Annotated in this window: 40 protein-coding genes and 4 pseudogenes; 19 read left to right on the forward strand and 25 right to left on the reverse strand. The window is 61.7% G+C overall.

Annotated features, from left to right (window positions below; genetic code table 11):
- The first annotated feature begins 153 nt into the window (after positions 1 to 153).
- Both WD006_RS27545 and WD006_RS27550 read left to right on the forward strand, forming a co-directional pair.
- A complete protein-coding gene (locus tag WD006_RS27545; protein ID WP_274923517.1) occupies positions 154 to 1,362 on the forward strand; it encodes a capsule biosynthesis protein in 1,209 nt (402 codons plus the stop codon).
- A gap of 686 nt (positions 1,363 to 2,048) precedes the next feature.
- A complete protein-coding gene (locus WD006_RS27550; protein WP_141192914.1) occupies positions 2,049 to 2,345 on the forward strand; it encodes a hypothetical protein in 297 nt (98 codons plus the stop codon).
- A gap of 70 nt (positions 2,346 to 2,415) precedes the next feature.
- On the opposite strand, the pseudogene WD006_RS27555 reads toward WD006_RS27550, so the two are convergent.
- Positions 2,416 to 3,061 (reverse strand): annotated as a pseudogene (locus WD006_RS27555) (IS6 family transposase).
- A gap of 396 nt (positions 3,062 to 3,457) precedes the next feature.
- Between WD006_RS27555 and WD006_RS27560 the strand changes: the two are divergent.
- Positions 3,458 to 5,449 (forward strand): ATP-binding protein, encoded by a 1,992-nt coding sequence (locus WD006_RS27560; RefSeq protein ID WP_231108904.1) that lies wholly within the window; start codon positions 3,458 to 3,460, stop codon positions 5,447 to 5,449.
- A gap of 195 nt (positions 5,450 to 5,644) precedes the next feature.
- The gene (locus WD006_RS27565; RefSeq protein WP_234710886.1) at positions 5,645 to 9,922 is read left to right on the forward strand and encodes an ATP-binding protein; all 4,278 of its coding nucleotides are present in this window, start codon (positions 5,645 to 5,647) and stop codon (positions 9,920 to 9,922) included.
- A gap of 134 nt (positions 9,923 to 10,056) precedes the next feature.
- Here the strand turns inward: WD006_RS27565 and WD006_RS27570 are convergent, their stop codons facing one another.
- A complete protein-coding gene (locus WD006_RS27570; RefSeq protein ID WP_231108903.1) occupies positions 10,057 to 10,257 on the reverse strand; it encodes a transcriptional regulator in 201 nt (66 codons plus the stop codon).
- 48 nt (positions 10,258 to 10,305) lie between these two features.
- Here WD006_RS27570 and WD006_RS27575 point away from each other — a divergent pair, with 48 nt between their 5' ends.
- Both WD006_RS27575 and WD006_RS27580 read left to right on the forward strand, forming a co-directional pair.
- On the forward strand, positions 10,306 to 11,094 hold the full coding sequence (locus WD006_RS27575; protein ID WP_035833815.1) for an MFS transporter: 789 nt from the start codon (positions 10,306 to 10,308) through the stop codon (positions 11,092 to 11,094).
- A gap of 64 nt (positions 11,095 to 11,158) precedes the next feature.
- Positions 11,159 to 11,344, forward strand: a pseudogene (locus WD006_RS27580) (ion channel); the annotation flags it as partial.
- Here the strand turns inward: WD006_RS27580 and WD006_RS27585 are convergent.
- The 3 genes and pseudogenes from WD006_RS27585 to WD006_RS27595 all read right to left on the reverse strand — a co-directional run.
- Positions 11,337 to 11,648, reverse strand: a pseudogene (locus WD006_RS27585) (isochorismatase hydrolase); the annotation flags it as partial. The pseudogenes WD006_RS27580 and WD006_RS27585 overlap by 8 nt on opposite strands.
- The gene (locus tag WD006_RS27590; protein WP_029309474.1) at positions 11,648 to 12,529 is read right to left on the reverse strand and encodes a pirin family protein; all 882 of its coding nucleotides are present in this window, start codon (positions 12,527 to 12,529) and stop codon (positions 11,648 to 11,650) included. The pseudogene WD006_RS27585 and the gene WD006_RS27590, both read right to left, overlap by 1 nt.
- A gap of 185 nt (positions 12,530 to 12,714) precedes the next feature.
- A complete protein-coding gene (locus tag WD006_RS27595) occupies positions 12,715 to 13,620 on the reverse strand; it encodes a LysR family transcriptional regulator (protein ID WP_029309475.1) in 906 nt (301 codons plus the stop codon).
- A gap of 172 nt (positions 13,621 to 13,792) precedes the next feature.
- On the opposite strand from WD006_RS27595, the gene WD006_RS27600 reads away from it, so the two are divergent.
- A complete protein-coding gene (locus WD006_RS27600) occupies positions 13,793 to 14,764 on the forward strand; it encodes a LysR family transcriptional regulator (RefSeq protein ID WP_035820785.1) in 972 nt (323 codons plus the stop codon).
- An 8-nt stretch (positions 14,765 to 14,772) separates the two neighbouring features.
- Here the strand turns inward: WD006_RS27600 and aceE are convergent, their stop codons facing one another.
- Positions 14,773 to 17,451, reverse strand: coding sequence for a pyruvate dehydrogenase (acetyl-transferring), homodimeric type (aceE, locus tag WD006_RS27605; protein ID WP_141192913.1), 2,679 nt, complete (start codon positions 17,449 to 17,451; stop codon positions 14,773 to 14,775).
- Positions 17,452 to 17,638: 187 nt separating this feature from the next.
- On the reverse strand, positions 17,639 to 17,884 hold the full coding sequence (locus WD006_RS27610; protein WP_011518756.1) for a hypothetical protein: 246 nt from the start codon (positions 17,882 to 17,884) through the stop codon (positions 17,639 to 17,641).
- Between the two features lie 255 nt (positions 17,885 to 18,139).
- On the opposite strand from WD006_RS27610, the gene WD006_RS27615 reads away from it, so the two are divergent.
- A complete protein-coding gene (locus WD006_RS27615) occupies positions 18,140 to 18,751 on the forward strand; it encodes a TetR/AcrR family transcriptional regulator (protein WP_035822292.1) in 612 nt (203 codons plus the stop codon).
- A 5-nt stretch (positions 18,752 to 18,756) separates the two neighbouring features.
- Here WD006_RS27615 and WD006_RS27620 read toward each other — a convergent pair whose 3' ends face one another.
- Complete coding sequence (locus WD006_RS27620) at positions 18,757 to 19,056, reverse strand: putative quinol monooxygenase (RefSeq protein ID WP_011518758.1); 300 nt, start codon at positions 19,054 to 19,056, stop codon at positions 18,757 to 18,759.
- Between the two features lie 233 nt (positions 19,057 to 19,289).
- On the opposite strand from WD006_RS27620, the gene WD006_RS27625 reads away from it, so the two are divergent.
- From WD006_RS27625 to WD006_RS27640, 4 genes are all read left to right on the forward strand, one after another.
- Positions 19,290 to 19,931 (forward strand): hydrolase, encoded by a 642-nt coding sequence (locus tag WD006_RS27625; protein WP_375199109.1) that lies wholly within the window; start codon positions 19,290 to 19,292, stop codon positions 19,929 to 19,931.
- Between the two features lie 191 nt (positions 19,932 to 20,122).
- A complete protein-coding gene (locus tag WD006_RS27630) occupies positions 20,123 to 20,968 on the forward strand; it encodes a citryl-CoA lyase (protein WP_080711515.1) in 846 nt (281 codons plus the stop codon).
- Positions 20,965 to 22,584 carry a class I adenylate-forming enzyme family protein gene (locus tag WD006_RS27635; RefSeq protein ID WP_029309478.1) on the forward strand — a complete coding sequence of 540 codons (1,620 nt, stop codon included), beginning with the start codon at positions 20,965 to 20,967 and terminating at the stop codon, positions 22,582 to 22,584. The genes WD006_RS27630 and WD006_RS27635 overlap by 4 nt, the downstream gene beginning before the upstream one ends.
- A 57-nt stretch (positions 22,585 to 22,641) precedes the next feature.
- A complete protein-coding gene (locus WD006_RS27640) occupies positions 22,642 to 23,475 on the forward strand; it encodes a dioxygenase (RefSeq protein WP_029309479.1) in 834 nt (277 codons plus the stop codon).
- Here WD006_RS27640 and WD006_RS27645 read toward each other — a convergent pair.
- A complete protein-coding gene (locus WD006_RS27645) occupies positions 23,472 to 24,326 on the reverse strand; it encodes an IclR family transcriptional regulator domain-containing protein (protein WP_011518763.1) in 855 nt (284 codons plus the stop codon). The two genes, WD006_RS27640 and WD006_RS27645, sit on opposite strands and share 4 nt — an antisense overlap.
- Positions 24,327 to 24,412: 86 nt before the next feature.
- Between WD006_RS27645 and WD006_RS27650 the strand changes: the two are divergent.
- The 4 genes and pseudogenes from WD006_RS27650 to WD006_RS27665 form a co-directional block, all read left to right on the forward strand.
- Positions 24,413 to 25,066, forward strand: a pseudogene (locus tag WD006_RS27650) (CaiB/BaiF CoA transferase family protein); the annotation flags it as partial.
- A gap of 68 nt (positions 25,067 to 25,134) precedes the next feature.
- Positions 25,135 to 26,568, forward strand: coding sequence for a 3-isopropylmalate dehydratase large subunit (gene leuC, locus WD006_RS27655; protein WP_011518765.1), 1,434 nt, complete (start codon positions 25,135 to 25,137; stop codon positions 26,566 to 26,568).
- Positions 26,565 to 27,203, forward strand: coding sequence for a 3-isopropylmalate dehydratase small subunit (gene leuD, locus WD006_RS27660; protein ID WP_029309481.1), 639 nt, complete (start codon positions 26,565 to 26,567; stop codon positions 27,201 to 27,203). The genes leuC and leuD overlap by 4 nt, the downstream gene beginning before the upstream one ends.
- A gap of 58 nt (positions 27,204 to 27,261) precedes the next feature.
- The gene (locus tag WD006_RS27665) at positions 27,262 to 28,284 is read left to right on the forward strand and encodes a Bug family tripartite tricarboxylate transporter substrate binding protein (protein ID WP_029309482.1); all 1,023 of its coding nucleotides are present in this window, start codon (positions 27,262 to 27,264) and stop codon (positions 28,282 to 28,284) included.
- Positions 28,285 to 28,335: 51 nt separating this feature from the next.
- Here the strand turns inward: WD006_RS27665 and WD006_RS27670 are convergent, their stop codons facing one another.
- From WD006_RS27670 to WD006_RS27695, 6 genes are all read right to left on the reverse strand, one after another.
- Positions 28,336 to 29,229 (reverse strand): efflux RND transporter periplasmic adaptor subunit, encoded by an 894-nt coding sequence (locus tag WD006_RS27670; protein ID WP_080711516.1) that lies wholly within the window; start codon positions 29,227 to 29,229, stop codon positions 28,336 to 28,338.
- Positions 29,229 to 29,429, reverse strand: coding sequence for a DUF1656 domain-containing protein (locus WD006_RS27675; protein WP_029309484.1), 201 nt, complete (start codon positions 29,427 to 29,429; stop codon positions 29,229 to 29,231). Before WD006_RS27675 ends, WD006_RS27670 begins: the two co-directional genes overlap by 1 nt.
- A 20-nt stretch (positions 29,430 to 29,449) precedes the next feature.
- Complete coding sequence (locus WD006_RS27680; RefSeq protein ID WP_029309485.1) at positions 29,450 to 30,901, reverse strand: efflux transporter outer membrane subunit; 1,452 nt, start codon at positions 30,899 to 30,901, stop codon at positions 29,450 to 29,452.
- A gap of 7 nt (positions 30,902 to 30,908) precedes the next feature.
- Positions 30,909 to 33,095 (reverse strand): FUSC family protein, encoded by a 2,187-nt coding sequence (locus WD006_RS27685; protein WP_029309486.1) that lies wholly within the window; start codon positions 33,093 to 33,095, stop codon positions 30,909 to 30,911.
- Between the two features lie 8 nt (positions 33,096 to 33,103).
- A complete protein-coding gene (locus tag WD006_RS27690) occupies positions 33,104 to 33,490 on the reverse strand; it encodes a DoxX family protein (RefSeq protein WP_017514938.1) in 387 nt (128 codons plus the stop codon).
- A gap of 650 nt (positions 33,491 to 34,140) precedes the next feature.
- Positions 34,141 to 35,175, reverse strand: a complete 1,035-nt coding sequence (locus tag WD006_RS27695) for an NAD(P)H-quinone oxidoreductase (protein ID WP_029309487.1) — start codon at positions 35,173 to 35,175, stop codon at positions 34,141 to 34,143.
- A 155-nt stretch (positions 35,176 to 35,330) separates the two neighbouring features.
- Here WD006_RS27695 and WD006_RS27700 point away from each other — a divergent pair, with 155 nt between their 5' ends.
- Positions 35,331 to 36,197 (forward strand): LysR family transcriptional regulator, encoded by an 867-nt coding sequence (locus WD006_RS27700; protein ID WP_029309488.1) that lies wholly within the window; start codon positions 35,331 to 35,333, stop codon positions 36,195 to 36,197.
- A gap of 684 nt (positions 36,198 to 36,881) precedes the next feature.
- On the opposite strand, the gene WD006_RS27705 is transcribed toward WD006_RS27700, so the two are convergent.
- The 4 genes from WD006_RS27705 to WD006_RS27720 form a co-directional block, all read right to left on the reverse strand.
- Positions 36,882 to 37,178, reverse strand: coding sequence for a BON domain-containing protein (locus tag WD006_RS27705; protein WP_029310131.1), 297 nt, complete (start codon positions 37,176 to 37,178; stop codon positions 36,882 to 36,884).
- A 144-nt stretch (positions 37,179 to 37,322) separates the two neighbouring features.
- A complete protein-coding gene (locus WD006_RS27710; RefSeq protein WP_155714370.1) occupies positions 37,323 to 37,487 on the reverse strand; it encodes a hypothetical protein in 165 nt (54 codons plus the stop codon).
- A gap of 44 nt (positions 37,488 to 37,531) precedes the next feature.
- On the reverse strand, positions 37,532 to 37,675 hold the full coding sequence (locus tag WD006_RS27715; protein ID WP_008652347.1) for an entericidin A/B family lipoprotein: 144 nt from the start codon (positions 37,673 to 37,675) through the stop codon (positions 37,532 to 37,534).
- Between the two features lie 530 nt (positions 37,676 to 38,205).
- Positions 38,206 to 38,556 (reverse strand): VOC family protein, encoded by a 351-nt coding sequence (locus tag WD006_RS27720; protein WP_029309490.1) that lies wholly within the window; start codon positions 38,554 to 38,556, stop codon positions 38,206 to 38,208.
- 199 nt (positions 38,557 to 38,755) lie between these two features.
- Between WD006_RS27720 and WD006_RS27725 the strand changes: the two genes are divergently transcribed.
- Entirely contained in the window at positions 38,756 to 39,745 is a 990-nt protein-coding gene (locus WD006_RS27725) for a Bug family tripartite tricarboxylate transporter substrate binding protein (protein ID WP_029309491.1), read from the forward strand.
- A 118-nt stretch (positions 39,746 to 39,863) separates the two neighbouring features.
- Here the strand turns inward: WD006_RS27725 and WD006_RS27730 are convergent, their stop codons facing one another.
- From WD006_RS27730 to WD006_RS27750, 5 genes are all read right to left on the reverse strand, one after another.
- The gene (locus WD006_RS27730) at positions 39,864 to 40,148 is read right to left on the reverse strand and encodes a septal ring lytic transglycosylase RlpA family protein (RefSeq protein WP_029309492.1); all 285 of its coding nucleotides are present in this window, start codon (positions 40,146 to 40,148) and stop codon (positions 39,864 to 39,866) included.
- A 548-nt stretch (positions 40,149 to 40,696) separates the two neighbouring features.
- Positions 40,697 to 41,560, reverse strand: coding sequence for an oxidoreductase (locus WD006_RS27735; protein WP_029309493.1), 864 nt, complete (start codon positions 41,558 to 41,560; stop codon positions 40,697 to 40,699).
- A gap of 172 nt (positions 41,561 to 41,732) precedes the next feature.
- Positions 41,733 to 42,404, reverse strand: a complete 672-nt coding sequence (locus WD006_RS27740; RefSeq protein WP_011518780.1) for an NAD(P)H-binding protein — start codon at positions 42,402 to 42,404, stop codon at positions 41,733 to 41,735.
- A 13-nt stretch (positions 42,405 to 42,417) separates the two neighbouring features.
- Positions 42,418 to 43,428: an AraC family transcriptional regulator gene (locus WD006_RS27745; RefSeq protein ID WP_375199107.1), complete on the reverse strand. Its 1,011-nt coding sequence runs from the start codon at positions 43,426 to 43,428 to the stop codon at positions 42,418 to 42,420.
- Between the two features lie 337 nt (positions 43,429 to 43,765).
- Positions 43,766 to 44,653, reverse strand: coding sequence for an isocitrate lyase/PEP mutase family protein (locus WD006_RS27750; protein WP_011518782.1), 888 nt, complete (start codon positions 44,651 to 44,653; stop codon positions 43,766 to 43,768).
- A 182-nt stretch (positions 44,654 to 44,835) separates the two neighbouring features.
- Between WD006_RS27750 and prpR the strand changes: the two genes are divergently transcribed.
- Entirely contained in the window at positions 44,836 to 46,773 is a 1,938-nt protein-coding gene (gene prpR / locus WD006_RS27755) for a propionate catabolism operon regulatory protein PrpR (RefSeq protein WP_029309494.1), read from the forward strand.
- 222 nt (positions 46,774 to 46,995) lie between these two features.
- Here the strand turns inward: prpR and WD006_RS27760 are convergent.
- Positions 46,996 to 47,422 (reverse strand): hypothetical protein (locus WD006_RS27760; RefSeq protein WP_425648338.1); only part of this gene is annotated, 427 nt, incomplete at its 5' end.

The following is a 47,422-nucleotide window of genomic DNA, read 5'->3' on the forward strand; positions in this document are numbered from 1 at the left end:
CATGCTGATAGCGCAGCGCGACCAGCGTCATGCTGAAAGCTCGCCCAAGCGTCTGCTGCGGATAGCGCAGCGTGCGATGCTGAGGCTCTCGCTGCGTACGTTGCTGGGGCGGCGATGATTCCGGGTGGCTGGCAAAAATTCGCGGGCGCACGTGTGCTCCTGCTGCAAGGACCGATGGGGCCGTTCTTCCGACGCCTGGCACGCGTGTTACTCCAGGCGGGCGCTGCCAGCGTGCACAAGGTGAACTTCAATGGTGGCGATCAGTTCTTCTATGCGAGAGGTGCCATTCGCTATCGGGGCACGATGGAGGCGTGGCCATCGGCGCTGTCACGGCTGATGTCGGAACTGCAGATCGACACAGTTTTCCTGTTTGGAGACTGTCGCGAGATTCACAGGCCCGTGCAGGCCGTAGCGCGTGAGCGCGGCGCCGAGGTATGGGTGTTCGAGGAAGGCTATGTCAGGCCGGACTTCGTAACCCTGGAGCGCTCCGGCGTCAACAATCATTCGCCCGCGCCTCGCGATCCTGCTTTCTATAGTGCGCTGCCGGATATGGAGCTCCCGGTCGAGAAGCCTGTCGGCAATACGTTCTGGTATGCCGCGTGTTGGGCCACGTTTTACTACACGGCATCCATTCTGATGCGGCCATTCTATCGGCACTATCGCCATCATCGTCCTTTGGGCGTGAGCGAGCTGCTGCCGTGGCTTCGAAGCCCGGTGCGCAAGCTGCGCTACCGGATGCGGGAACGTCGCTATGGGCACTTCCTTTGGGGAGTGGAAGCGGGTCGGTTCTATCTTGTGCCGTTGCAGGTCGATACCGACTTCCAGGTGCGTGTGCATTCGGATTTTGAATCGGTGTCGCACTTTGTTGAGCGTGTCGTAGCGTCGTTTGCCCGCCATGCGCCTGCGGACCATTGCCTGGTACTCAAGCATCACCCGATGGACCGCGGGTATAGCGATTACTCCATCTTGATTCGCGCGCTAGCCGAGCGCTATGGTGTGCAGGGGCGTCTGCATTACATTCATGACCAGCATTTGCCTACGCTGCTGGACCACGCCAGTGGCGTGGTGTTGATCAACAGTACGGTTGGACTGTCCGCGATGAACCATGGATTGCCCGTTGCCGTACTTGGGGAAGCCTCGTACGCGCTGCCCGGCATGAGTTATCAGGGCGGTCTGGACTCGTTCTGGAATGATGCCCTTGATTTCCACATGGACAAGGATCTTTATCGCCGCTATCGAAACTATCTGATCCGGCACACGCAGCTCAATGGCGACTTCTTCCGAAATGGCGTCTTTGAATGGAAGTACCTACTAGGGGCTGCGATGAAGGGAAGGGATCTAGAACGGGTCTCGTCGCAATAGCGACGACGAATATAAGCCCAGTGGTGGTGCGGGTGGGCATGTGGATGCCACGGGCGCTAGACGCTCTGGATGCCACGTTAGTAGGTCGTTCACTTCCTGGGGCCGCTGGATACCGGGAAGACCCATCTGGCCTGCCCATCGATCCATTTACCGGTTGAACACCGTCGTACTACCAGGGTGGGAAAATTTACTTCGACGATCCTGTGGATACTACGCCCGACGTTGACAGATCCTCGGGTTCGTAAACCTGGTAATGCCATGCGACTTATTTTCGACGATGTGCTCGGCTACTCCATGCTCGATGCGGGCCGGTTGTCTTTCGCGTTGAGCGCTGTTCCAGTTTAGGCTGTTGCTTACTGACATGCTCCGATTAATGGCTGATACTAAGGGTGGATCTCGGTGAAATAATTTATTTAATATTTTTTATTATTAAAATTTATGAAAATACGATCATTAATAATGAATTGAATATTTCATAAAAGATGCTGAAGGCGGTATTAAGTTTGTCAAATCGGGTGTTGCTGCGTGGCATTCGAATCCCGGAAAGGTTGGTGGCGTGGGAGGCTTCTTACTGGCTTCCTTGTGAGACGAATACCCAGGAGGACGATTCTTGGTTTGAGTGATTTGACCAACGGCAGTTTTAATTTTGGTGATTTTCGGCAAGCGGGTTACATTAAAAAAGTACGATGGAACATATTTTATTTAGATTCGCGAAATCAGTATCGCTATTTGCTGTGACATATTTCTCATTAATTCATTTGGGGGTGGGTCAGGAGGCATCTATTATTGTTGGGTTGATTCCGCTTGTTCTTGGGTTTATCAATGTTATGACGGAATTATCTTTCTCAATTGCTGCCTTTATATTTGTTATTTCTGCGATATCGTCTCTTTTGCCGTCTAAATATAAAAATGTAGCGGAAATTGTATCAAATACTTTTGATGTAATCTCGCTCGAGAAAGGTGGTGGTAATTTAAATAAGTGATTTATTTCTTGGGATCGAGCGGGTTTTGTTGCGGTAAGCCAGTAAGAACGTGAAGAAGCAGATGGGTAGATTAGGCTTGTGTTGTCAGGGGATGGAACTGCTCTGCGGCCGTCCAACTGCCCTTTCGATGCAATGCATTTGCCCCTTGGAGATCATGTGCATCAGCTCGACGCCACCGAGCAGGATGCGCGCACAGCGAAAGTCCTTGAAGCCAAGCATCGATCGAGTCAGGCGCTTGATAGCCCGATGGTCCTGCTCAACAACGTTGTTCAGGTACTTGATCTGCCGAAAGGCGATTGGGGGCTTCCCGTTCGGCGCTGAGGCCGTGAGGGGCCGCTAGGTTCGCCGGGCTGCCGTCGATGGTCACCGTGTCAGGCTGGCCGTGCTGCGCGAAGGCCTTCACAAAAAAAGGAGCCGCCGTGTCGCAGCATTGTAGCGCCGGGCGTGCAACAGAGAATCGATGGTAGGGCTCGACTTGTCGCCCCCGGTACAGACCTTCCCTGGTCGCATACCCGGATGTGGGTGTTGTCCATGCGTCAGCTTTTGCATACCCGTCGCTTGTGTTGGCGGAAGATCTTGTTCATGGCCGGCAGCAACTTGAGTGGCTAGCGACGCACGGGAGAACGATCGACCGAGATGCCATGCTTGGCCATCATTTCCTCAAGATGCCGCAAGGTCAGCGGATGGGCGATATACCAGCGGACGTGGTTCAGCATCACTAACACATGATTGCCACCGCCGATGCGCTGCCATGTGCCACGGGCGCTTCTGTCGTCGCGCGGCTGACGTTCTTCATCGCCGACCTTTCGGCACATCCGCTGTTTGCACCCATATGGGCCCTGCGAACGGGACAAGGCTTCGCCATGTCGTGGCGTCTTGTCATTCGGATCCGTGCGCGCTACTACAGCGCCTACGCTTATGCATGTTCAAACGCATTCAGCGACAGTCGGCCGAAGGTGGCCTGCATTACGCGCCGATACGGCCCGCCACCGTTCGTACACCTAACAGGTGGCACGCGTAGCACACACAAGCGACAATCCTGAGAGCACGCTTCATCCATGCGCATCCAACACGCATTCCGCCTGATCACGCTTGCTATGGTGGCGACGATCGTGGGCTTCGGCAGCTATCTCTGGACCGAGGAGTGGCGGGCATACGCCGTGGCGCAACACAGCGAGGCGATGCTCCAGGCCTTTCGCGCCACGCTGGTTGCCGCCGAGAAGGTCTCGGCCGAGCGGGGGCCATCCAATGCCGCGTTGGGCGCAGCGCCTAGCGTCGCCGCCGGCGCGCTGTTGCGAGCGCGGGAACAGAGTGACGCCAGTCTGACTGCGGCCATAGCAATGTTGCACGGTGTCAACTGCCCGGAGTGCGGCGCGGCCAAAGGCAGCCTCGAGCATGCCCGCGCGCAGTTGGCGGCAGCGCGGTCCCAGATCGACCGGCTAATCGCCCGGCCATTGTCGGAACGACATGATGTGCAACTGGTCGTGAGCGGGATGTTCACCATCGTCGATGAGATCCTGCGCGTCGCGGACGGCCCGCTGTCGCGCCTGCAGCGCTCCGCTCCTGTGGCGGCGCAGCACGCGGTCAGTGCGCGATTTGCCGCCGAACTGCGCGAGTATGCGGGTCGCGCCGGCTCCGAGTTCACCAGCGCACTGGTCAGCAATCGTCCGATGCACAGCGAGGAGCGCGAGCGCCTGGCGGGGGATCTCGGGCGCGTGCAGACGTTGGGGGACCAGATCCAGCAGCGCATCAGCTTCCAGTTGGCGTCGAAGCCCGGGTTGCGCGACGCCGAGGCTGCGCTGCGCAAGCGCTTTTTCGGTGACGGCCTCGCCTATCTCCAGAAGGTCGAGGCGATCGGTCCGGCCGAACCTCGGCCGACGACGGCAGAGTTGGCCAGCACCTACGTGCCACTGATGGCGCCGATCGTCGCCATGCGCGACGCCGTGCTCGACGTGGCTCAGGCGGAAGTGCAGGCTGACACGACGCGCGCGAAGAGAAGGCTTGGTGGCTTGTTGGCGATCCTCGCGATCATCACGTCGTTTGTCGCAGCCACGTTCTGGCTGTTCGCGAAGCGGGTGCTGCGTCCACTTACGCTAGCGACGGAGGCCACCATTGAGCTGGCCGAGGGGCGATACGACGGGCCGGCACATGTCTGGCCCAAGACCGACGAGATTGGGGCCATCTTTGTCGCGCTGGAACAGTTGCGGGCGGGCCTGCTGCGGAAGGTGGCGCTCGAGCATGAGCGCACGACGCTGATCGCGAGGCTGCAGGCGGCAGTCACGCACGAGCGTGCCCAGATGATGGCGCTGGTCCAGGCGCGCGACGCAGCCGAGGCCTCGGCGCGCACCAAGAGCAGCTTCCTGGCCATGATGAGCCACGAGATCCGCACGCCGTTGCAGGGCATCCTCGGCCTGCTGGAACTGGTGGAGTATTCGCCTTTGTCAGCCGAACAGCGACGGCAAGTGCGTCTGGCCTCGGAGGCAGGTCAGGCGCTGCGACAGATCCTCGACGATGTGCTCGACTACGCCAAGATGGACGCGGGCCGGCTGCGTCTTGCGTTAGCGCCACTTGATTTGCGCGGGCTGTTCGCCAATGTGCTGAGCCTATTGGCGCCGCGCGCGCAGGCCAAAGGGTTGCAGTTGCAGCAATGGGTGCAGCCCGACGTTCCGGTTCAACTCGTGGCCGACGGGGCTCGGCTGCGACAGATTCTTCTCAACCTCGTGGGCAACGCGATCAAGTTCACCGAGTGCGGCAGCGTGGATTTGCTCGCCAGTGTTGAGCCGACCAGCGCCGGCGAGGACGTGCTGGTGGTCTCGGTGGCGGACACAGGCATCGGGATCGCACCGGAGGATATTGCACGGCTCTTTACCCCATTCGTGCAGGGCGAGAGCGGACCGGCGCGCCGTTTCGACGGAACCGGACTGGGCCTGGCAATTTCTCGGCAACTGGCGCAACTGATGGGAGGTGAGCTGATGCTCGACAGTACACTAGGTGTTGGTACGCGGGTGATGCTGCGCGTGCCGATGCCGGGTTGCCCCGACGCTGGATCGCCCCTGTCGAACTCTGAGAGACGAGAGCATCACGCCGAGTTCAGGTTGGCATAGGTGGCGGCATCAAGTTGATGCGCATGATCGCCAGGGATCTGAGGCGGGACCTCGAAAGAAGAAATCCGCCCGCTAAAGAATTGCCTGCGCCATTTTTTCTTGGAGTACCGCATGAATGGTGTGCGCCTGTTGACGAGGCGGATTCGGTGGATCGACCTGCTCGGTCTGCTACGGTGCGTTGGCTTCTTGCTGTTGATGTCCATCTGGCATGGCGCAGTGGCGCAGCAGCCCATTGCTACCACGGCGCAAACGATACGGGTTGGGGTAGTGCAGAACGACTGGCCGCCGTTTGCCATCGTGCAAGACGGACAGGTGAGCGGCATCGGTGTCGACTTCCTGCGCGCGGCGCTTGGCGACCGCCCCGTGCGCATTGTCACGACCACGTTTGCCAGTATGCCTGCCCTGCTGGCCGCCGCGTGCGCCAACCAGGTGGACGTGGTGCTGAACGTTGGCGAGACTGCCGAGCGCGCGCGTTGCCTGCGCTTTTCCGATGCCTACTTCGATGCCACTGCTGCCATCGTCGGCCGCGCAGGGGCAGCGGGGCAGCATGCCGTCGCATTGGAGCAGGCACGGATTGCAGTGGAGCCGGGCACGTTCATGGACGAGCGGCTTCGCGCACGGTTCCCGAATGCGCGGTTTGTGCCCGTGAAGGACGCTGAAGGCGGGTTGCGTGCCGTACGCGACAACCAGGCGGATTACTACCCCACGCGGCAGCCAGTGGCGGACTATTACTTGGGACGGCCCGAGTACAAAGGCCTGGCCGTTCAGGCAGGCTACCGGGAGCCCGGTGGCGGCCTGCATTTCGCGTTCAGTCCGGCCGCCGCCGCCCTACAGACCACCGTCAATCAGGGGCTCGCCACGATGCCACAAGACGCGCGGCGCGCCATTATCGGTCGTTGGGTGACGCCTCCGATCGTAGCGTCGTCGCCTGCAGGAGAGTTCTTTCTGACGCCGGAGGAGCGGGCGTTTCTGCAATCGCTGCCCGTGCTGAAGGTGGCATTCGACGCGGGGTCGGCACCCTATAGTTACGTCGACGACAAAGGACGACCCGGCGGCATGGCGGCTGACTACCTGTCATATCTGGGTCGCACGCTCGGCGTACGGTTCCAGCGTGAGCGTGCCGCACCCTTTGCGCAGACCGTGGAAGCGCTGCGGCAAGGCAAGCTGGACCTGATGGCCGTCGCCGTGGCCGAGGATCCAGCGCTGGCTGGCCTGCCGGTGACCCGGCCCTATGCCTCCTTCCCGATGGTCATCGTGGGGCGCCAGTTGGATGTGGCGGTCGAAGGCCTCAACGACCTGACTGGCAAGCGTGTGGTCGTTTGTGAGGCGAGTGGTGTGGAGGGCCTGCTCAGGGCAGCCGTCCCGCATCTGCAGTTGTCCGTCGTAAGTTCCGTGCATGCCGGCATGGAGGCGGTTGCCAATGGGAAAGCCGATGCATATGTGGACGATCTGGCTACGGTGGACGTGGAGCTGCAACGTTATTTCGCGGGGACGCTGCGCATCATAGGTTCCGGCAGACAAACGCTGGACATGGGCTTTGGCTTGTCCCCCGAGCTGGGAGCACGGCTGCTGCCGCTCATTGACCGTGCCATGGAATACATGCCGCAAGTCGAGCGCCTCGCGATCCAGAGCCGTTACATCGCCGCCAGCTATGCTCTGGAGCCCTCATGGCAGCAGGTCCTGCGACGCATCGCCCCATACCTGGTCGCCGTCATCGTTATTATCGGGATCCTGCTGCGCTCGCAGTATCGATTGCGACGGGAGGCGTCCGCCAGGCGACTCGCCAAACAGCAGCTTCAGGCGCAGCTGGATTTCCAGCGCACGTTGATCGACGCCGTCCCGATTCCGATCACCGTCAAGGATGCCCAAGGGCGATACGTTGAAGTCAATGCCGCCTTCCAGTCGCGGGCGGGGATGACTAGACAGCAGATGGTTGGTCACTTGCCCACAGAGCTGAATGTGCCGGGCAACCGCGCAGCCGAAGCGTTGGAAGCGGGCTCCCGGCGAGCCCTGGAGACCCAACAGCTGCAGCAGTTTGCGGTGGACTACGTGGACGCCGATGGCAGGCAACGCTATTACCTGTGCTGGGCGCAACCCATCAAGAGAGTCGGGCCGGAGTTCGCCGGGGTCATCTCGGCCGCGGTGGATGTGACGGAGATTCGCAACGCCGAAGCCAAGGCCCAAGCTGCCGAGGCCATGCTTGTGGACGCGACTCGCCATTTGCCCGCGACGGCTTTCCGAATGCGCGAGCGCGACGGTGTCTTTTCGTATGAGTGGGTGAGCGGCAATGCGCAGCAACTGCTCGGTCGCTCATCGGAATCGTTGATCGGTCCGGCTAATCCGCTGCTGGGCATGGCCAACGTGGAGGACCGCATCGCGGCGTTGGCCGCAGCCGAAGAGGCCAAAACCACGGGGCGGCCTTTGAGCGCGGATATGCGTCTTCTGATCCGTGGACAAACACGCTGGATCCGCATCCATGCCGTGCCTAAGACAGAGCCGGATGGCGGCGTCCTGTGGCACGGCTACTATGTGGACCTCACGGAAGAGCGCGAGCGTGCCAACGCACTGGCGCAGGCAAAGGATGCGGCCGAAGCGGCATCGCGAGCCAAGGACAGTTTTCTGGCCATGATGAGCCATGAGATCCGCACGCCAATGAATGGCATTCTCGGCCTGATCGAACTGCTGCAAAGAACGCCGCTGACGGCCGAGCAGCAGCGCATGGTCGCGTTGGCCGGCGAGTCTGGCCAGGCACTCGGACGGATACTGGACGACATTCTGGACTACGCCAAACTCGAGGCCGGGCGGCTTGCCATCCTGCGAGCGCCGGTGGATCTTCGGGAACTCTTCGACGGCGTGCTCGGCTCGCTGTTGCCGCAAGCTTTCCAGAAGGGCTTGCGTCTGAAGCAAAGGGTGAGCGCGGAGGTGGCGGCCATCGTGCAGGCCGATGGCATCCGTCTGCGCCAGATTCTGTTCAATCTGCTAGGTAATGCCATCAAGTTCACCGATCACGGCAGCGTGATGTTGCGCGCAACCATGGAGCCAGGTGCTACCGGGTTGCCAATGCTGGTCGTGGTCGTGGAAGACACTGGAATCGGTATTGCCAGGACGGATCTCGCTCGCCTGTTCGCCCCGTTCATGCAAAGCGAGCGCAGTACCGCACGCCGATTCGGTGGAACCGGGCTGGGGCTGACCATTGTCAGGACGCTGGCAGAGCTCATGGACGGCGAGATAACCCTGAAGAGCGAGGCGGGGGTGGGTACGACGGCGGTACTCCGGGTGCCATGCGAAGTCGTCAGCCAGGGCTATGATTTGCCGAACCTCCGCGGCAGGGCGCTATCCGTTCTTGTCAGCGATGACAGCAGGCGTGCGGCCCTGATCGCCTACGGCGAGGCCGCCGGCATGCGCTGCGTCAGTTCGGAGGATGAGACTCCGGAGGATGGCATCGCAATTACCGATCGGATGGAGCGAGCCGGGCGAAAGGGCCAGTTTGCGATTCACCTGACCGATGAATTGCTGCCATTGGGTTACAGCCAGGATGAGTCTGGCGTGTCGCTCGGCAGCAATCCGTTGCGATGGACGGCTTTTGTGGGAGCACTGGAAGCGCTGCTCAAGGGCATTGCACCAGCCTCACCACAGGCCTCGCGGGCGGGAGAGGGGAAAGCAGACGATCTGGTGCCCCAGGGCGCCAGGATCCTCGTCGTCGAGGACCATCCCATCAACCGGGAAGTTATCGGGCAGCAACTGCGTCTGCTGGGCTACCGCAGCACGGTGTGCACCAACGGGCAGGAAGCGGTAACGGCGCTGCGGGCCGATGCGTATGATCTGGTGCTGACTGATTGCCACATGCCGATCATGGACGGATTTGACTTGACTCGGTCGATCCGGGCGAGTGATCGGCCGTCCGTCCGAGCGCTGCCCGTGGTGGGACTGACTGCAACAGTCGCCAGGGAAGAGCATGTCCTGTGCATGGAAGTGGGCATGAACGCGTTCCTGGTGAAGCCGGCGACATTGGCATCGCTACAGCAGACGATCGAGACCGCATTGCAAGGAGGTCCGGAGGCACCGTCGCCCGAGACGGAAGTTCGATCTCCGGAAGCAGCACCCACCCGTCAGACGCCGGAATCCGGCGGGTTCCGTCCGGAATGTATCGATACTGTCGGGCTGCGGTCCCAACTGGAGCCCATGTTGGCGGAGCGCGACGTGCGCCAGATCTTCTTGCGATCCCTGGAACAAGACCGCGACGCCTTGCGTGCGCAGCTGGCGGCGCCGACGCCCGTAGGACTGGGCAAGTGGTGTCATCGTGCCGGTGGCGCGATTTCGGTGATGGAGCAGCCATACCTGCACGAGTTGCTCGATCGGCTGGATGGTCTGCTGGAGACCGGCTCCCCGGCTCAAATCCAGTCGGCGGGCGCTTCGCTGTCGGCGATGTATGACTACCTGATCGATTGGCTGGAGAAGCTGGATGTTGCGTGACCGGCCTGCCAGGAAGATCGGGCGAGCGGCAGCCGTGGCCAGCCCCGAATGCAAGACCATCGGAATAGCCGGGCGATGTCAGGCGATTGACGGCATCTTCCGTCAGCCGCGAAGATCCTTCAGCGGCACTCCCATCAGAAGAGTACGTCCAGCAAGTCAAACAATTCGGCGTCGCCCCGGGCCGCAGACCGTGACCGTCGGCGGACTTCCTCCAGCAAGCACTCCACGAAACACTGTGCGGCGTTGCTGCGCATGGTGTTGCGCCGACCGATGATGCCCAGACGGCTGGTCTCGAACTGCTCGGAAATTCGCACCGGCAGCACCCAGCCTCGCATGGCATCGCACACCAGCAAGGGCTTGGGGCAATAACTGAGCATCCCGACATGGGTGCCTTGATCGGACTGACGCTGACCAACACCCTGTCACCGGAAGCCCTCGAAAGCTGGGGTTGGCGCATCCCTTTTGCGATCGGCATCCTGGTGATTCCCGTTGGTCTCTATATCCGCCGGCATCTCGATGAAACCGGCGTCGTGCAGGAGGACGGCGCGCCGAGGCAGGAGCACGCCGGCCTGCGCGAGATCTTCACCCGTTATTGGCGCATGGTGGTGGCCGGAGTACTGATCACCATCGGAGGCACCTCGGCCACCTATATCGTGCTGCACTACATGAGCAGCTACGCCATCTGGGTGCTGAAGATCCCGGCTGGGGTCAGCATGGCGGCAGGCTGTGTGGGCGCACTGGTGCAGGTGGCACTGTCTGCGTACGCGGGCAGGTTGTCGGACCGGATCGGCCGCAAACCGCTTATTCTCTGGTCGCGTATCGCGATGCTGGTCGCGATCTACCCGGGCTTCCTGCTGCTCAATGCTCAGCCGACCCTGCCCGTGCTGCTGGGCGTTGTCGCCGCGCTGTCACTGATGCTGGTGCTGAACGTCGTGCCGTCAGTGGTAATGCTCTCGGAACTGTTTCCGCGGCGCATCCGTGCGACTGGCATGTCGATCGTGTACTGCATTGGCGTGCTGGTGTTTGGTGGTTTCGCGCAGTTCCTGGCCACCTGGTTGATCGCCGTGACCGGCAATGCGAATGCCCCCGCGCTATATGTGATCGGTTGCGGCATCGTATCGCTTGTGGGCCTGGCCATGGTCACGGAAACGGCCGGCAAGCGACTGAACTGAGCGACCGCGATCCAAGCGGCAGCGTCTCTGGCGTCAAGCGACGTGCAAAGCGTTGTCTTATTGCGATCGCGCGAGCATCGCAGCCAGCAGCCTGTTCGCGTTTTTCAGCATCGGTTCGTTACTTGTCTACGCGGTGTTCGGGGTGCTCTACCTGGGCGCAGCGTTCGCGCCCCCGATTCACGACCTCTCGATGGCCATCTACTTCTCAATCGTCTCAATGTCGACGGTCGGGTATGGTGATTGCGGGCCGAGTCCAGGGCTTCGCCATCCTTCTGCACGGACTGCGCCTTCATGCAGGTTTCGATAAGCAACGGCTTGGCCGGGAAAATCCTGGTGTAGATCTCTGCCCATTGCTGCGCGTCGTCGCGATGCCAAGTGCGCTGCCGTTCGGAAGCGATGGCTGCTGTATCCATCGGTACGACGCTCACCTGCACCACGCGAGCCAGCGTGATTTTGTGGGCCATTTTCGCGTACGTGCCCGAGGCGTCCACCACCGCAACGACCTTGTAGCCGTCAGCGCCTGCGTTGATGGACGGGAAGGCCATGCACACGCTCAGGCGCTGGTGGTCTGCTGGGCAACCGTGCCGAATCGGCCGCCGTTGAGGTCGGTAAACGCCTGGAGGATCTCATCCTGGCTGTTCATCACGAAAGGTCCATAGCCGATGATCGGCTCGTCGATCGGTTCGCCGGCCAGCAGGATCAGGACAGCATCGGTGCTGGCTTCCATCGACACATCTTCGCCAGCACGATCCAGCAGCACCATCTGGGCTTCGCCAGCCACTGTGCTGACATTGACGCGCACCGTACCGCGCAGCACGATCAGTGCGGCGTTCCATCCGGATGGGATCGGTAGCTCGCTGATGCCACCCTGGTTCAGGCGCATGTCCCATACGTTCATCGGCGTGAAGGTGTGCGCGGGGCCGACCTTGCCCTCGTACTGGCCAGCGATGACGCGGACCGTGCCGGCATCATCACGAAGCGGCACGACGGGAATGTCGGCATCGACGATGGCCTGGTAGCCGGGCGCCGTCATCTTGTGCTTGGCGGGAAGGTTCACCCAGAGCTGAACCATTTCCAGGGGCCCGCCGGTGCGAGTGAAGGCCTCGGAGTGAAACTCTTCATGCAGAATGCCGCCGCCGGCCGTCATCCATTGCACATCGCCAGCACCGATCACGCCGCCCTGGCCGGTTGAGTCGCGATGCGCGACTTCACCCTTGTAGACAATGGTCACGGTTTCGAAGCCTCGGTGCGGGTGGACACCGACGCCTCGCGGCTGCTGGCCCGGACTGAAATCGGCAGGGCCCGCGTAGTCGAGCAAGAGGAAAGGGCTGAGCCGTTTGCCATGGCTCTGATAGGAAAACATCGAGCGCACAGGGAAGCCGTCGCCCACCCAGTGTGGACGTGGTGCGCTGTAGACACCGAGGACTCTCTTCATTGCAATCTCCAGTTTCGCGGCGATGCCGCGCAATTGCAGGAAGAGTAGGTGTCCCGCACTCAGATCAGTAGATCCCGGATCTGCATCTCAGCGTCCTATGGCGCGGACGATGAGGGTGCGGCGGCCTGGCGGTGCCATGGCCACAGGCTGGCTCCATGCACCGTGCGGCCGTTTGAATCTCTGGTCTAGTCCTCTTCCATTTTTTCGAATCGTTCGGCGAGGTAGTCAATCAGCAATCTGACGCCGGGCAGCAAGCCGCGCCGCGAGGGAAAAACCGCATGAAGAATTTCGCGCCGAGGCGCCCAGTCGGGTAGCAAGCGGACGAGGGAACCATCTGTCAACTGGTCACGCACCATCATCACTGGCAACTGACAGACGCCTACCCCCGCCACTGCCGCATTGCGCAAGGCAATCATGTCACCAGTTACCAAACGTGGACGGTGATGGATCGTGGCCTGTACGCCGTCGGGCCCGTACAGGTGCCACGTGTGATCCTGCTGGGGAGTCCCGATGGCCAGGCTGGGCCAGTCCGAAAGTTCGGCGGGGGCAGGCGGCATGCCATGGGCTTGGGCAAGCGCGGGGCTGGCAACAAGGCACTGGCTGCGCTCGGCCAGTACGCGGATGACCAAGTCGCTGTCCTGGAGCGGCGGCGGGCGCACGCGGATGGCTAAATCGATGGCCTCTGCAACGGGATCGACCCGCCGGTTGGTGGCCTCTAAATGAACGGTCAACAGGGGATGCCGTGCCATGAACTCGCTGAGAATCGTTCCGACATGGACCTGGAGGAGTGCCACCGGGCAAGTCATGCGCAGGGTGCCCCGTGGTTCGGCCTGTATGACCTCGATAGCCTCCTGCGCGGCTTCTGCCTGCATCAGCATGGCCTTGCAGTGCTCATAGTAGACGCGGCCGATTTCGGTGACGGCGAACTGGCGGGTCGAGCGCTGTATCAGCCGCACGCCCAGGCGTTCCTCCAACATGGCGATACGGCGGCTCAGCTTGGATTTTGGCATGCCCAATGCCCGTCCTGCCGGGGCGAATCCACCATGCTCCACAGACTGCGCGAAGTAGTAGAGATCGTTCAGGTCTTGCATGGGCATGTCTGGTTGTTCAATTTATGGGACTCTGCCGATCATTTTTTATATCTACAGCCGGCGTCGTCCCAATACTAAGCTGTAGGCATCAATGCAGCAAATGGCCATCGCGGATTGCAACCCTTACAAGGCCACTAGCAGGCATGCCTATGGTGTGATCGGGGAGCAACAGATGTCATTACGTACGGAAGAGATCGAGGCCTATCTGCGGGTCGTCGAGCTAGGGGGAATCAGCGCGGCAGCGCGGCATATGGGGTTATCCAAATCCGTTGTCAGCAAGCGCATCAGCGATCTGGAGCGGGAACTCGGCGCATCGTTGCTCCAGCGCTCTTCGCGTCGCATGCAGCCCTCCGAGAGCGGCCGGTATTTCTATGAGCAGGCGCGCGCAGCCATGAGTCAGCTTACCCAAGCAGCGCAGAGTGTCTCGGAGGCGGCGCAGGAAGTCTGTGGCGAACTGCGCATCCTGGCGCCCATGAGCTTTGGTACACGCTGGTTGTCGCCGCTCATTGCGGAATTCGGCCGCGCCAACCCACGGCTGCGACTGAGTCTCGAACTGGACGACAGGTTGGTCGATCTGGCCTACGGCGGGTACGACGTGGCCATCCGCATTACGCGGCTGCGCGACAGCGACCTCATCGCGCGCAAGCTTGCGCCCAGTCGCCGCGTGGTGTGTTGCAGCCCGGACTATGCGGCGCGCGCCGGACTTCCCCGAACCGTCGAGGATATCGGCCACCATGCCTGTCTGTCATACAGCAATTCCTTGCCGGGCCAAATCTGGACCTTCCAGCCGGACGCGCATGAAGAAGCGCCGAAGACCATCACGCCGCGCGGCATCTACACGGCCAACAACGGCGAGGTGCTGCGTGATGCCGTGCTTGCCGGCCATGGCTTGGCCGTGTTGCCACGCTTCATCGTCTGGGAAGACCTGCGGGCGGGTCGGCTGATCGAGGTTCAGCCAGGGGCCACGCCGGTGGAGGATGGCATCTTTGCCGTCTATCCCCGTAACGCATTCGGTTCGGCCAAGCTCAGGGCCCTCGTGCAGTTCCTGCAGGCTTCGCTTTCGCAGCCGCCGTGGGAAGTTCCCGGCTCGTCGATGGAAAGCGCCGAAGTGGTACCCCTGTATGCGGAGGCGCCCAAACGTTGAAATTGGGCTCAGGCGCGCAAAGGGTAGGGCTTCTCCGGATCGATGCCGTACTTGGCGATGGCCTGGCTCAGTACGCCGCGCTCCAGCGCGCCTTCATCCACCAGTGCCTTCAGGGCCGCCAGTGTGATCCAGCGGCGGTCCACCTCGAAGAAATCACGAAGCTGTTCGCGAGTATCCGAACGGCCATAGCCGTCAGTACCCAGCACTGTGTACGCACGCGGCACGAACGGACGGATCTGTTCGGCCAGCGCCCGCACATAGTCGGTGGCGGCGATAACCGGGCCACGCGTGTCGGCCAGGCAGTGTTCCACATGCGATGTGCGGGGCGCCTCGTCAGGGTGCAGCAGGTTCCAGCGTATGACTTCGTTGCCCTGGCGTGCCAGTTCGGTGAAGCTGGGACAACCCCACAGGTCGGCCTGCACGCCCCAGTCCTGCTCCAGCATGGCTGACGCCGCAATGACTTCGCGGAAGATCGTGCCGGCGCCCAGCAACTGCACGCGGGGGGCTTCGCCGTTGCTTGTGCGGCGGAATGCGTACATGCCCTTGAGAATGTCTTGCTCCGCGCCCTCGGGCATCGCCGGATGCTCGTAGTTCTCGTTCATCACGGTGATGTAGTAGTAGACGTCTTCCTGCATCTGCAGCATGCGGCGCAGGCCGTCCTGGATGATGACCGCGAGTTCGAAGGCAAACGTGGGGTCGTAGCAGACGCAGTTGGGGATGGTGCCACCCCAGACCAGGCTGTGGCCGTCTTCATGCTGCAGGCCTTCGCCGTTGAGCGTGGTGCGCCCCGCTGTGCCGCCCAGTAGGAAGCCGCGCGCGCGCTGGTCGCCGGCGGCCCAGGCCAGATCGCCAAAGCGCTGGAAACCGAAGATCGAATAGAAGATGAAGAAGGGGATCATTGGCTCGCCATGCGTGCTGTACGACGTGGCCGCGGCAATCCAGTCTGCCATGGCGCCGGCTTCGTTAATCCCTTCCTGGAGGATCTGGCCGCCCTTGGATTCCTTGTAGAAACTCAATTGCGACGCGTCCTGCGGCGTATAGGTCTGGCCCTGCTGCGACCAGATACCGATCTGGCGGAAGAGGCCCTCCATCCCGAACGTGCGCGACTCGTCCGAGACAATCGGCACGATGCGCTTGCCGAGCGCCTTGTCACGTAGCAACGTATTGAGGATACGCACGAAGCTCATGGCGGTGGAGAACTCGCGTCCTTCGCCGCTCGCCTTAAGTTGCCCATCAAATGCGGACAATGGCGGCACCGGCAGTTCAGGCCCCGTGCGGCGGCGCGATGGGAGGTAGCCCCCAAGGGCCTGTCTGCGCTGATGCAGATAGGCGTGTTCGGGCGATCCTTCCTCGAATTTCAGGTAGCTGAGATCGGCGAGTTGCTCGTCGGTGAGCGGCAGGCCAAAGCGGTCGCGGAACTGCCCCAGCGTTTCCACGCGCATATGCTTTTGCTGGTGGGTGATGTTCTGGGCCTCGCCCGCCTCGCCCATGCCATAGCCCTTGATAGTCTTGGCCAGGATCACGGTGGGCTGGCCGGTGTGGTGCGCCGCTGCGTGGTATGCGGCGTAGACCTTGTGTGGATCATGGCCGCCGCGATTGAGTTGCCAGATGTCGTCGTCGGACCAATCCGCCACCAGCGCCTTGAGGGCTGGGGAGTTGAAGAAATGTTCGCGCACGTAGGCGCCGTCTTTGGACTTGAAGGTCTGGTAGTCACCGTCGACGCAGGCCATCATCCGTTGCGCCAGGATGCCGTCCTTGTCGCGGGCCAGCAGGGCGTCCCACTTACTGCCCCATACGACTTTGATCACATTCCAGCCGGCGCCGCGGAACTCGGATTCCAGTTCCTGAATGATCTTGCCATTGCCACGCACGGGGCCGTCCAGGCGTTGGAGGTTGCAGTTGATGACGAACACCAGGTTGTCGAGTTGTTCGCGCCCGGCCATGCCCAGTGCGCCGCGGGATTCGGGCTCGTCCATTTCGCCGTCGCCGCAGAATACCCAGACCTTGCGTGCGCGATGGTCGCCGAAGCCGCGGTCCTGCAGGTATTTCATGAAGCGGGCCTGATAGATGCCCATGATCGGGCCCAGGCCCATCGACACGGTCGGGAACTGCCAGAAGTCCGGCATCAGCCAGGGATGCGGATAGGAAGAGATACCTTGACCGCCGACTTCCTGGCGAAACTTGTCCATCTGGGCCTCGCTGAGCCTTCCCTCCAGGAAGGCGCGGGCATAGAAGCCGGGCGCTGAGTGGCCCTGGAAAAACACCAGATCGCCGCCGTGCTGTGCGGACGGAGCGTGCCAGAAGTGGTTGAAGCCGACTTCATATAACGTCGCCGCTGAGGCAAAACTGGCGATATGTCCACCGACGTTCGTATCGCGTCCCGCGCGCAAAACCATCGCGATGGCATTCCATCGGATAAATGAACGAATACGGTGCTCCAGTCCCTGGTCGCCGGCACTGTGCGCCTGATTGTCGAGCGGGATCGTATTCACGTAGGCCGTATTGGCGCTGAACGGCAGGTAGATGCCGGCGTCATGCGCGCGCCGGATCAACTGTTCAATAAGGAAATGCGCTCGCTCGGGGCCTTCGTGGGCTATGACACCTTCCAGCGCGTCCAGCCATTCACGGGTTTCCTGAGTATCGATGTCGTTGTCGCTGGCGGACGAGATGGGCATCACTGGCGCCATGGTGATCTCCTGTCGGCCCGGTGCGGGCAAGCGGCACGGAACCGGCCGCAGTGAAGGGAATATGCAAGGGGGAAAAGACTAGCACCGCGAAGCAGTATGGATAAGGTGCACCGCGGCAAACATGCTGTTCGGCTCAGGGAAACACCACCCCATAAGGGGCGGCGCTCTGGCATTCGATGATGCGCGATCAGGCGCCGTCGGTGAAGACGTCGACAGTTCTGATCGCGCCATCCGTGTATGGGTCTGCCTTGCGAACAGCAAGCGTGCGGAACTGTTCCTCGACAAGTGGCTGCGAAGTGTTTCGTACGGCGATTTGCGCTTGTGTGGCACTCGCGCGGCCGCCGTCGGTAAAGGGATCCGGCTTGCGAGGTGCTGCGTGCGCGCTGGACGTCGCGACTAGGAGGGCGGTGGTAGCTAGGACGATGGCTTTCATGGTTGGACTCCAATATCGGGTTGAAAGAGGACTTCGTTGAGCGGGGTCAACTGCACTGTCGACGGATGCAATATATCACAACCGTACCGTATGGTACTGTTCTGTTTGTGGGGTGTGGCATGGGTGCCGTTATGTGTCGCAAACAGCCGCCTTTGGTAGACTGCGCCGTCCTTCATCCATATGGTCCCGACTCTTCCTGTGAAAGCCACTTCGTCGCCAACGCTGAAATCGCCCGCTTCGGTAGAGAAGCCCGCCATGCGCATTACGCGCCGGGGAGAAGCCAAGCGTGCCGCGATCCTGGAAACCGCGGCAATGCTTTTCCTGGCACGTGGCTATGATGGCGTCAGCCTGGACGAGATCGTGAAGGCGTGTGGGGGGTCAAAGACCAACGTCTATAGTTATTTCGGTGGCAAGGACGGTCTGTTTGTTGCCGTGGTCGAAGCGCTCTGCGATCGCTTCCTGGCGAAGGTGGAGAAGCTTGAGCCGTCGCGCACCAATACAGCCAATGGCTTACGGGACCTTGCAAGTCGTTTTCTGGAGTCGTTGCTGGAGGAAAGCCACCTGGCGTTCCTGCGACTGATCATCGCGGAAGCGCGGCGCTTCCCGGAGATTGGCCAAGTCTGGTACGCACGAGGGCCGCTCGCCACCTGCCAATACGTGGCCGGGTATCTGGCTCGACAGCAGTCGACCGGCACGAAGCTGAACGCCACGCCCGAGGTGGCCGCGCAACTCTTCCACAGCATGGTGATTGCCGGCGTCCTGCACCGTACACTGGCCACTGGCGAGCACCCGGGTGAGGCGCAAATTGACATGTTGGTCAAATCTGCGATTGACCTGATCGTGGCAAAGTCGTCCGCCGCAGGGTAGGGCAACTAATCCAGGCGCTTCATACGGTAGGAAACTTCAATCCGCTCCACAGCGTCGCTGCCTTCTTCCTGAAAGCGGCGAATATGCTCGGTCTGCGTGTGGTGAACCTCCTGGGCGCCGGGACTATCCCAATGCTCGACAAAGACAAAGCGCCTTGGATCGTCCTGCTGCACGAACAACTCATACCGCAGGTTGCCAGTGTCTCTGCGCGAGGGCTCCACTACGGCCCTGAGCTTGTCGCGTAGCTCCGATTCTCTGCCCGCTTTCGCGTACAGGACCACAAGCACAAAGAGATCCTCGTCCATGCCAGCCCTCCGCCCTTTCATGCGACATCGCTACAGGGCAGGCTAGGCAACGAATGTACTGATCGCAAGCGCTTCTTCAGGCTGTTCGGCTGCATCGAACGGCGGGTTCTGTGGCTGGCTATCACGCTACAGCCCGGTCTCACATATGCTGCAAGGGCTCGCAGCAACTCCATATGGACAAGTGGCACCCGTGCCGTATGGCGAGCGTTTACCAATTCTTCTTGGAGGCTATTATGGCCAGCGAACCCATCCGCGATCCACTCAAAGACCATCTGCTTACACCGCAGAACGCAGCCTTCGTTGTCATTGACTATCAGCCAGTGCAGGTGAACTCGATTGCCTCGATGGACCGGCAACTGCTGATCAACAACATCGTTGGTTCGGCGAAGGCAGCGATTGCTTACAAGCTGCCCATCATCCATTCGACTGTGAACGTGAAGACCGGCCTCAACAAGCCGCCCATTCCACAGCTCGCAAAAGTGCTGAAGGACTATCCCACCTACGATCGCACGACCATCAATTCCTGGGAGGATGTCGAGTTCCGCGCAGCCGTAAAGGCAACCGGCCGCAAGAAGCTCATCATGACTGCGCTGTGGACTGAAGCCTGCCTGACGTTCCCTGCGCTCGACGCGCTGGCCGAAGGCTTCGAAGTCTATGTGGTGGTTGATGCAGTTGGCGGTACATCCGGAGCCGCGCATGAGGCAGCGCTGCGCCGCATCGAGCAGGCCGGCGGAAAAATGATCAGCGTGGCCCAGCTGTTTTGCGAACTGCAGCGCGACTGGTCGTGCGCGGAGACCGTACCCGCCTTCATCAACCTGTTTATCGAGACCGGTGGCACGGCCGGCATCCAGTTCTCATACGACCGCACCGAGTAAGTACTAGCAGGAGCCGCGGCTGAAGCGCCGCTCCGTTCCTGCATGTAGCCTCGACCCGTTGGCATGCGTCCGCGTGACTGCCGCGAACAATGCCCTTCGCCTGTTTCTTTGACAGGCTTTTTTTTTAACATGGCAGTACCGTACGGTACGGAATATTTTTACTTGCATCGATAGAAAAGCAGTTCTAGTATATGCGCTATACGCAAAGCTTTGCGCATAGCGCAAAAAAAGGAGGCAGGGTGAAAGCATCGTCCCCAGATACAAAACCGCCGGCTACGGCAATCGCCTTTGTGGATATGCATGGTGTGTCGGTGCACGGTCGCAACCTGAGTCGCGACCTGATCGGTCACATGGGCTTTACGGAATACTTTCTATTTCTGCTGACCAGCCGCGTACCAGACAGCGGGCTGGTGGCGATAACCAACGCTTGCCTGGTTGCTATTGCCGAGCATGGCTTGGTGCCATCAGTACAAGCAGCCCGCATGACGCTGGCGGCTGCACCTGACGCCCTCCAGGGGGCAGTGGCGGCTGGATTGTTGGGATGCGGGTCGGTCATCCTTGGCGCATCGCAAACCGCTGGGCTGATGCTGCAGGAAGTGTTGACGGCGCAGGGTGAGCGTTCCCTGGAGGAGAGTGCCGATACCGTGGTCGCGACCTTGCGTCGCGAGCGCAAGCCTTTGCCGGGATTCGGTCACCCGACGCACAAGGAAGGGGACCCACGCGCCCATCGCTTGCTGGAAGTTTCGCGAGAATTGGGTTTGGCCGGCAGGCATGTGGCGGCACTGGAGGCGGTTGCCGCCGCAGTGCCCCGGCATTTTCCCCGCCCTATTCCGCTCAATGTATCGGGAGCAATCCCTGCCGTCCTGTTGGATGCTGGCTACCCTGTTGGGGCTCTCAAGGGCGTGCCGCTGCTGGCTCGCGTGGCCAGCCTGATCGCGCACCTGCAGGAGGAGACGCGTCTGCCAATAGGCTTCGCGCTGGCTGATGCGGCTGAACATGCCGTTGCCTATATCGGGCCGGAGGTCTGCACAGCATGAACCCATCCGACAACCTGATCGAAGCTCAGGAGTTGTCGCCGCTGGAGGTGCTACGGCAATACCGCGCGCACGACTTCACGCTGTCAGCGTTTCTGGCAGCACGCGTGGCACAGCATCCCGACAAGCCTGCGTTGCTGTTCGAGGGAGAGACATGGAGCTATGGCGAACTGGCTGCGCGCATCGCACGCACCGCGGCGTGGCTCAGCCACGATATGCACATCCGCGCCGGCGACCGTGTTGGTGTGCTGTCCGCCAACCATCCGTCCACCGTCGTGCTGATGTTCGCGCTGGCGCAGCTTGGCGCCACGCTGGTTCCGGCCAATCCCGACTACCGGCTGGATGAGGCGTTGTACGTCTTCGAGCATGCGCAGATCTGTGGGCTGATCTGTTCGCCGAACACGCTCGACACGGCCGCGGCCGTCGTGTCGCAACTTGGCGGCGATGTCTGGCTGCGTGCCAATGAGGCCGGCGGGCACGGACAGGCACTGACCGGCGAATCGGAAGCCGATACCGAGCTGCGGGCCGAGGCCGCCTCTACGGCGATGATTATCTATACGTCGGGCACGACCGGCTTTCCCAAAGGCGCCATGCACGGCCAGCGTGGCTACGTGCTGACGGCCGAAGCATTTGTCGGCCGCATGCACCTGCAGCCGAACGAACGCGTGATGTGCGTGATGCCGCTGTTCCACATCAACGCGCTGATGTACTCGGTAGGCGGCGCGCTGGCTTGCGGTGGCTGCCTGGTGCTGGTGCGCCGGTTCTCGGCGTCGTCATTCTGGCGCTTAGCGGCGGAATGCGGCGCGACGGAGGTCAACTTGGTCGCGGCAGCAGGTAGCATCCTCGCGCGGCGTCCGCGCGAGGAGTTCGTGCCCGGCCACCGGATCTCCAAGATGTTTATCGCGCCGCAGACGAGCGAGATGGTGAGCGCAATGCGCCATGAGTTTCACGTGGCGCGACTGATTGAATGCTATGGCATGACGGAGATCCCAGGAGTCATTGCCAACCCGTTCCATGGCCCACACAAGCTGGGCACGATGGGCCTGATCTCACGCCACCCCGATCCAGATATCTCCCCGCCTCAGGCGCGCATTATTGGCGAAGACGGGAAGGATGTCGCCGCCGGTGATTCGGGCGAACTGCTGATCCGCACACCGACCCTAATGCAGGGCTACTACCGCGACACCGCTCAGACCGACGCGGCGTTCCGCGACGGGTGGTTCGCCACCGGCGACCTGGTGCGCCAGGACGACGACGGCTACTACGTTTTCGTCGCACGCAAGAAGGACGTGATCCGTCGCAAGGGAGAAAACGTTTCGGGCGCGGAACTCGATCGCGTGTTTGGTGAGCATCCTGCGGTGGAGGAGGCCGCGGCAATCGGCGTACCGGCCGAGCTTGGGGAAGAAGAGATCCTGCTGGCCGTGCAACTGAGAGCGGGCTGGGAAGTCGGCGCGACCGAGTTGGTCGACTGGGCGCGCGACCGCCTGGCCGCGCACAAGCTGCCGCGCTTCGTCGTGAAGGTCGATCAAATTCCACATACCCCCACGCACAAGCCGGCCAAGCACCGGCTGAAGGCAGACGCGTGCCTGCTGGCGCGCGCGACGGATGTTGCCGGCTGAGCGGAACCCGTATGACGGCTGCCACAAGCCGCAACCCTGACAAAAATGGAGACAACGATGGACCAGACCAACAACCCCACGCTATCGCGAGCATTGGCCGCAATGTGCACGGATGCCGCCGGCGCCGACTCGGCCTTGCAGGAGAAGTTCGCAATCGCGCTTCGCCATTTCCATGCAATGCTCGACGAACTGCAGCTGACCGATGTGGAGCTCTACCGCATCGCTGCCTGGCTTGGGCAGGTGGCGCGAGACGATGAGGTGATCATGCTGTGCGACATGATGGGCCTGACCATGCGTTCGCTGGACCTGGCCCGCACCGGCAGCGAAGCGACCGCACAGAACGTGACCGGTCCGTTCCCGAAGGACGGCATTGCCGAAGGCCCGAACCCCTGCCAGCTTGCCGCCGATGACGAACCCGGCCAACGGCTCGAATTGAGGGGGCGGGTGAGGGATGCGGTGAGCGGCCGCGTGCTGCCTGGCGCGGAGGTTATCGTCTGGCAGCCCAACCAACTCGGTCGCTATGAGAACGAGGACGACTCACAGTCCGACGACAACCTGCGCGGCAAGCTGCGTTGCGATACGGAGGGCAGCTTCCGGGTGCTCACTATCCGGCCGGGCGGCTACATCATCGGCCGCGAGGATACGGCGGTGGGAGTGCTGATGAAGCGGCTTGGTCGCAACCGGCAGCGTGCGCCCCACATCCACTACCGCGTGCTGCATCCGGGCTACCAGACACTGACCTCGCAGGTCTACTTCGCCGGGGAACCAGCCAATTCGGTCGACTGCATCTTCTCGACCATCGCCGACCATATCGTCGAAGTCACCCCACATCCCGAGCGCGACGGTCATCAGCTCATCACGCTGGACGTGGCAATGGAGCCCGTGGTCTAGCCAGCAGCGGTGATGGAGTGCGCCAGCGCTGGGGCCCGCAGCAGCGCGGATTCGATCATGGCGGCAGCCTCGCGTAGCGCCGGCAGCCGTTCGGACAGCAGGTTTTGCGTGTCGGCTCGCCCGGATTCGGTGGAGCAGTTGACCGCGGCGATGACGCGGCGGGAAGCATCCCGCACCGGCACCGCGACCGACAGCACGCCAATCTCCAGCTGGCTTTCCTGCAGCGCGTAGCCCTGCTCGCGAACCTGTTCCAGGGCCGTGCGCAGTTGGTCCGCTTCACTGAGCGTCATCGGGGTGTACTTCTGGAACGGCGCCTTGGCTAGCAACGCGTCCTGCTGTGCCTGCGGAGCGTGGGCCAGCAGGGTAAGACCGAGCGAAGTGCAATGCACGGGCAGGCGGTAGCCGACTGATGCCCGGAACACGATGCGTCGGCTGCTTGGCACGTGTGCCAGGTAGACCACGCTATCGCCATCCAGGATCGCCAGGGAGACGGCGTCGCGAAAGCGGTCGGCCACCTCTTGCAGGAACGGTTGGACGACATCGCGCAGGTTCATCGAACTGAGGTAGGCCGCGCCGAGCGACAGCACTTTCGGCAGCAGCAGGAAGCGGCGCCCGTTGGCGCCGACATAGCCGAGCGATTGCAGCGTAAGCAATGCGCGGCGTGCCGTGGCCGGGGTCATGCCTGTGGCCTGGGCGACTTCGCTCAGGGTCATCTCGGGCAAGCCCTCGGTGAACGCCTGGATGACGGCCAGTCCGCGCGCCAGAGCCGCTACGTAGTCACGATGACCCTCGTCCGGTCGGGGCGAGGGTGCCTCACTGATGGGTGGGCGGGGCAGGTCGGTTGATGTCATGACCGCATTTTATCCGCACTTGGGCGGATGCCCTTTTTACGAACGAGACAGTTGTGGGAGGTAGCTGAATGACCCAAGCCGGAAACATGTCCGACAGCAAGCCCGAGGCTGGGCAGCCCATGCCACTTGAGGGTGTGCGGGTGGTCGAGCTCGGATCGCTGATCGCTGGCCCCTACGCAGCCGGACTGCTGGCGCAGTTCGGTGCCGAGGTGCTGAAGATCGAACCGCCGCAGGACGGAGACTCGCTGCGCAGATGGCGCAAGCTGCATGACGGGACTTCGCTGTGGTGGTACGGCCAGAGCAGGAACAAGAAATCCATCACACTGGATCGGCGTTCGGCGGCGGGTCAGGAAATCCTGCGCAGCCTCGTGGCAGAGGCCGATATCGTGATTGAGAATTTCCGCCCCGGCATGCTCGAGAAATGGGGGCTGGGCTGGGAAGACCTACGTGCCGTCAACCCGACGCTCGTCATGGTGCGGGTGTCGGGCTACGGGCAGACCGGCCCCTGCAAGGATCGCCCCGGCTTTGCGGCGATTGCGGAGTCGATGGGCGGGTTGCGCTACGTCGCGGGCTATCCGGATCGTTCGCCGGTGCGCTCGGGAGTGAGCATCGGCGACACGCTGGCTTCGATCTACGGTGTGATCGGTGCGTTGCTGGCAATGCACCACCCGCGCGCAAATGGTAGCGACGGGCAGTTCATCGACGTGGCGCTATATGAGTCGGTGTTCGCGGTGATGGAGATAGTGGGGCACGATGTCTCGGGGCGATGACCTGATGACCATGACCTGACCAAGAGGAGACCATAAGCATGGTGCAAGCCAATCCACCAGCCAGCCTGCTCGACAAGCTGTGGGCCAGCCACGTGATTCACGAGCAGTCCGACGGACCTTCGCTGATCTATATCGACCGGCACCTGGTCAATGAAGTAACCAGCCCACAGGCCTTCGAGGGGCTGCGCCTGCATGGCCGTGAGGTATGGCGTCCTGCATCGGTGCTGGCCACGGCCGACCACAACGTGCCAACTACCGAACGGGCGGCGGGCATTGCCGACCCGATCAGCCGCGCGCAGGTCGACGCACTCGAGCGCAACTGCGCTGCGACTGGAATCGTGAACTTCGGCATGAACGACCCGCGCCAGGGCATTCTGCACGTGGTGGGTCCCGAGCGCGGCGCGACGCTGCCCGGTATGACCATTGTCTGCGGCGACTCACATACATCCACACATGGCGCCTTCGGAGCCTTCGCTTTCGGTATCGGTACCTCGGAAGTCGAACAGGTGCTCAGCGCGCAGTGTCTGTGGATGAAAAAGCCGCGCTCGATGCTGGTCCGGGTAGAAGGTGAGTTGGCGGCAGGTGTTTCTGCCAAGGACATCGCGCTGGCGCTGATCGGACGCATTGGTACGGCGGGAGCGACCGGGTACGTGATCGAGTTCGCCGGCAGCACCATCCGTGGCCTCAGTATGGAAGGGCGCATGACCGTCTGCAACATGGCGATCGAGGCGGGGGCTCGCGCTGGCATGGTTGCCGTGGACGAAACCACGTTGGCATATTTGGCCCATCGCCCGCAGGCGCCGCAAGGTGAAGCATGGGAAAGTGCCAGCGCCTACTGGCGCACGCTGCGCAGCGATCCGGACGCAGTGTTCGACGCGGTCGTGGACATTGGTGTTGCGACGATCCGGCCGCATGTGACATGGGGCACGTCCCCGGAAATGGTGGTGGCGATCGACGAGCGCATTCCCGATCCGCGACAGGAAGCCGATCCGGTCAGGCGCCGTGGCATGGAACGGGCACTAACCTACATGGGGCTGGAGCCCGGCATCAAAGTGGCATCTATCGCGCTCGATAAGGTTTTCATCGGGTCTTGCACCAATGCACGGCTCGAGGACTTGCGAGCCGCCGCCGACGTGCTCCGCGGCCGCCACGTGGCGTCGAACATTCGTCAGGCGCTAGTGGTGCCCGGCTCCGGGCTGGTGAAGTCCCAAGCGGAAGCGGAAGGCCTTGACAGGGTCTTCATCGACGCTGGCTTCGAGTGGCGCGAGCCCGGATGCTCAATGTGCCTGGGCATGAATGACGATCGTCTTGCTCCTGGTGAGCGCTGTGCATCCACGTCCAATCGCAACTTCGAAGGCAGGCAGGGGCCCGGCGGTCGCACCCACCTGGTCAGCCCGCAAATGGCCGCGGCAGCGGCGGTTGCCGGGCACTTTGTCGACGTGAGCACCGTGCTGCAGGAGAAGTCAGCGTGAAGGCCTTCACAGTACTCGATGGGCTGGTGGCGCCTATTGACCGTGCCAATGTGGATACGGACGCCATCTTGCCGAAGCAATTCTTGAAATCCATCCAGCGCAGCGGATTCGGTCCGTATCTGTTCGACGAGTGGCGCTATCTCGACCCTGGCGAGCCAGGGCAGGACTGTTCGCAGCGGCTGCGCAATCCTGATTTCGTGCTTAACCAGCCGCGATACCAAGGCGCTTCGGTGCTGTTGGTGCGCGAAAATTTCGGTTGCGGATCGTCGCGCGAGCATGCGCCATGGGCCCTTGAAGACTTCGGGCTACGCGCGCTGGTCGCCCCCAGCTTTGCGGACATCTTCTACAACAACTGCATGAAGAATGGCCTGCTGCCGATCGTGCTGGAGGCTAACGTCGTTGACAGGCTTTTCGCTGAGGTCGACGCCACGCCGGGATACCGCCTGCATGTCGATCTGGCAACACAACTGGTGACGACACCCTCGGGCGACGCCATTTCTTTCTCGATGGATCCATTCAAGAAGCACTGCGTGCTGAATGGCTTGGATGACATCGGGCTGGCGCTGCAGCACGAGGAGGCGATCCGTCGCTACGAGCTGAACAGAATCAGGCACGAGCCCTGGCTGTTCCTATGAGCGGGCGCAAGCCACTCATGTCCCACACCCACATTTACAAGAAATCAGGAGACACCATATGCATGCCCATCGAACGACCGCGAGGTCTGCTGCTGCGATCCTTCTCTCGTCCCGCTGGACGGGGTGTTTTGCAGTGCTCGGCACGGCTTGGCTGTTGAGTGGCGGCGTTGCCCAGGCTCAGACATACCCCAACCAGACGATCCGTCTGATCGTGCCTTACGCGCCGGGTGGCACCACCGACATCATCGCCCGCCAACTGGCGCACCGTATGTCGGAGAAGCTAGGCCAGCAGGTCATCGTCGAAAACAAAAGTGGCGCCAATACCGCCATCGGAGCGGACCTGGTGGCCCGCTCCAAGCCCGACGGGTACACGCTGCTGCTGACCAACGATGCGACATTTGTGCTCAATCCGGTGGTCCTGCCTGGCTTGACGTATAACGTCTCACGTGACTTTATTCCGGTCGCGACGATTGGCTATGTGCCTCTGGTGATGGCCGTCCCGGCTAGCCTGCCGGTCAACTCCATGAAAGCGTTGACGGCCTACGCAAAAGACCGGCCCCACGCGCTCAGCTATGGTTCGTTCGGCAATGGCAGCCAACCGCATCTGATGGGCGAGCTGTTCAACAAGCTGGCAGGAACCGATCTCACCCATGTCCCGTACAAGGGTTCGGCTCCGGCCGTGAGCGATGTCATTGGCGGCCAGATTCTGTTCACGTTCCCCGCGTTGCCAACGATCCAAGGCTTCCTGGATGCGGGCAAGCTCAAGGTGTTGGCCGTCAGCGGGGAAAAGCGCACGCAGGCATTGCCAGAGGTTCCGACGTTCACCGAGGCCGGCTTCGGCGAGATGAACATCTCCGCGGTCTACGGTGTTCTGGGTCCGGCAAAGCTGCCGAAGCCGGTGGTTAGCAAACTGAACGCGACGATCCTGGAGATTCTCAATGATCGGGATTTCGTCGAGACAAAATTCGCGGCGCAAGGCATGGTGCCCATGCGGCTCACTCCCGAGCAGTTCGCCCGCTATATTGAGGACCAGACCCGGAAAACCACGCGGATCGCCGCGCTGGCCGGTCTAAGGAACTGAGTAAGTCGCCTGCAGGCCCCGGGAACAGCGGGCGGCGTCGCGTTGACGGTCCTACGGCTTGCCCGGCTGCACCGTGATCGTGCACGTTGTCCCCATCGCGAGCGGCAGTCCGGCAGGTTCTTCGTCGAGGTGTATTCGCACCGGCACGCGCTGCGCCAGCCGGATCCAGGTGAACACCGGATTCACATCGGCGAGCAGGTTTGCGCCGGTGGGGTTGTCCCGGTCGGCGATGCCTCGCGCTAGGCTCTCCACGTGTCCTCGCAACGAGGCTCCACCGGACATCAGACGGACCTCCACTTTCGCGCCGACCTGCACGTTGGCCAGCTTGGTTTCTTCAAAGTACCCATAGACCCAATAGGAATGCTTGTCGATCACCGCCATTCGCGCGGTGCCCGCGCTTACATAGTCGCCGGCATACAGGTTGAGGTTGGTCACGTAGCCGTCCGCCGGCGAGCGTACTTCGCTGCGTTGCAGGTTCAGCCTGGCTGTGTCCACCGCCGCCAGGCTGGCCTGGTAGTTGGCCAGGGCCTGCTTCTCCTGAGCGCTGACATCTTCGCGGCTTTCGACGGAGATCACCGAACTGTCCAGATCGCGCCGGCGCATGGCTTGCTGATGTCGCATGTCGAGTTCCGCCTTTCGCGCCTGGGCCTGTGCCTCGGCCTGTGCAAGTGCCTGGCGGAATCGTTCCTGATCGATGACGAAGAGCAGGTCGCCTTTGTGTATCTCCTGGTTGTCGCGCACGGCCACACGGGCCACCAGTCCGGAGACATCCGCGGCAATGTTGATCACTTCGGCACGTACCCGTCCGTCGCGGGTCCAGGGCGAGTACATGTAGTGGGCCCAAAGGCTATAACCCAGGGCAATGGCAGCCGTAGCCAACAGACAGGTTGCCAGGACGCGGAGCAGGGATTGGAGATTGAGTTTCATGTGGCGGTTCTGGCGCATCAGTCCCAAAGCAGGAGTCCAATGCCGCTGAAAAGGCAGGTAAATAGCGCGACCCGGAACAGGGCCGGATGCCATACCAGCCGATATATTCCGGCGCGTGCCAGCAAGTGGTCAAATATCCAGTACAGCACGCCGCAAGCCAGGAACACCGGTAGCAGCGATGGCATCAGCACCGAGAAGAGGGCAATTTCGCGTGGCATGGCAGTGGTTCCGGTTTGGGTCAATCTTGGTCCATTGCGGCGTCGAATCCCCCGCCCAGGGCCTGCATCAGGCGCGCCCAGGTGTCCAGCCGCGCGGCCTGCACCAGTGCCAAGGCTTGCTGCTGCCGTCTGAGTTCACTTTCGGTGGCGAGTACGTTCAGGTAATCGGTGAAGCCGCCCCGGTAACCTTTCTCGGCCAGCTCATACGCGCGCTGCGCAGATTTCAGCGATGCCTCGATATCCTGCTGTTGGTCCCCAAGCGAACGCAGCGAGATCACCTCATCTGCCACGCTCTGGAAGGCGGCAAGGACAGTCTTGTTGTAGGTCTCCACCGCCAAGTCATAGCTGGCAGTGGCCACGCCGTAGTTTCCCTGTCTTCGTCCGCCATCGAACAGAGGCAGCGAGATAGCCGCGCCGACGTTGTGGCCCACTGCGTCGCGGCTGACAAAGGTAAAGAAATTGCCGAATGCGGCCGAAGCCAGCCCGATGCTCGCCACCAGGTCAATGTTCGGATAAAAGTCGGCCTTCGCGGCTTTGATGCCGTGCGCCGCGGCTTCCACGCGCCAACGCTGCGCCACCACATCGGGACGGTGCCCGACGAGTTCGGCCGGTAGTGAGGACGGCACTGCTACCGGCGTCTCCAGCAGTAGGCGGGGGCGAAGGAGCCTCTCGCCCGCGCCTGGACCCTGGCCGCTGAGGATGGCAATCTGGTTTTTCGCCAGCGCAACTTGCCGCTCGGACTGCTGCACTTGCGCGAGCAGCGCAGGAATCTGCGTCTGTGCCTGGCTTACCTCCAGTTCGCTAGCAAGGCCGCGGCTGGCGCGCTTGTGCACGATGTCATAGATATTGCGCTGACGCACGAGGTTTGCCTGGTTTACGTCGAGCAAGGCGTACTGCAGCGCCAGATCCACATAAGCCCTCACAACGGACGTTTCCAGGTTGATCTGGACTGTGCGGGCTTCTGCGGCCGTCGCCTGGACGCCGTCCAGCGCGGCCTGAAGGATGGCGCGGTTGCGGCCCCACAGGTCCAGGTCGTAGGCGAGATCGACACTGACATGGTTGTTCCACGTGGTATGGCCGCCGATGGGCTGCGGGGTGGCCAGGCGCGGAAAGCGCGTGCGGCCGAAGGCTCCGCCCGTGCTTATGCCAGGTTCAGTCGCCGCGCCGGCTATGCGGGCTGCGCTTTCGGCCAGTTGGCCACGGGCCAGTGCAATGCGCATATCAGGATTGCCGCCAACAGATTGCGTCACCAGCGCATCCAGGTTCGGGTCCCCCATGCGTTTCCACCAGGCTAACTGTGGCCAGCCTGCATCGCGCTGGGTGGCGCGCAATGCCGTTCCGGGGTCAACGCTGGCAGCATCGATGAGCGTGGACGCCGGAGCGATCCCGCCCGTATCGGCGCAGCCGGCCAACGCCAGGGCAGCCGCGCAGCAGCAGGAAACGAGACGGGCAGTGGGGGCAGCGAATACCATGGACAACTCAAACAGGGTGCGTAGCCGCTCCTGCGAGCGAGTCGACAAGCGGAAATGCGCTGTCCAGCAGGGTAAGTCGGATGACATGCAACTGGGCACGCACTCGGGCCGGGCCGGCTGTGAGCGCACCGGACGCACCGCCAGCCCAGTTCACGGACGCCGCTGTTTCATTGATAACCTGATCGATCGCACTGAGCGCCTTCTCCAGGGTTTGAGTCGAAGGATTCCGAAACAAGCCGGAGATGGCCGCTAGCAACAGGTCCTGCTGCTCTTGCCACGGTCCCGGCATGACATGCCGCACCACGGCTTCCCGTATGTCGATCACAGCCAGGCCGATCTCTAGCGTGGCGAAGGACCAGTTCAACAGCGTCTCCCGACTGAACCTGCCGCTACCCGCCCGTGTGCCGGAATACTGGACGAAGTCGCGGATACTGCTTTCGAAGGTGAGGCGCAGGCCCATCAGGGAGCCATAGCAGACCCTCGAGGCCACGAGCGCACGCAACTGGCGCAAGTACCGATCAGCCAGCCAGCGGCTGCCGGTGGGCACGATGGTGGCGAACGCCAGTGAAGCCATTCCGATGCCCATCAGTGTTGCGAGGCCGGCGTCCAGATAGCCCACTGGGTTGTAGAGCGCAGGGTTTGTCAGGTTCGTCAGAAAGCAAAAGTAGATGCCGAATCCAAGTCCGATGGTTGCAGTCGCCGGGAAGGTTCCTAGATAGCTGCCTGCAAGGATGATCGGCGCCAGGCAGACTGCCAGCAGCGGGAAACCGTCGACCCGCGGCAAGATGACAAAGTTGAACGCCATGCCAGCCACCCAGGCCGTCAGGCAACCGATCAGCATGTGCCTGGCAACGGTGGTGGGTTGCGGCATGACCGAGTAGAGGGCGATGGCGATGGTCGCCGCGATAAGCGCGGAGCCGCCATTGTTCCAGCCCGAGGCGATCCAAAGCCACGAGCAGGCCAGGATGGCAACAGCAGCGCGCACGCCGGATGCGATGGCAAACGCGCGATTGGCGGAGTTCGGCAGCTTGTCAGGGCGGCTGTCGCTGGCGGGCGCTGTGCCGGGGAAATGTTGTGAGCGTATGGCGATAAAGTTGCCGGTGAACGCAAGCAGGTCGGCCATGCCGTCTTCGAAGAAGAGTGCACCAGCAGAAAAGCGGTCGCGCGTGGCGGGCGAAGCGTCCGACAAGGACGTTCTTGTGGACATGATGTGCGCCGGCAGTTCGGCCCAAAGGGCCTGCAGGCCCGCATGAAAATCGTGGACTTGTGCCAGGCTCAGACGGGACCCTGGCTCAGCGTTGGGCAGGATGGCAAGCAGACGCTCGAACAATGCGTGGAGCGCCTCTCCGGCACGATGATCCGCCACCTTCGCGACGCGCGCCTGCAGTTGGTGAATGCTGTGGAACCGCGCGATGGCATCCAGGAAATCGTGGTTCAGGCGGATCATCAGGGCGTTGTTCGCCCGCATCTCCGGGTCCTCGAATACGGTGGCGCTCCGCAGGCTCTCTAGCTGGGCCCGCTCGCCCATCAGGCGAAGGTGGGCTAACCCAAGAGCGTCCCCGGACTCACCCCCGCCAACGGCCTGTCGGATAAAGCTGATGAAGCTTGTCAGATGTTGGTGCCCCGCGCTGAGCAGCATCGCCTTCACTCGTTGTGGAAAGACCAGACCGCTCACCAGGCCCGCGCAGAGGATCCCCACCGACACCTCGCTGAGGCTGACAACCACGTTGTCAAAGATGGCGTAGGGATTGTTGATCGAAGGCACTGCGGCTATGCAGGTGGCATAGCCCGACAGCACAAAGCCGTAAGACTGGTAGTTGCGATAGTAGGCTGCGCCAGCCACGCACAGCCCGATCCAGACGGACAGGCCGGCAAAGAACAACACCCGCTCTTGTGGAAAGGCATGGAACAGCATCAAGGCCGCCAAGTTGCCCACGAGCATGCCCGCAGCGCGGTAGAAACCCCTGGCAAGCACCATGCCGCTGTGCTGATGCATCATCAGAATCACCACCGAAACCATAGCGGTGCGCGGTGCTGATAACTCCAGTCGCATACTTAACCAAGTGGCCATGAGCACGGCTAGCGCGGTCTTGGCGGCATGGAGCCAGCGGCCGGCATCGGCTTGCCAGTATGCACGCAATGCACTGGTCAGTCTGTCCGTCGCCACGTCTGCCCGAAGCGCCTCTGCTTCCATGTCGGAACCTAGGGAAGCAGCACAAATCTTCCGGGCCCAGCACCCATCAGCAGGGCGAAACCTCCAATGATGCTGATGTGTTCTAGGAATCCGGTGAACATGAGCGTACGCTGCGCACCCTCCTGGTTCCAGAAGTCATAGAAGAGCACTGCCGTCGCTAACGTGAATAGCGCCAGCAAGAGCGACGCCGTCGTGGTCTGGAATCCTGCCATGATGGCCAGCCCACAAATGAGCTGGACGGCAATCGTAGCGGACAGCGCTAGTTGCGGGAACGGCAGGTTGCGCGATTTGACCTCGTCCAGCCCATGACTGAAGAAAAGGAGCTTGTTGGCGCCACTAAGCACGTACATAACCGCAATGAACAGTCGGCCGGCAAAAAGGTAGTAGTCAGACACGCGAGTCTCCGGAAAAAGTCTGCCTGTTCCGCTCGGCGCGAGCGCGGCAAGCTTGTGCAGGATAGGCGAGAGCATCTGTTCAGTGTGAGAGGCGGAGGCAGAACTCGCTGTTCGATGTGGTAGAACGCAGGGGCCGCCTTGTCCTCTGCAAGGCGAAACTGGGATTCGGCTCAGACGGCAGGCTTGGCCGGCTCGCGGAGCGATAGCCTTGTACCCGCCACCCCGGCGCGTTAGGAGTCTCACGGCGAGGTCAAACCAACCAATTCATCTGCTCCTCGTCCCATTCTTGAGACACGCGGCGAGCTTCTTTCCGCCGCTGTTGAAAGGAGTACCTCAAGGACCAGAATCGGTATGTGGATTCAATGGATCGATGCAACACCTCCATGTCGCGGCCGTCCCTGAGCGACCCTTTGTGGCCTGTTGCAATACTGGCGAACAAAAGGCCGTTTCCGAGAGTGCGCCGGACGCTGCGCGATAGCGGTCGATCGGTGTCTGTAGAACACGCCAGCGAAACCCTGTGGAAGGCCCTTTACCGACGGGCCGGCGCGACCATAGAACCTACTCGATCAGCAATAGGTCGCACCGGCATCGCGATGCAGATGCTCGACGTTGCTTGCGGTACCGTGGTACCGGGGAGGGCTGGAAAACGCTTATGGAGCGCTGTGCGCCGCTTGGGTCGTCAGCACAATCTTGCCGATGTGCGTGCCTGAGTCCATCAGCGCATGCGCGCGGCGCGCATCGCCGAGATCGAAGGTCTTGTACATAACCGGCTTCACCGCGCCGCGCCGAATGTGCGGAAAAACAGATTGTTCGAGATCCTCGATCAACACCGCCTTTTCCTCGTGTGTGCGCGAGCGCAGCGTTGAGCCGATGTGCGTGAGACGCTTCGCCAGCATCGGGAATAAGTCGAGTGACTGCGCCGGACCCTTGATCACGCCGATCTGGACAATGCGGCCGTCCATCGCAGCCGCTGCGTAATTGCGCGCGACGTAGTCGCCGGCAATGATATCGACAACCACGTCGACGCCACGCCCGTCCGTCGCGCGTGCTACCGCCTCGACGAAATCCTCGTTGCGGTAATCCACGGCGACATCGGCGCCCAGCGCAATGCTCGCGTCGCGCTGGGTATCGGAGCCGACTGTCGTGATGATCTTTGATGCGCCAAACGCTTTTGCAAGCATCGTCGCCGTGGTGCCGATCCCGGATGCGCCGCCGTGGATAAGCACGCTTTCGCCTGCCGAGAACTTGCCGCGCTGGAACAGATTCAGCCATACCGTTAGAAAGGTCTCCGGCAGCGCAGCTGCCTCAACCATTGAGAGACCCTCCGGAATCGTCAGCGTATTGCTCTCATGCGCGACTGCGTACTCCGCGTAGCCGCCGCCCGGGACCAGTGCGCAGACGAGGTCGCCTACTGCGAACCGGATCACGTCGCGCCCGACGGACACGATTTCGCCTGCGACTTCGAGTCCGGGGATGTCCGAGGCACCCGGTGGCGGATCATACAAGCCCATGCGCTGCATGACATCGGGGCCGTTCACGCCGGCGGCATGAATGCGGATCAATACTTCGTCGGCTGCCGGCACGGGAACTGGCCGCTGCGCCGGCGCAAGAACATCGGGCCCCCCTGGTTGCGTGATCTCGATTGCGACCATTGCTGCAGGAATGGTATGCGTTGCGTGTGTCATGAGTTCATCCTTTCAAAATGCCGGATGCACTGCGGATTCGAGCAACTTGCTTGATCGGTGCATCGCTGAAGCAAAGTGTAGGGAGGCTGCCGGTCCTTTGACACGCAGCGATTTGCTGGTCGTATGATGCAAATTTGCATCATGCGGGAGGCGACATGAACTGGGACGACGCGCGCATCTTCGTTGCGCTCTATCGGAAACGGACGTTGCGCGCCGCCGCCCGCGCACTCGACATCGACCAGGCGACGGTAGGCCGCAGGCTTGCGGTGCTCGAGCATGCACTTGGCTCGACCCTATTCCTGCGCACCTCGAATGGCTATGAGCTCACACAGGTCGGCAAGCTCGCGATCCGCGCCGCGGAGGCGATGGAGCAGTCCGCGCACGATCTAGTGCGCCACACTCAAGGCATGGACAAGCGCCTCGCCGGCGAGGTGAAGCTCTCGACGACGGACGCACTAGCGCAGGAGTACGTGGTGCCGGCGATCGAGAGCCTGCATGCACAGCACCCCGACGTATCGGTGGCCCTCGACACGACGACGCATGTCCTCAATCTCGCGAAGCGTGAAGCCGATATCGCGGTGCGAACCGTCAAGCCGCGAAACCCGGATCTGCTCGCGCGTCGTCTTGCGAGCTGGGACGTGGGGCTGTTTGCCTCGCCAGCCTATATCCGGCGCCACGGCGAACCAGTACCCGGGGAGCGATTCCTGGGGCACGATCTTGTCGTCTATCAGCCGCATTTCGCCAAGGCGCGCGCGCCGTCGTTCATTGGAGAACCGCTGACGGATGGCCGTATCGCCGCAAGACTGAACACGAACCTGACTCTGCGCGCGGCACTCAAGGCCGGCCTCGGCATCAGCGAGATTCCCGTTCCGATGGGCGAACGCGATGGTCTCGTGCGGATCTGGCCAGACCGCACTAGCGGTGCACCGTATGAGGTCTGGCTCGTAACGCATCAGGATCTGCGGCACACCGCGCGCGTCCGCGTGACGATCGACGAGATCGTCCTGGCGTTCGGTCGATAGCAGCGCAGGCGCGGCCTCGTTACGACGGATGTCTTTCCGATGCGGCTGTGCATGGGGACGAATTGCTTTGGGGCGGCGACGTGCAACCACGGAACCCGCAGCGACGACTCCAGTTTTCTGGTCAAGGCAATGGCAAAACGTGGGGATCAGGTTTGAATGCGATCCTCTGCGTGGGATGCCGGACTCGATATCTGGCCAACGCAACCGACTGGCCGGAATTGCCGAGTAAGTAAGGCTCGGCGTTCAGGGCCCAGTGACCGATTGCAGCGCAGTGCCGACGTCTGAGCGTCCGGCCGACCAGATGGGCGGATGTTGCCTTATGGCCGAACGCGGACATAGGGGCGCTGCTTCCCTCAGGGGCCGCATGACACGGCCGCCGAAGGTAGCTATCGGCCATCTGCGGACGTTGGCCAAAGAGTCCACAGTGACATTCAATTGACGGATCAATCCAGATGGTGGACGTTCCGATTTAATACCGTGCGGTTCGCCAGTAGATGCCGATCGGCACGCAATCGGCGGAGGTCCCTTACCGGCGAATTGAAAACCGGCTTCGTCGGGTGATTATTCGCCGGATCCGACCGGGTGCTCACCGTCTGCGCATCAATCTCGCATCAATTCCTGCGTCGAGGGTCATGCTGATCGCCGCGACCACTCCGAACAGCACATGCGCCTCCGCGCTGGTGGCTATCCCCTGTTTGTCCGCGACCTGTTTCGTGCCAGTAACTCGCTGTGAACGGCCTTGATGCCGGGGCAGTTGCGAGCCTCGGTTTCCAGGATCGTGCACGTTGCGGCGTCACGTACTGTGCCTCGCAATGTCACGATGCCGTCGTGCGCCTCTGCACGTACCGTACCCGCATCAACCGTCTGCGCGAAGCGTTCGTCGAGGACAACAACGAGATACGAGTCAGACTGAGGCAGCACCGTGTCGCCGATTGAGTCCGTAACGTTCAGCCCCAGCACTGCAGGAACGGGCGCGGGCATCCCCTCGAACTCCGGCCCCGGCGCTCTGCTGCCTGGGCCCATGCAGTACATGCTGTAGCTTTCTACGCCCTCGGGTTGCTTGCCACCGAACCGTACGTGATAGGGGTGAGACAAGGTGCTTTCGCTCGACAGGCCCGTCTGTAGTTAATCTGCCACGTCTACGCCACGTTCCACGCCGCAATGACTGCCGTACCGAAAGTCAGTCAGCGACGCGTGCTCCTGGATGTCGCTGCCCGCGCGCTGCATATCCGACTTCTCCGGATCACAGCGTATGGCGCTCATAGACGATCGCGATGGTTCTTCGCTCATGGTGTCTTTCTCCTTGGCGACGAAGCAGCTGACCTGTCAGCACACTACATCTTCTGCTTTGTGCTCTCCGCGGCGCCCTGCACCTTCTCGCCGCCGCGTTCGATGTCCTTGCCCGCGCCTGAAATGGTGTTGCAGCCAGCGATCAACAGCATGCCTGCGAGAGTGATAAGTGCGTACAGTTTCCTCATGACGATCTCCTTGCTTCCTTTCGACGCGGGCACGCCCCGCTGATGGATTAGCCCGGACTGGTTAATTGAGCGTAGCAAGCAAGAAACTGTGCGAGCAGTCAGCATTCGTCCTACATCGGTGTCGGCGGGCAGCGCAATGGGCAATTCCTCAATTGGCAACCCCGCATTGGAACGTCCCATATGAGCGATCGCATCGGTTTCGCTCGCGCAGATCATAAGGACGCACGCTCTTCGAGAACCTTAGGAACACCTGCGGCTATCGCAGCGCCGCGAGAGGCGCAGGCGCAGGCGCCGTGCGGCGCTGCGATATGGTGCTTCAAAGCGACTACTGGCTCTCGCCGCGCTCCAAGATTGGAGGAACTCCGACATCGGTATCGATGGAATCCACCTGGAACAAAACTACGAATATCGAAAGGTGGAGCGTCGAAAGTTGGAGCGTTCTGTTTGGCAGACATCTGCACAAAGCGGAAATCGCGGCCTGGCTCGCCTCACAGTTCATGACCGCTCCACGCTGGCATCTGCACATGCGGCTACGTGTGAGCGAGGATGTTGACCAGCTTTCCGTAGGGGTCTCGGACGAAGAACCTGCGCACGCCCCAAGGCTCGTCGACTGGCCCATGTTCAATGGAAAAGCTTGCATCTCGCATACGCCGGTGCGCCTCGTCCGCGTCGTCCACTTCAATTGACAGGTCCGGCACAGGCGCGCCGGATCCGCCCTCTGTTGCAAAACTGACTTGAATAGTCATTTCAGATTGCGAGCCGTAGGTTCGAATCCACCCGTGGTCCATCAGGAGCTCAAGGCCAAGAACATCGTGATAGAAGGCGCGAGCACGCGTTACATCAGCGACTTCAATATTGGCCACTACACGTTTGACTTTCAAATTGCACTCCTTCTGGTTTATTAGGCCTGGCTGCCAATGACCAGAAGCGGGCGCGCAAGTCAAGACGCGGAACTGTTCTCGTGTGGTTGGCATGCCAGTCGGGATGCGGCTCAGGGGCTTCACAAATATGTCATATAAACGTCACAATACCGGACCGATCCACGCCTCGCAGAGCGTGGCCGTATCTGGAGAGAGAAAAATGACGATGCCTGTTGCCCGCCGTGTCCTGCACGCCCTTGCCACTCTGGCCCTGACCCCACTGGCGTTTGCCGCGGGCGCCGCGCATGGGGCCTGGCCAGAGAAGCCAATCCGGATGGTGGTGGGCTTTCCGCCGGGCGGGCCGGTCGATACGCACGCGCGCATTCTCGCCGAAAAATTGCAGCCCATTCTCGGGCAGTCGGTCGTGCTCGACTACAAGGCCGGCGCCGCCGGCAATATCGGATCGGATAACGTCGCCAAGTCCGCGCCGGATGGCTACACGTTGCTGATTGCCAATACGGGCCAGATGACGATCAATAATGCGATCTATCCCAAGCTGCCCTACAGCATGCCGAAGGACTTTGCCCCTGTGGCGCGTACCGCGCTGATTCCGCTGGTGATGGTCGTCAACAACAACGTGCCCGCAAAGAATCTGAAGGAATTCATCGCCTATGCGAAGGCGAATCCGGGCAAGCTGAATTTTGCATCGGGCGGCAATGGCGGTATCTCGCATCTGATGCCGGAGATGTTCAAGCAGGCATCGGGCACGTTCATCGTTCATATCCCTTACAAAGGTAGCGCGCCGGCACTGACGGACGTTATGGGTGGCCAGGCGCAGATGATGGCCGACTCCATTCCGTTGTTCACCCAGTACATCAAAGGGGGCAAGGTACGCGCGCTGGCGGTAACGTCGGGCAAACGATCGCCGGCGCTGCCCGATGTGCCGACAATGGAAGAAGCCGGCCTGAAGGGATTCGAGGTGGTGGGCTTCTACGGGGTGCTGGCACCGGCCGGCACCCCGAAGGACATTGTCGACAAGCTGTCGGCCGCGCTGCGTACCGTGCTGGCGGACCCAGATACGAAGGCCAAGCTTGAATTCCAGGGGGCCGAACCAGCGTGGCAGTCGCCGGACGCCTTTGCGGCGACGATCGCCAGCGAGCAGAAGCGGTGGGGACAGGCCGTCAAGGCATCGGGCGCGCGAATCGACTGATATGGCAGGTGGTAAAGCGGTGGTCTCGTGCGTGCCCGACCACCGCATTGCCTCAATCATGTGAGGGCCGCGCGTTTAGTGCGTTGCCTTCGCTGGTTGAATCCGCACTCAAAGCAAATCAACGCTCAATCTGCACCCGCATCGACCGCGCATCTGGCAAGCCCAACGCTTCCGCCGCAGCATAAGAGAGATCGATAATTCGGCCGTTGACGTATGGTCCGCGATCGTTGATGCGAACGACAACCGATTTTCCGGTAGCCAACGATCTGACGCGCACATGGCTGCCGAGCGGTAATGTTCGATGGGCGGCAGTCAGGGCGCTGCTATCGTAGCGTTCTCCGTTTGCGGTCAGATGCCCCTGGAACGTTGCCGAGTACCATGACGCCTCGCCGGATTGCAGCATCTCGTGCTCGTGCCGAGGGCGACAGGAATCGGCGCCGCACGTGGCATGCCTGGACGGAATCTCTCCGCATGCAGTGAACAAGCCGCAGATTCCCAAGACTCCCAGATAGCGAAGTAATAGCACCATGGATCACCCGTCAGTGATTGCGATGTGGCTCTAACGGTCTCCAGTAGCTTGCGTTGGCGGCGCGGCCGGGTTACGCAATACCTTGAGAATATTCTAGGTGACAGGCCGACGCCCCTTAAGGTCGGACCCAACGACAGGCTGGTTTCTGGGCTGTCGGTCAAATGTGGTCCAAAGGGCCCGTATTATCCCGGAGCTGCTCGGGATTCGGGCTATCGCAGCAGATAGACGCGAACGCCGATCGCTGTTCCCCGCGTGCTCCGCGCCGTCTCCACGCAGCTACGATAGGCGCGCAAAGCGGGTCCCAGATCGTGATTCTGCCCATGCAGGCGCACTAGCGCCATATACGCGGGTTCGTGGAATCGGTCGAGCCGGCAACTGCTGCGCGTGTTTCAACGCCTTGGCGTAATCGTGTCTGTCCTCACTCAACTGGCTGCGCCGCACGAGCGCCGCTGCGCACTGCGGGGCATTCTGGCAGCCATGCGCATGAGACTATCGAACGCGCGATCTGACAGCAGGCGTCGCATGAGAATCATGGGCCGGGCACCGAAGCCGACGGCGTACCGTGTCTTTGGACGAGCGGCATTGACAGCCTTTGCGATAGTCTCTGCAATCAGTTGGGGTGGCGACTGACGATTGCCGTTGGCCTCATTGATCATCAACTTTGCCATCGCGCTGGCCTGGGGCGCATACGAGCCCGTGCCGGATACCTTCTGCAGGTTTTCCGCTGCAATGCCGGCCCACTCCGTCTTGATCCCGCCCGGCTCAATCACCACCACGTCAATGCCGAAGGGCTCCACTTCCATGCGCAGGCAGTCACTGATCGCCTCCAGCGCGAACTTGGTGCCGTGGTACCAGGCACCCATAGGCGTGTGGATCTTGCCGCCCATTGAGGTGATGTTGACGATGGTGCCAGATCGCTGCGCGCGCATATGTGGCAGCGCCAGCTGGATCAAGCGCACGGCACCGAACACGTTGACATCGAACTGGGCACGCGCTTCGGCCAGCGGCACGTCCTCGATCGCACCATAGGCACCATAGCCGGCGTTATTGACCAACACGTCGAGGCGGCCCGACCTGGCGATGATCTCCTCTATGCCTGCCCGCATCACGGCGTCGTCCGTCACGTCCATCGCTAGCACGTGGACACCGGCGTCGGCCTGGCTGCGCATCCGCTCCACGCGACGCGCGGCCGCGTAGACCGTGTAGCCCTGGGCGAGAAGCGTGAGTGCGGTGGCTTCGCCAATACCGGAAGAAGCGCCCGTCACGAGAGCAACTTTGGAATGCATGGTGACTTTTCCTGATGGGGTTGAGGTGGAAGGCGGCCCGGATTCGGTTCGCCTTCCTTGCCATTGACTGTACGCATCGAGCGGCGTTGGGCCTCTAGCGATCGGCGCCACGATTCAAGCAAAAAGCGCCAAACGCCTCGCGAGTGGCGTCAAGGCATGGTCCCCGTCGTGCTCAGGGCTCGCTGCCAATGCTGGCGAGCATGCTGGAAGACAGAATGACCACCCCCTCGGTTGCAGGCACGGTCTTGACCAGTGACAGCGCGACTGCGCGTGCATGCACTGGCCGATAGGCTCCGGGTAGCAGCGGAGCCAGCAGCTTCGCGATCGGGATGGCAATCTGTTCACCGATGCGCGGCGGTTGCTGCAGTCCATCCCGAGAATCCAGCAGCAGCGACGGTCGCCCGATCACCAGCGTCGTCAGCCCCAACGACCTGAGGGCGTCCTCCAGTTCACCCTTGACGCGGCTGTAGAACGTGGAGGACTTCGCGTTTGCGCCAACCGCACTGACCAGACCTGCGCGACTGGCCCCCGCGGCAAACGCGGCCTTGGCTACAGCCAGATTGGCCTCCAGGTCGACAGCGCGGAACGCCGCTTGACTGCCCGCCACCTTGATCGTGGTGCCGAGCGCCAGATACACCTCGTCGGCCTGCGGGAGCGCGGGCAACCGGCTGAAATCCACGATATGGACCTGAAGCCTGGGATGGCGGATGCGCAATGGGCGACGGCTCAGGGCATGCACCTGCGCGACGGTCGGGTCCGCCAGCAGAGCCTGAAGCATCAGGCCTCCCACGAGTCCGGTGGCGCCGGCCAGCAGCACCTTGCGTTGATCGATAGGCGTGGACAAGGTGTGCGTCTCCTCAGTTCAGGTGCATGGCACGACGGGCGCTGTCAGGCGTTTGCCCGGTCCATTCCTGGAATGCGCGATAAAAGGAGTTGGGATCCTCGAAGCCGAGGAGGAAGGCGATCTCGCCGCTGGACATCTTGGTATTCCCCAGATAGTGGCGGGCCAGGCGTTCTCGCGTGGCATTGACCAAAGCGCGAAAGTTCTCGCCCTCGTCTTCAAGGCGACGCTGCAGCGTACGCTTGCTCATGCCCAGACGCTCGGCAGCCTTCTCGATGGTGGCGGCGTTGCTCGGCAGCAGTTCCAACAGGACGGCGCGCACGCGCTCCGCCGTTGCCGCTGTTGCGTCGAGTTCGCTGAGCCGGCGGCGCAGGTCAGGCTCGAACACTCGCCACATGCCTTCGTTCACTGTGAGAAACGGACGCAAGGCATCTTCGGCAGAGAATGTGACGCTTGGACTTTCCCCCGGTGTAACAGGTGCGCCGAAGAACTTCTCGAAACGCCGGACGTAGGCGTTCGGCGGCAGTTGCGGAAGTACCACCCGCAATGCCTTGATGGGCTCGCGGGTCCCGAGGCGGGTCAATCGCAGGAAGAACGCGATCTCGGCCACCTGCAAGGAATACGGTACATCGGCCTGAATCGACAGCCAGCGGGGCGACACTGTTAGCTCGCTCGACGTTCCCACGTCCACCTCCAGGCTCATGGGAGCGACAAGTTGCTTGTATTTGGCAAGGCGCTGTACCGCCTGCATCAGATTGGCGCTGCATAGGGCTGCGAACAGCGGCGGATCGAAAGACTCCGCCGCAATTACTTCGACGATGCGCAATGGAAACATGGTGTCCGCTGCTTCGGTCTCCAGGGCACGCCAGAAACGGAACCACTCGTCGGTGGTCAGGCCTCGCTCGCCGCGGGAAAGCATGTCTTCCGGAAGCCCCGCCCTGCGGAGAATTTGATCCGGTCGTAGGCCGAAGTCCTTTAGCAAGGGGTGCCACCCTATGTCCAGGGAAAAAGTTTGGCTGCGCCTCATGGGGTGCTCATCGACAACTCACGTGGAGTTCGCGCTATTGAATAGGTCGACCCAGTATAGGGCGCCAAGACCCAGTTGGACATGCGAAGCGCGCCAGCCTTCCTTCAATGCGCGCCAAGTCTGGCGACGGTCTGGTGGCGCTCAGACGACGTTCGGAGTTGGGGCCAGGGAGGACTGCTTATGGCCGGTCTCAGTCGTCGGCCTCCCGCGCGTGGGCGCGCTGAGCCGCCAACCATTACCTTGACCCCAACGTGCTGTGCGCTGCGGTGAAATCTACCTGTTCAGTTGTCCGGGAGCCACGATCCTCTTTGAAACTCTTCCGGCGTGGCCCTCCCGTTCAATGATCGTTTGCTGCGTATTCGCGATCGAGCCGGTCGTATAGAGGCTTATTGACCAAGCGTTGCCGCTCGCTGAATGGCGCCACCAGCGTCGCATCCTCGTCAAGCCGACCATTCGTGCGCAGCGTGCTGAGCGCCCTCTGCATACCAAGCACTGCGCCTTGTAGCGTTGCATTCGCATACAGCACAAGTGCGTAGCCATGGCTGGCGAGCGTTTCGCGCGACTGTACTGGCGTCTTCCCGCCGATCACAATATTGATCAGTTGTGGCGCAGCGATCAGCTTGGGCAAACGCTCGACGTCGGCAAGTGACTCGGTCGCTTCGATGAAGAGAATGTCCGCCCCCGCCTCAATGAAGCGATGGCCGCGCTCGATGGCAGCCTCCATGCCATGCACCGCTGCGGCATCCGTGCGCGCCATGATCAGCAGGTTGGGGTCCTCGCGCGCATCAACGGCAGCGCGGATCTTGCCAAGCATTTCACTCGTCGCGATGACCTCCTTGCCCGAGAAATGTCCGCATTTCTTGGGCATCACCTGATCTTCAATCTGGATCGCATCGGCGCCGCTGCGTTCGAGCGTTCTTACCGTGTGCCGTACGTTGAGCGCATTGCCGAAACCGGTGTCGGCATCGACGATCAATGGTAGCGCGACCGCATCGCGGACCCGCGCGGTGTGTTCGGCAATTTCATGCAGGCCGATGAAACCGAGATCGGGTAGGCCAAGCGACATATTCGTAACGCCGGCTCCCGTCAGGTACAGGGCCTCGAACCCGGTTTCCTCGACGACGCGGGCGCTCATTGCATTGAAGGCGCCAGCCACCAGCAGCCCTCGGCGTTCATTGACCTTGGCGCGGAATGCCGCACGGCGGGCGGCGGATAAGGTAGTCATTTGGAGTGTCTCCAGAGTAGGAGACGGTGTTTTCGCACGGATCGTGCCAAGTTCCCGCACCTGCCGTTGTTTCTTTCAAAAACAATGGCTTACGAGATTTCATACCGGGAACACGCTCATGCGACAATGTTCCACATGTTTCTCGGGGCGTTCCAAAAGCGTTCCACTCAGGAGCCTCCAAGATGTCAACGCTCATTTCACATCCAAACCAGCTCCGCCCGGGCATCGCGCTGGTCAGCATCAGCCGGATGAGTACGCTGTGTGAGACCGTCGCGCCTCGCTACAACGAGCTGGCGCGTTTCTTCTCGATTCGCGCGGGCTACGGGGCTGCCGTGACCGCCCTCCAGGCGTACGTCGATGCAGGCACGGTTGACGTCGTGCTGGCGGCCGGCTCGAACGGCGCGTATCTGCGTGACAATCTCAGTGTGCCCGTGGTGATGGTAAAGGTGAATGGCTTCGACGTGCTGAACGCTATCACGCAGGCCATCACAGCGTGGCCGGGTGAGGCCATCGGTTTGGTGCTGCACGATTCGGTGTCGAGGGAACTGGCCAACCTCAGCGGCTGGCTGAATGTTGCATTGAAACAGCGCGCATACCGTTCGATCGACGAGGTGCGTGCGGCCGTGGATACGCTTGCGGCAGAAGGCTGCACCGTCATCATTGGTCCTGGCATGGCATGCGATCTGGCGCTGCAGGCGGGATTGCAATGCGTATTTCTCTATTCCATTGGCGCTGTGGAGGAAGCGTTCGAGCGCTCCATTGAGTTGGCACGCATGAGTCGCCAGAAGGAATCAAAGCGCGTGCGACTCAACACCATCGTCGCGCATTTGCGCGACGGCGTTGCGGCATTCGACGAGGGTGGGCAGCTTGAGGTGGTGAATCCTGCGATGTTGGATCTGCTCGGCATGGACCGCTCCCGCGATGTGGCGTCACAGCTCCTGGGGGCGGTCGGCCCGCACCTACGCGAAACACTCGATGCCGATTCGCCAAGCAACGAGCGCATCGAACAGATCGGCGGTCGCTCGCTGATTGTCAACTGCGTGCCAATCGTTGAGCATGGCTCACGCTCCGGAGCGGTGGTCACTGTACAGGACACACTAATCGCACAGCGCATTGACCGCTCGTTGCGAACCAATCAGCGGCCGAAGCATCTGGTGGCGCGGCATAACCTGGCTGATCTGATCGGCGGCTCCCCGGAGCTTGAACGCGTGCGGTGGCTAGCGCGAGCCAGCGCCGCGCACGACGCTACCGTGCTGCTCACAGGCGAAAGCGGCACTGGCAAGGAACTGGTTGCTCAAGGTATTCACAATGCCAGCCGTCGGCGTGGCAACCCATTCGTCGCGTTCAATTGTGCGGCACTGCCGGAAGGCTTGATAGAAAGCGAACTGTTTGGCCATGAAGAGGGCGCCTTCACCGGCGCACGGCGTGGTGGAAAGCCGGGCCTCTTCGAGGTCGCGCATACGGGGACCATTTTTCTCGATGAGATCGGTGAGATGCCGGCCGCGTTGCAGAGCCGCCTGCTACGTGTATTGCAGGAACGCGAAGTGATGAAGCTCGGCTCTGGGCGCGCAACGCCAATCGATGTCCGTGTCATCGCCGCGACGCATCGTAATCTGCGTGAGTTGGTCAAGCGCGGCACATTTCGCGCCGACCTGTATTTCCGGCTCAATCTCCTACAGATCGAACTGCCGCCCTTGCGTGAGCGGCGCAGTGATATACCCGGCCTAGCGCAGCATCTGCTCGCACGGAGTGCAGCAAAGTACCACCTGCCAGCCACCGTCACGAAGCACATTCTGGAGTTCCTCTCGCCGCTCTTCGAGCTTTACACATGGCCCGGAAACGTACGGGAGCTTGAAAACCTCGTAGCGCGCGCGGCGATCTATCTGAGCGATGGTTCAGGCAGTGCGCGGGAAGACCTGCGGGCCATGTTTCCCGAGTTTGGAGAGATGCAATCGCTGCCTGTTGCAGCGGACAGGCACAAGGTTACCGATGCGCCGACTGGGACCGTGACTCGGGACGACATCATGCGAGTCCTGCAGACAAACGGTGGCAATCGCGCCGCTGCGAGTCGTACCTTGGGGATCGGACGAACGACGCTTTGGAGGTTAATGAAGGAGTAAGAAAGAAGCTGCGAATGGCCGCTTCAGGAGCCAGGCAACGCAGTTTTCCGCGTACCAGCGGTCGAGGCTCGTGGCAAGCCGCCACCATTCTCGACTTCAGATTCAACGGTCTTGGGGGGCGCGGCCGTCGCAGAACGACCCTTCACGGCCGTTGGCCGACCCGATGGTCAAGGGCGACCATAACCAATTTCGGACACTCGAGTGGCGCAGCTACCGAACGTCCTACCTGCGCAACGCCCGATAGCTGCGCCAGCACAGCGCACAAAAGTAGATGGCTAGAATCGTCCCGAAGACTGGCCAGAGGTAGAGCCACCATAGCCAGCCGTAGCCCGCTGCAACCTGCTTTAATCTTACGGGTGCTTCGACTATCAACGTGACGTCCTCCCCGGCTAGTGAGGGGCCAACGTCGACAACCGAAATAGTCAATTCTGTAGCCCCGCCTGGCAATACACCTCCAAGCAATGCTCCAGATTTTGGTGCCCATGCTAATCGGTGGTCGGCGCTGTAGTTTTCGCTGGGGATTAGAGGGCGATCCATGACCGTTGCGTTGTAGGCATCTACGGGGAGTGCATCAAATTTGCTATCCAGCCCTGCAGTCGATGTCACGCGAACTGTGATTGGTTCCCCGGGTTGCTTGAACTCCAGATAC

This window comes from Cupriavidus sp. Met-2 (genome assembly GCF_049843575.1).
GTDB classification, from domain to species: Bacteria; Pseudomonadota; Gammaproteobacteria; order Burkholderiales; family Burkholderiaceae; genus Cupriavidus; species Cupriavidus metallidurans.

Bases quoted from the DNA above. Each gene is read 5' to 3' on its own strand.
- WD006_RS27610 (WP_011518756.1), bottom strand. From the start codon at position 17,884: ATGAAAGCCATCGTCCTAGCTACCACCGCCCTCCTAGTCGCGACGTCC.
- WD006_RS27730 (WP_029309492.1), bottom strand. From the start codon at position 40,148: ATGCTGCAATCCGGCGAGGCGTCATGGTACTCGGCAACGTTCCAGGGG.
- WD006_RS27600 (WP_035820785.1), top strand. From the start codon at position 13,793: ATGTCATTACGTACGGAAGAGATCGAGGCCTATCTGCGGGTCGTCGAG.
- WD006_RS27670 (WP_080711516.1), bottom strand. From the start codon at position 29,229: ATGCGCCAGAACCGCCACATGAAACTCAATCTCCAATCCCTGCTCCGC.
- WD006_RS27645 (WP_011518763.1), bottom strand. From the start codon at position 24,326: ATGACATCAACCGACCTGCCCCGCCCACCCATCAGTGAGGCACCCTCG.
- WD006_RS27570 (WP_231108903.1), bottom strand. From the start codon at position 10,257: ATGCGAGGCTGGGTGCTGCCGGTGCGAATTTCCGAGCAGTTCGAGACC.
- WD006_RS27630 (WP_080711515.1), top strand. From the start codon at position 20,123: ATGCGCTATACGCAAAGCTTTGCGCATAGCGCAAAAAAAGGAGGCAGG.
- WD006_RS27675 (WP_029309484.1), bottom strand. From the start codon at position 29,429: ATGCCACGCGAAATTGCCCTCTTCTCGGTGCTGATGCCATCGCTGCTA.
- WD006_RS27705 (WP_029310131.1), bottom strand. From the start codon at position 37,178: ATGCCCGCGCCCGTTCCTGCAGTGCTGGGGCTGAACGTTACGGACTCA.
- WD006_RS27625 (WP_375199109.1), top strand. From the start codon at position 19,290: ATGGCCAGCGAACCCATCCGCGATCCACTCAAAGACCATCTGCTTACA.
- WD006_RS27615 (WP_035822292.1), top strand. From the start codon at position 18,140: ATGCGCATTACGCGCCGGGGAGAAGCCAAGCGTGCCGCGATCCTGGAA.
- WD006_RS27665 (WP_029309482.1), top strand. From the start codon at position 27,262: ATGCATGCCCATCGAACGACCGCGAGGTCTGCTGCTGCGATCCTTCTC.
- WD006_RS27700 (WP_029309488.1), top strand. From the start codon at position 35,331: ATGAACTGGGACGACGCGCGCATCTTCGTTGCGCTCTATCGGAAACGG.
- WD006_RS27735 (WP_029309493.1), bottom strand. From the start codon at position 41,560: ATGCATTCCAAAGTTGCTCTCGTGACGGGCGCTTCTTCCGGTATTGGC.
- WD006_RS27680 (WP_029309485.1), bottom strand. From the start codon at position 30,901: ATGGTATTCGCTGCCCCCACTGCCCGTCTCGTTTCCTGCTGCTGCGCG.
- WD006_RS27725 (WP_029309491.1), top strand. From the start codon at position 38,756: ATGACGATGCCTGTTGCCCGCCGTGTCCTGCACGCCCTTGCCACTCTG.
- WD006_RS27565 (WP_234710886.1), top strand. From the start codon at position 5,645: ATGTCCATCTGGCATGGCGCAGTGGCGCAGCAGCCCATTGCTACCACG.
- WD006_RS27715 (WP_008652347.1), bottom strand. From the start codon at position 37,675: ATGAGGAAACTGTACGCACTTATCACTCTCGCAGGCATGCTGTTGATC.
- WD006_RS27745 (WP_375199107.1), bottom strand. From the start codon at position 43,428: ATGAGGCGCAGCCAAACTTTTTCCCTGGACATAGGGTGGCACCCCTTG.
- WD006_RS27575 (WP_035833815.1), top strand. From the start codon at position 10,306: ATGGGTGCCTTGATCGGACTGACGCTGACCAACACCCTGTCACCGGAA.
- WD006_RS27590 (WP_029309474.1), bottom strand. From the start codon at position 12,529: ATGAAGAGAGTCCTCGGTGTCTACAGCGCACCACGTCCACACTGGGTG.
- WD006_RS27710 (WP_155714370.1), bottom strand. From the start codon at position 37,487: ATGAGCGAAGAACCATCGCGATCGTCTATGAGCGCCATACGCTGTGAT.
- WD006_RS27635 (WP_029309478.1), top strand. From the start codon at position 20,965: ATGAACCCATCCGACAACCTGATCGAAGCTCAGGAGTTGTCGCCGCTG.
- aceE (WP_141192913.1), bottom strand. From the start codon at position 17,451: ATGGCGCCAGTGATGCCCATCTCGTCCGCCAGCGACAACGACATCGAT.
- WD006_RS27620 (WP_011518758.1), bottom strand. From the start codon at position 19,056: ATGGACGAGGATCTCTTTGTGCTTGTGGTCCTGTACGCGAAAGCGGGC.
- WD006_RS27550 (WP_141192914.1), top strand. From the start codon at position 2,049: ATGGAACATATTTTATTTAGATTCGCGAAATCAGTATCGCTATTTGCT.
- WD006_RS27640 (WP_029309479.1), top strand. From the start codon at position 22,642: ATGGACCAGACCAACAACCCCACGCTATCGCGAGCATTGGCCGCAATG.
- prpR (WP_029309494.1), top strand. From the start codon at position 44,836: ATGTCAACGCTCATTTCACATCCAAACCAGCTCCGCCCGGGCATCGCG.
- WD006_RS27595 (WP_029309475.1), bottom strand. From the start codon at position 13,620: ATGCAAGACCTGAACGATCTCTACTACTTCGCGCAGTCTGTGGAGCAT.
- leuC (WP_011518765.1), top strand. From the start codon at position 25,135: ATGGTGCAAGCCAATCCACCAGCCAGCCTGCTCGACAAGCTGTGGGCC.
- WD006_RS27685 (WP_029309486.1), bottom strand. From the start codon at position 33,095: ATGGAAGCAGAGGCGCTTCGGGCAGACGTGGCGACGGACAGACTGACC.
- WD006_RS27695 (WP_029309487.1), bottom strand. From the start codon at position 35,175: ATGACACACGCAACGCATACCATTCCTGCAGCAATGGTCGCAATCGAG.
- WD006_RS27750 (WP_011518782.1), bottom strand. From the start codon at position 44,653: ATGACTACCTTATCCGCCGCCCGCCGTGCGGCATTCCGCGCCAAGGTC.